Source organism: Nocardia niwae NBRC 108934 = DSM 45340 (assembly GCF_001613465.1).
Lineage (GTDB): Bacteria > Actinomycetota > Actinomycetes > Mycobacteriales > Mycobacteriaceae > Nocardia > Nocardia niwae.
The window spans coordinates 55,072-112,742 of record NZ_BDCK01000002.1; the positions used below are offsets into that span (position 1 = coordinate 55,072).

Sequence of the window (57,671 nt, forward strand, 5' to 3'; positions counted from 1 at the left end):
GCCGCCTCGGCGAGGTGCGCCCAGGCGATCGAGGCGGCGGGATACTCCGCCGCGACGCGCACCGGATCGACGTTGTCGAGCAGCGCGTCCTCGGCGTCGGAGATTTCGGGTAGCAGTACCGGCTGTGGGCCGAGCAGGTCACCGAACGAGGTCATGCGGTTCATTCTGCACCGCACGACGGTTTGCTCGTCAGGCGGCTGCGCTCGTGCGCGTCCTCGCGAGACTGGCTCGGCGTCCGTTCGGTTCGACGTGGACTGATGCCGGACCTCGCCGGGCGGCGACCATTAGGCTGGCCGTCGAGTTCAAACAGTTCCGCTTTGACGAGGGGTGTGCGTGTCCGACCCGAACGACGAGAAGAATCCGGCGCGGAACAGCGCCGAACCGGCCGACGCAGCCGGGGCCGGCGCACGCCCCGGCGCCGCCACGGAACACCTCCCGGCCGCAGGCAAGGGCGGCCCGGCGGCATCCGCCGCGCCCACCGAACGTATCGCCAAGCCGCAACAGCCGAACGCCACATCCGGAACCGGCAACACCGCCTCGGGAACGGACGCGTCGGCGGCGAGTTCTCAGGCAGCCGCGGGCACCCGCGGTCCGGTTCCCAGCGCGCCGGGAGCCGCGGGCCCGAAACAAGCGCCCGCGAGCCAGGGCGGCGGTCCGGCCCCGGCCAAGGGCGCTGACGCGCCGCCGAACACGGCGGGCGGGAAACCGGCGAACGGCCCGGCGGGCAAGACGAACTCACCGGCCTCCGCCACGAGCGCCGGTACCTCCGCACCGGCGGCAGGCACTCCGAAGATCGCCAGTTCCGCGCAGCCCGCAACCCCCGGCGGCGCGAAGCCCGTCACCCCCGACAACCGCACAAGCCCGGCCGCGCGACCTGCGCCCGCGAACCCTCCGGCGGCCGGGACCCCGGCTGAGTCGACCGCGACCGGCGACACGAGCGCCAAGGGCACATCGCCGTCCGGCCCCGCCCCCGGCGCGAAAGTTCCGTCGCCGAGTCCGGCGCCGAGACCCGCGGGCCCCGCCCCCGGCGCGAAAGCTCCGTCGCCGAGTTCGGCGCCGAGACCCGCGGGCGGCGCGCCCGGTTCGGCGGCGGGCCGCACCGGTCATCCGAACGCCCCTGCTTCCGCGCAGCCCCAGGCGGGCCGACCGGCCACCCAACCCAAAGGCGGCCAGAACCCGCCGCCACCCTCCGGATCGGCCGCTTCGAGCGCGCCCGGCGCCAAGAGCGCGGCACCGTCCGGACCGGCGGGTCCCGGCCGGGCGAACGCCCCGGCGGGCAAGGGCGGCGAACCGGCGCGCTCCAGCGCGGGCACGGCCGAACCGAACCGGCCCACGAACGCCGATGCGGAGACAGTCCAGATCGACCGCAAGTCCGCACCGAAGCAGCCGGAGACCGGCGGTGCGTCGAAGCCCGGTTCCGCACCGAACCAGCCGGGCGAAGCGCGCACCGTGGTGATCAAACGGGATCAGACGCCGTCCGGTTCCGCGCCGGGCACGGCTCCCGCGAGCGGGTCCGTTTCGAACAACTCCGCTTCGAAAGACGCTGCGCCGCAATCAGGAAAATCCGCCCAGGGCAAGGCAGCGCCGAAGTCCGAAGCGAAATCCGGACCGGCCCCCGCGGCCGGCGCCGCCGCGAAGAAGGCGGGGCCTGGTGGGGCAGATGACTCCACTGCACCCGGCGGGCCCACCAGCTCCGCGGCGGTCCCGCCGGGCGGTGAATCGGCGACGGTCGTGATGCGCAGGCCGCAGCCCCCGGCCGGACCAGCGGCTCCCGCGCCGGAGAAGACCGCCGAATCCGGCGCTCAGCAGAACCCGCCCGGTTCGGACGACGTGACGATGGCGATGCCCGTGGTCGGCCGGGACGACGCGAAGACCGTCGCGCTCCCCGTCCAGCGCCCCGCCGACGGCGGCAGGCCGGGGACCGATCGCGTGGTCACGCCACCGGCGGGACCGGTTCCGGTCACGAAGCCGCCGAGCACGCCCCGTCCGGCGGCCGGCCCGAAGCAGCCCGGCCCGCACGGCCCCTCCGCGCCGCCGCAGCACGGACCGGGAGTCGAGGAGACCCGCCCGTCGCCGCAGCGCCCTCAGGACCGGCCGCGCCAGGTGGCTACCGCTCCGTCGCCCGCGGACGTCCAGCAGACGGTGCCCGCGCAGTCGATGGCGGGTCCCCGCGCGCCGCAGACCAGGCCTGTCGCGCCGCCGCAGCGGATCCCCCCGGCCCCGCAGCCCGGCGCCGGCGCGTCCGCCACCGGCCCCGCCCGGCCCAATCGACGTCTGGTCGTGCTGGGGGTCGCGGGTGCGGCGGTGCTCGCGCTCGTCGCGGTGGTCGTGGCGCTCGTCACGATGTCCGGCGACGACTCACCCGAAGCGCAGGTGCGCAGCGCCATCACCAGCTACACCGAGGCACTGAAGACCGGTGACCTGGATGCTTTGCGATCCGCCACGTGCGGGCCGCTGCACGACTTCTACCAGGGCATCCCGAGCGACCAGTTCGCCGGCGTGCACAAGCAGTCCGTGGAGCGCAAAACCATTCCGGTGGTGGACAGCATCGACGCCATCCGCATCACCGACGGCACGGCTATCGCACAGGCCACGGTGTACACCGAAGCCGATCCGGCGAAGCGGTCCGCACGCACCTTCGATCTGCAGCGCACCGACGACGGATGGAAGGTCTGCGACCCGCCCGGTAGCACCCAGTAACCACCCAGCCACGCGATAGCCGATGAACATCGATGCCGGTCGCGCCCGTCACACACACCTGGTCAATGGTCCGGTACCGCAGTAGCATGGCCCGGATCATGAGCAGGGAGCAGACGATGGCGCGGCCGGATATCGATGTCGTTCCGGCGACGCAGGCCGGACAGCGATTCCGGGTGCGTGACCATTACGAGGTCGGCAGGGAGAAAGTGCGGGAGTTCGCCCGCGCGGTGCAGAACCACCACGCGGCGCATCAGCGCGAAGCCGACGCACGCGCGCTCGGGTATCCCGGGATCATCGCGCCGCCGACCTTCGCCTCGGTGATCGGGATGACCGCGACCAGGGCGCTGCTGGACTCGGTGCTCACCCAATACGACCTGTCCCAGTTCCTGCAGACCGATCAGGTCTTCGAGATCTACCGGCCGATCCTGGCCGGCGACCGGATGCGCAGCGAGATCGTCATCGAGTCGATCCGCCAGTTCGGGGACAACGACTTCATCGTGGTGCGCTTCTCGCTGAGCAACCAGCACGGCGAGGTCGCCATCGTCGGGTCGACCACGATCGTCGCGCGCCGCGGCGCCGAGGTCGACTCCTCCCTGAACGACGTGGTCGAGAACATCATGATGCACGGGCGCCCCTTGGAGCCCGAGGCGGCCGCCGACCTCACGCACAACGACGCGCTGATGTCGCTGGGCGTCAGTCCACTGGTCGAGCCGGACGCGCACGAGTTCACGACCGTGCACACCCTGCCCGCGTTCGACGAGGTCGCCGCCGGCGAGCGGCTTCCCGACGGCGCCTTCCGGCTGACCCGCGGCGACCTGGCGAACTACGCGGGCGTGTCCGGCGACGCCAACCCGATCCACTTCAGCGACCACGCCGCGCAGCTGGCCGGCCTGCCGACCGTGGTCGCGCACGGCATGCTGACCATGGGCTTGGCCGGTGGCTACCTCACCGCGTGGCTGGGTGATCCGACCGCCATCCAGAAGTTCAGCGTGCGGTTCTCCGGCTTCGTGCCCGTCGCCGCCGACGCGGCGAGCACGGTCGATTTCTCCGGACGGATCAAGTCGCTGGACGCGAGCGCGCGCACCGCCACGATCCTGCTCAGCGGCTCCGCCGACGGGCGCAAGCTGTTCGGTCGCGCGCTGGCCGAGGTCCGGCTGCGCTAGCGCGAGCGGATCACTCCTCGACCACCGAGTGCATCAGGTACACGTTGTAATCGCTCCAGGTCGACAGGGTGAAGTAGAAGTCCGTTCCGGACGACCAGGGATGGATGAACCCGCCGTACAGCTCCGGATAGCTCAGCGCCGATACCGTCGGCGTGCTCTCCGACCACACACCCTGCGGAGTGTCGGACTCCCGCACGACGATGGCGGCCTTCGTCGTGTCCAGATAGCTCATCTGCCAGATGTCGCGGGCGGCGTCGTAGCGGACGGACAGTTCACCGGCGGGACCTTCCACGATCGGCGAGGCGGAGCCGAATCCGCCGACGGGGGTCCACGCGCCGTCGCGCCAGTACTGGTAGGCGGTCGTGTTGAGCAGCTGGTCCTCCGGTACGCGGGCCAGGCCGACCGCGCCGAGGCGGGTGTTGGGCGTGCCGAACATGTAGACATACCCGCCGTGCGGAACCATCGCGCTCACTTGGAAATTCGCCAGCCCGAAGATGTTGTCCCAGCGCGCGTGCGGATCCTTCGTCCAGGTCTGCCCGTGGTCGTCGGAGTAGGCGATGCCGCCGTAGTTGGTGAAGAACGTGCCGGGCAGGCTGTTCCAGGTCCGAATGGACATGTAGCTCAGGTACTGCCGCGCACCGAGCGCGAAACCCGAGGTGGGGATGGTGGTGACCTCGACGTTGTCGAGCTTGCGGCTGGAGAGCACCTCGGCGGCGTGGCAGCGGTCGTCGGTCACCATGTGGTCGAAGGTCACCCCGTCGGCGAGGTCGCGATCGGTGCTGAAGGCCAGGACGTTGCTGCGCCAATCCAGCCCCATGCCACCGGGTGGATGGAAGCCGCGCCCCACGGTGTCGCCGAACGCGGCCGCGATCTCGCCCGGTGCGCTCTCCCACATGATGCCGAGGTCGGTGCCGTCCACCTGCCACCGTTTGTCGGTGCGGTTCACCGAGTTCGCGCCGGTCAGCTTCGCCACCTCGCGGGCGGGACCCAGGCGGGGCGCGGGCCGGGCCGGCGACTGCGCCGCGGGTTCGACCGGCGGCCGCACCGGCGCGGGCGGGGGCGGCACCTGGCCGGGATCCGGGCCGGGGCCGGGAATCGCGAAGTGGAACGGCTTGGGATTCAGCAGGATCTCCGGAATCCCGAGCTGAGCGGCGAGGCTCGGGGGCGCGCCGGGCAGATCGGTGAGATCCGGGCAAGGATTGACGCAGGGGTCCGGCGGTAGCTCCATCCGCGTGCGTTTCGGCGCAGGGTCGGGCGCGTTCGCCGGGAGCACGGTGATCACCGGATAGGGAATCGGCACCTCCAGCGTTTTCGGCACCAGCGGCTCGTGCGTCGCCACCGGATCGGACGCGCACGGCCCCACTCCCGCGAGGCCGCCGGTCGCTTCCGGCGCGGCGGCGGCAGGGCCGTCGGCATAGACGAGCATGCCCGCGCCGATCACCAGCGCGCCGACGGCGGCCACCATTCGCATCGCCATAGCAACCCCTCGAAATCCCCTGCGGACACGATCCTTGCGAACACGAACCAGCGGATCGACCCTACCCCGTTCGCCTTTCGAACTTCGCCAGACCGACACGCCGGATAAGCCGGGGTACGCCACGCACCTGGACCGGGACAACGACGGCGTCGCCTGCGAGTGAATCGCACCGGCGCACCGGCCGATTGCGGAGCAGGATGGAAGGCGTGACCAAGTCAGTTCTCCGCGTCGCGCCCGCGATCGGGGCGGCGCTGCTGGCGGCCGGAGCGAGCGCGCTGCTGCCGCAGGCGGCGTCCGCCCTGCCGACTCCGGCCGTCGCGATCGCCGGACCGCACGAAGACCACGCGATCCCGCACAACCGGTCGGGTCCGAAGGGCGACAGCGAGCGGCCCGAGGAGCCCGCCGAGCGGTCGCCGAGGATCTACACCGATTGCGATCAGGTGCGGGCGGAGGGCGCCGGGCCGCTGTATCGCGGGCAGCCCGGCTTCAACGCGCAACTCGACCGCGACGGCAACGGCGTGGCCTGCGACTAGCGCAGCGCCTGGAAGACCAGGATCGTGCCGCCGATCCGGATCTGATCGCCGTCGGCCAGCAGCGCGCCGCTATCGATCGCGCCTTCGTTGACGAAGACGCCGTTGGCCGAATGCAGGTCTTTGATGAGCAGGCCGGCGCGGCTCGGCATGATGTGCGCGTGGTAGCGGCTGGCCCGCGGGTCCTCCAGGACCAAGTCGTTGTCGGTCATCCGGCCGATGCGCAGGCCACCCTGGGCGATCGCCACCACGCGACCGTCCGGCATCCGCAGCTGTCCGCTGCGCACCGCGCGCGGCACCTCGGTGACCGTCTCGGTCATCGCCGCGGCCAGCCGCTCGACCTGCCGGAGCTCGACTGTGCTCAGCGGCTCCTGCCGCAGCACGCGCTGCTCCAGATCGGTCAGTGCGGGGCCCGGGTCGATGCCGAGCTCGTCGGCGAGCACACCGCGCACCTTCCGGCACGCCTCCAGCGCGTCCGCCTGACGTCCGGACAGATACAACGCGGAGATCAGCTGGCCCCACAGCGGTTCGCGCAGCGGGTGTTCGTTGGTCATCCCGACCAGCTCGCCGATCACCGAAGACGCCCGCCCACAGGCGATCTCGGCATCGATCCGGGCCGAAGCGGCCAGCAGCCGCTCCTCGTCCATGGCGGTGGCGAAACCGTCGGCGAATTGCAGACCGGCCAGATCGGCCAGCGCCCGGCCGGTCCATTCGCGCAGCGCGGAGCCGAACAGCTGCGCCGCCCCGGCGTGATCGCCCGCCTCCGCGGCGCGAGCTCCCGCCTCCCGGGCCGCCTCGAAACGTCCCAGATCGCAAGCGGTCTCGTCGATCTCCAACCGATAGCCCGACGATTCCGTGCGCAGCACCGTCGCCGGGTCCACTCCGGAATTCCGCAACGCCTTACGAATATTCGAGACGAAAACCTGCAGGCTGGCGGCATAGGAGTCGGGTGGATCCTCGTTCCACACCAGATCGGCGAGCGCGGCCGAGGACACCGCGCGCCGCCGATTCACCGTGAGCGCGGCGAGCAGAGCTCGCGGTTTGGGCCCGCCGACCGCCACCGGTTCACCACCGACGAGCAGTCGCACGGGCCCGAGCACGCGCACATCCAGACTCATGTGCACCTGGCCCCTGACGGGTGTATCAGGGTCAGGCGCTGATCGAGCGTCCGGCCGAGTGCAGGTCGTTGCACGCCTCGACGACGCGCGCCGCCATCGACGCCTCGGCCTTCTTCAGGTAGCTGCGCGGGTCGTAGGCCTTCTTGTTGCCCACTTCACCGTCGATCTTCAGCACGCCGTCGTAGTTGGCGAACATGTGCCCGGCGACCGGCCGGGTGAACGCGTACTGGGTGTCGGTGTCGACGTTCATCTTCACCACGCCGAAGCGCAGCGAGTCCTCGATCTCGGACTTCAGCGAGCCGGAACCGCCGTGGAAGACGAAGTCGAACGGCTGCGCGTCGGCGCCGAGGCCGAGCTTGGCCGCCGCTACGCGCTGGCCCTCGGCGAGCACCTCGGGCTTGAGCACGACGTTGCCCGGCTTGTACACGCCGTGCACGTTGCCGAAGGTCGCCGCGAGCAGGTACTTGCCGTTCTCACCCGCGCCGAGCGCATCGATGGTCTTCTCGAAGTCCTCCGGCGAGGTGTAGAGCTTCTCGTTGATCTCGGCCTCGACGCCGTCCTCCTCACCGCCGACGACACCGATCTCGACCTCGAGAATGATGTTCGCGGCGTGCGTGGCCTTCAGCAGTTCCTTGGCGATCTCGAGGTTCTCGTCGATCGGAATCGCGGAGCCATCCCACATGTGCGACTGGAACAGCGGGTTCTGGCCGGCGTTGACCCGCTCCTGGGAGATCGCCAGCAGCGGCCGGACGAAGCTGTCCAGCTTGTCCTTCGGGCAGTGGTCGGTGTGCAGCGCGATGGTCACGTCGTACTTGGCCGCGACCACGTGCGCGAACTCGGCCAGCGCCACCGCGCCCGTGACCATGTCCTTCACACCCTGGCCGGAGCCGAATTCCGCGCCGCCGGTCGAGAACTGGATGATGCCGTCGCTGCCCGCGTCCGCGAAGCCCTTGATGGCCGCGTTGACCGTCTCCGACGACGTGCAGTTGATGGCCGGGAAGGCGAAGGAATTGGCTTTGGCCCGACCGAGCATCTCGGCGTAGACCTCCGGAGTCGCGATGGGCACAGTAAGACCTCCGTGTTGTGCGGCAAAGACCTATTTTGTCAGCCTTCACCCTAAGGCAGCGGTGTTTCGCCTGGTATGCAGGGAGGGAGTGCGCAGTTGACGCACCGGTAATTTTGCGCACAGCACGAGCATTCTCAGGCGGAGCCGGTACTGTGGGGCCGGTAATTTGCGCTGGCAGCTTCCGACGCGGTGGCAAGCGATCCTAGGCCAGCCGTATCGGGACAGGAGGCCACGTGATTCTGCAGGCAGCGACAGAATCGGTGACGAGCAACCTCGCGCTGACCGAGTTGCTCGATCCGATGCACCTGCTCACGGAGACGTGGCTGAAGGACGCGGTGCTGCCGGCCATCCTGGTCATCGTCTTCATCGAGACCGGTCTGCTGTTTCCGATCCTGCCCGGCGATTCGTTGCTGTTCACCGGTGGCCTGCTCGCCGCGCAGCCGAATCCGCCGGTGTCGATCTGGGTGCTGGTGCCCGCCGTCGTCCTGATCGCGTTCGCGGGAGACCAGTGCGCGTATTGGATCGGCCGGGCCATCGGGCCCGCCCTGTTCCACAAAGAGGACACCCGGTTCTTCAAGAAGCACTACGTGACGCAAACGCACGAGTTCTTCGAAAAGCACGGGCCGAAGACGATCATCCTGGCCCGCTTCGTGCCGATCGTGCGCACCTTCATGCCGGTGCTCGCCGGTGTCTCCAAGATGGACTACCGCAAGTTCGTCGCGTTCGACATCGTCGGCGCGCTGCTGTGGGGCGGCGGCGTCACGGTGCTCGGATACTTCCTCGGCAACGTCGCGTTCATCCGGGACCACGTCGAGGCGATCTTCCTGCTCATCGTCTTCGTGTCGATCCTGCCCGGCATCACGGCGGTGGCGAAGAAGCTGCTGGGCCGCAACGCGCCCGCGGACGACGCGGTCACGAGCGAGCTGACCGCTTCGACCAGCGAGCCCACCCGCTGAAGCCGGTGACGACCGAATCGTCGCCCCTAGCCGTGGGCAGTTTCGATCCGCTGCTGTCGGCGGGCCCAGCGCTCGTCTGGGCAGTGGTGTTGACCTTCGTCTTCCTCGAGTGCGCGGTGATCCTCGGGCTGTTCCTGCCCGGTGACTCGATGCTCATCACCGCGGGCATCGTGATGGCGTCGCATGCTTCGGGCGAGGCGCACGTCTGGGCGCTGTCGCTGGGCGCGATGGTCGCCGCCATCGCGGGCAATCAGGTCGGCTATGTGATCGGGCACCGGACCGGACGACACCTGGTCGCCCGCAAGAACGGCAGATACATCAACGTCCGCAACCTGCAACGCGTCGCGGAACTGCTGCACCGGCACGGGTTCGTCGCGGTACTGATCGCCCGGTGGATCCCCTGGGTGCGCACCCTGTGCCCCTCGGTCGCGGGCGCCGCGCGCATGGACCATCGCAAATTCACCGTGGCCAGCACCGTCGGCGCGATCGTCTGGGCGCCGGTGCTGCTGCTCATCGGGTACTACGCGGGCAACTTCCTGCAGCGCGTGGAATGGCTGATGCCGATCGTGATCGGCACGCTGGTGGTGGGCTTGATCGTCGGGACGGCGCTCGGCGTGCGGCACTACCGGCAGGAGATGTCCCAGCCCGCCGAGGACTTCGCATTGGAGACCACCCCGAGCGCGGTGCTGGAACCGGAGAGCTGATCCTCACAACCCCGCGGCGCTGACCTGGTAGGCCGCTTCCATGAGCAGCCAGCCGGACAACTGCACCGACATATCGCGTCCGGGCACCTTCGACGAGGTCACCGAGCCGCCGGAGGTGAAGTAACCGGCTCCCGCGCTGCCGCCGGGCAGCTGCGCGGGCTTGCTCCAGTCGTGCCCGAACAGCGGCTCGCCCTCGACCTGCAGCCGATTCCTCCACGCCGCCGTGGCCGACGCGGCAACGATCGCGGCGGCCGCGCGGCGGTCGGCGACCTGCTGGGAGTCCTCGCCCGGCAGCATCACCGCGACCAGCGCCAGGTACCGGGCCAGGATGCCGTTGAACAGTCCTCCGTCGCCGCCACCGCCGCCGTCGACCACGCCGTCGGTGGTCATGTGCTCCTCGATCGCCGCGAGCAGCCGGTGCACGCGCTCGGTGTGCTTCGGATCGCCGGTCTGCACGGCCAGCTCGGCCTCCAAGCCGAGCACCACGCCCTGGCAGTAGGTGAACACCGGACGCTCGATCTCGCCGGAGGGCAGGTGGATGCCGTCCAGGATCAGCCCGGTCTCCGGATCGCGCAGCGTCGCGTCCAGCCAGTCGGCCATCTCCTGGGCGCGCTGGACGCGCCCGAGGCGTAACAGCGCGATCGCGGCGGGACCGTTCGCGGGGGCGTTGAAATAGTCCGTGCCGATGCGCCACGGCAGGCCGCCGCCGACCTGCGGCTGCCAGCCGTCGTGCAGTTGCTTCTCCAGCGCGACCAGCGCGCTGCGCACGTCGGCGCCCTGGGTGCGCTCGGCGCGTTCCAGCGCGATGGCCAGCCAGGCCATGTCGTCGTAGTACCGGTTGGTCCAGCCGGTGATGTTGCGGATGCGGTGCGAGCGCGCCAGCGCGGCGATCCGCCTGCGGCGCAGCGGCGTCGGCGCACGGTTCGCGGCGTCGGTGGCGCACTCGATGAGATGCGCCTGCCACCAGTAATGCCACGCACCGAAGACCCGCTCGCGCCTGGTGGCGGGCCAGCCGACCACGCCGAGTTCGGTGCCCGGCAGCGCCCACAGCGCGCGCAGGTGCCGCGAGACGACCGCCGATTCGGCCATGTCGGCCCGTTCGGACCACAGCGTCGCTGGCGCGACGGCGTCTCGGCCCGCCTGCGCCCGGCCGGTCGGCGGACGCGGTGCCGCGGAGCCCTTTTCGGCGTGCTCCACGCTCGGCACCTCGATATCGTCGCTCCGCGAGGTCATGGGTCAATGGTGCCAGGCCAGAACGGATTTATGCGCCCGATTTGTTACGAAAGCGATGTGCAATCGTGCCGGTGCGCCCCGGCACCGGAAGATCTCCAGCTCACAAGGCCGAGCGCGGGTCCGGCGATCACCACGCCTCGGTGAGATCGGCGTGTTGCCGGATCCACGCGTGCATGGCGATTCCGGCGGCCACGCCCGCGTTGATACTGCGGGTGGAACCGAACTGCGCGATCGACACCGTCATCGTCGCGGCTTGCTTGGCGTGCTCGGTGACGCCCGGTCCTTCCTGGCCGAACAGCAGCAGGCACGCGCGCGGCAGGGTGACCGTCTCCAGGGGGACCGACCCCGGCACGTTGTCGACGGCGACCACGGTCAGCCCGGCCCGCTCGCTGAACGCCAGCAGTTCGCCGATATCGGCATGGTGGCGGATGTGCTGGTAGCGATCGGTCACCATGGCGCCGCGGCGATTCCACCGCCGCCGCCCGACGATGTGCACGGCCGCGGCGGCGAAGGCGTTCGCCGTGCGCACCACGGTGCCGATGTTCGCGTCGTGCCCGAAGTTCTCGATCGCGACGTGGAAGGGGTGCCTGCGCCGGTCGATGTCGGCGACGATGGCCTCGCGACTCCAGTACCGGTAGGCGTCCACCACGTTGCGGCGGTCGCCGTGGGCCAGCAATTCCGGGTCGAGACGCGGATCGTCCGGCGGCGGCCCGGCGTGCTCGCCGGCCCACGGCCCGACGCCGTTCGGGTGCTCGCCCCACTCCGTCGGCCCGGGTAGGTCCTGCTCCGCCGCGTCCGGCATTGGGTGACTCACCCCGACGATGCTAATTCCGGCCGTCGTGCCCGCGGCGCGTGGCTCAGTAGCTGGACGAGCTTCCCGCGAACGCGCCGACCAGCCCGAGCACCAGGAACAACAGCAGGAACAGCAGGCTCACGACCATCAGCCCGGTGGCGATGATGCCGCAGATGTAGCCCGCGTTGACGTTGCCCCGGCCGCCGATGGTTCCGCCGGACGCGTCGATCTCGTTGAGCGCCCGCTTGCCCATCACCCAGGCGAAGGGCCCGATGAACTGGCACAGCACCAGGCTCAGGATGCCCAGAATCAGGATCGTGGTGGATTGCGGGTGATCCGGAGGTCCGTAGGCACCATAGGCTGGATAGCCGTACGGCGGCTGCTGCGGCGGGTAGCTCATCAGCAGGATCGTAATGGGTGTGGCGGGCTACACCACATTTTCGGCGGACAACTCCCTCGATCGCCGAATCCCGCGCGACCAGTATGTATCCCATGACCGAGACACCCGCCGAACCGACCCTTGTGCTCGACCTGCCGCCTGCCGGGCCCGAACCGGGGGAGCACCTGCTGCGCACGGTGTTGCTCGCGCCGGTGCTCGCTCGGTTCTGGAAGGAACTCGTCTACGTCCTCACCGTTTTCGTGCTCGGCTGCCTTGCCGTCGTCTATCTGTTCTTCGGCTTCGGCGGTGGGCTGTATATCGCGATCACCGTCATCGGCCTGCCGGTACTGGCCATGGTGCTGCTCGGTGGACGGGTGTGGGGACGGGTCTACCGCGCGCTGGCCAAGGACCTGCTCGGCGTGGTCGTCGCACCGCCTCCGCCGTTCACGCCCGCGCCCGGCCTGATCGGCTTCTTCAAAAGCGCTTTCACCGATCGGGCCGGCTGGCGTGCGGTGGTGTTCCTGCTGGCCCAGGCGGTGCTCGGGGTCGCGGTCGGATACTTCGTGCTCGTCCTGGTGGCGATGACCATGTTCACCGCGCTCTCCCCGATCCCGTGGGCGCTGATCCACCCGACCAACGTCGACGCGAACGGCGTCGAGCACACATCGGTGGTCCAGTTCGGCGATTTCTACCTCGACAGCTGGCCGAAGGTGCTCGGGTTCGCGCTGGTGGGTCTGCTCGGCTGCTTTGCCTTGCCTTGGCTGCTGCGTGGCGTCTGCCGGTTGCACGGCCTGCTCACCATCGCCCTGCTCGGTGCGACGGATCGCGACCGGCGGGTGACCGAACTGCGGGACAGCAGGCGGACCGCGGTCGAGGACGCGGCGGCGACACTGCGCAGACTGGAACGCGATCTGCACGACGGCACCCAGGCCAGACTGGTCACCATCGCGATGGCGCTCGGCCGGGCCGAGGATCGGCTCGCCGCGGGCGGCGACCCCGGCGACCTCATCGCCGAAGCGCGCGCCGGCTCCAAGGAGGCGCTGGCCGAACTGCGCGAACTGGTGCGCGGAATCCATCCGCCCGCATTGGAATTGGGGCTGGAGCCGGCGCTGGAGACGCTGACGGCGCGCTGCTCGGTGCCGGTGGAACTGCGGGTGCACCTGCCCGAGCGGCCGAGCCCGGCCATCGAGGCGATCGCCTACTTCTCGGTGGCCGAGCTGCTGACCAATGTGGTGCGACACGCGCGGGCCACCAGCGCGTGGGTCTCGGTCCTGCCGGGTCATGGAGGAACCATCGCGGTGACGGTGCGCGACAACGGCATCGGCGGCGTGGTGGCGCCCGTCGGCGGCGCGCCCGGTGCGGGCAGCGGATTGTCCGGACTGGCGGCGCGGGCCCGCACCGTGGACGGGACCCTGACGGTGCGGAGCCCCGCAGGCGGACCGACCGTGGTGACGATCGCGCTGCCCCTGGCCGGGTCACGATGAGCGACGGCCTGCGCATCGTGATCGCCGAGGACAGCGCCATCCTGCGCGACGGGCTGGCCGGGCTGCTCACCGAACGCGGCCACGAGGTGGTCGCCATGGTCGGCGACGCGACCACCCTCGCCGACGTGGTCGGTACGCACAACCCGGATGTCGCCGTGGTGGACGTGCGGATGCCCCCGACCTACACCGACGAGGGACTGCTCGCCGCCATCGAATTGCGCCGCAAATACCCGATGACCGGCGTGCTGGTGTTCTCCCAGTGGGTCGAGACCCGCTACGCCACGGAGCTGCTGGCAGGCGGCGCGGGCGGGGTCGGCTACCTGCTCAAGGACCGGGTCGCCGACGTCCGCGAGTTCGTGGACGCGCTGCACCGCGTGGCCACCGGCGGCACCGCGCTCGATCCGGAGGTGGTGAGCCAGTTGATGGGCGCCTCGCGCCAGCAGGATTCGCTGGCCCGCCTGACCCCGCGCGAACGCGAGGTACTGGAACTGATGGCCCAAGGTCTGTCCAACAGCGCCGTCGCCGCCGCGCTGACCGTCACCGAACGCGCGGTGGAGAAGCACATCGGCAACATCTTCATCAAACTCGACCTGCCGCCCTCCGACACCCACCACCGCCGCGTCCTGGCGGTATTGCGACTCAAGGGCTGACGACGCTGCGGTTTCTCGGCATGCTGTGCCAGACTGGCCCCAACGCGGTATCCGTGCGGGGAGGGGAGGAAGCGATGACCGTCGACGTGACCTGGCCTGATCATCTGCTGACCCTGGAGGACTGGATCGCGCTGCCGGAGGACAGCAGCCGAAATTACGAGCTTGTCGAGGGGGTTCTGGTCGTGTCACCGAGGCCGGTCTTGCGCCATCAATTCGCGGTCTGGCGGCTGGCGGCGCAAATCCACCCTCAACTACCGAACGAACTCGCTGCGGTGGGAGAGGCCGAGTTGGTGGTCGATCCCACGCAACCTCCTACTGTGCGTGTGCCGGACGTTTTGGTCATCCGCCGCAAAGCGCTAGCGGATGATGTCGCCCGCGTGCATCCCGAAGATGTGAAACTCGCCGTCGAGATCCTGTCGGCTGGCTCCCGGCGAACCGATCGTGTGACCAAGTTCTTCGAATACGCCGAAGTCGGCATCGAGCACTACTGGCTCATCGATCTCGACGAACCGGCCAGTCTCAGCGCCTACCGGCTGATCGGCGGCGACTACGAGCTCGTCGCCGAGCGGTCGGGCTCGGTGACAGTTGATCTTGCCGGAACCGCGATCACGGTCGACCTCGTCGCTCTGTCCAGCGATCACCCCGGCGGATAGCGCCGCTCCGCTGGAGGGCCGGGCCTATCCTGGAGGTCTGGCACTCGGGGTGGAGGCTGGTATGGATCACGAGCGGATATTGCGCACGGTGCTCGGGGTGACCGCCGGGTATCTGATCCTGCTGGCGCTGTGGCTCGGGTGGGTGGTGCACCGGACGCCGCCGGGGACCGTGCCGTATCAGATCGTGGCACTGGTCGGGTTGTTCGGCTCCTGCGTCGGCATCGGGATGATGCTGGCCGCGCGGCCGTCCAAGGCGGATCGCCAGTTGTGGCGACACGGCTTGGAGGGGTGGGCGACGGTCGAGGGCGTGCACCCGCTGGAGCGCACCGATCATCACACCGAACTCACCGAACTCGATCTCGAACTGACTGTGCCGGGCTCCGAGAGTTACCGGGGCACTGTTGTTTTCGACGCGACTCCGGCCGACAAACCCCGGCTCGCGGTCGGCGAGATCCTTTCGATCCGCGTCGACCCGGCGAACCGGGACCGCATCATTCTGGTGCTGTGAGTACCGGTTTCACGTGCGCGTTCGGATCGGCGAGCAGGTACTGCGCGGCCGCGTAGGTCGCCAGGATCACGCCTTCGGTCACCCGGCGGGCCCGCTGACCGCGCGCGAACAACCGCCGCAGCACGATCAGTCCGTCCGAGACGGTGAACAGCAGCGCCCCGAGGCCGAGGCGGCTGCGCGGATCGGCGCCCGGAATAGTCAGGCCCGCAACATTTTTCGCGGCAGGTGCCAGTGCCGGATCGGACGCCAGCACGGCCGCGGCGCCCAAGGTGACGCCGTAGGCCGTCAGCGGTGCGGCCACCGTCGGCGCCTTGCTGCGCAGCATTCCCGCGGCGCCCAGCCACGCGGCCAACCGCGGTACCGCCACCCCCGCGGTGGGTCTGCCGCCCATCCGCCACCACAGGGTGGCGTATCCGATCTGCATCACCGCGAACGACGACGCGCCCGCGATGAGCCTGCGGTCGTCGTCCGGATCGATGAGCAGGATGTCGCCGACGGTGGCCGCGCCGAGCGACCCGATCAGGACCGTGCGCTCGGTGGACGGCAGCTGCCCGCCGTGGGTCGCCACGTCGGCCGCCAGCAGCGGCATCAGCAGGGGCTTCGCGAGCCACTGCGCCTTCTCCCGCCCGGTGACGGCGCCGTAGACGGTGACCGCCGCCGCGGCGAGGAACCCGGCTCGGAACGGGCGCATCGCTAGAAACTCGGTTCGGCCGGGGCGGGGGGCAGCGTGACGACCTGGCCCGCGTAGCTCAGGCCCGCGCCGAAGCCGAGCAGCAAGGCCGTCTGCCCGCCCTTCGCCTTGCCGGTGACCAGCATCTCCTCGATCGCCAGCGGAATGGACGCGGCCGAGGTGTTGCCGGTGTTCTCGATGTCGTTGGCCATCGGGATCTCGTCGGCCAGTCCGAGGTTCTTCTTCATCAGCTCGTTGATCCGGGCGTTGGCCTGGTGCGGGACGAAGACCTCGATGTCCTCCTTGGCCACCCCGGATATCTCGAGCGCGGTGGACAGCGCGCGCGGCAGGGTGACCGCGGCCCAGCGGAAGACCCGGGGGCCTTCCATGCGCAGCGACATCCGGCCGACCGGATCGACGGCCGGGTCCAGCCCCTGCATGGACTGGGCGCGGTGCATGTACTCCAGGAAGTCGATGTCCTGCATGATCGCGGCGGCGTTCTCGCCGTCGCTGCCCCACACGGTCGGCGAGATGCCGTTGTCGTCGCTCGGGCCGACCACCACCGCGCCCGCGCCGTCACCGAAGATCATCGCGGTCCCGCGGTCGGTGGGGTCGAGCCCGACGGTCATCGTCTCGGCGCCGATGAGCAGCACGTACTCGGCGGAGCCGGACCGGATCATGTCCGCGGCCACACCGAGGCCGTATCCGAAGCCGCCGCAGCCGGAGGTCAGGTCGAAGGCGGCGACGCCGTTCATGCCGATGTCGTAGGCCACCTGCGGCGCGCCGTGCGGGGTGAGGGTCAGCCAGCTGGAGGTGGCCAGGATCACGGCGCCGATCTTCGACCGGTCGACTCCGCTGTTGACGATCGCGCGCTCGCCCGCCGCCGCCGCGATCGACCGGAGCGTCTCGTCACCGCTGATCCAGCGCCGGTTGCGGACGCCGGTGCGCTCGTAGATCCACTCGTCGGTGGAATCCAGGACCTCGCAGACCTCGGCGTTGCTGACCAGGCGCTTGGGTCGGTAAGCGCCGATTCCGAGCATCGCAACGTTTTCGCGACTTCTGTTGACTGCAATGCTCACCACTGGTGACTCACACGACCCTTCACCTTCGAAGACTTAGACCATGCTCCAGGCTATCCCAGGGCGAGATCCTTCAAGCCCAGGATCGACCGGTACTCCAGCCCTTCCGCGGCGATCACCTGGTCAGCGCCGGTTTCCCGGTCGACGACGGTGGCCACGCCGACCACGGTGGCACCCGCAGCGCGCAGCGCTCGCACCGCGGTCAACGGTGAATTGCCGGTCGTGGTCGTGTCCTCGACCACCAGCACCCGCTTGCCCACGATGTCCGGGCCCTCGATCTGGCGCTGCATGCCGTGCGACTTCGCCGCCTTGCGCACCACGAACGCATCGATCGGGCGCCCGGGCGCGTGCATCACGGCCAGCGCGACCGGGTCGGCGCCCATGGTGAGACCACCGACGGCGTCGAAATCCCAATCCGCGACGAGCTCGCGCAGCAGCTTGCCGATCAGCGGGCCCGCGCCGTGGTGCAGCGTCGCGCGGCGCAGGTCGACGTAGTAGTCGGCCTCCTTGCCCGAGGACAGGGTCACCCGGCCGTGGACGACGGCGAGCTCGCGGACCAGCGCGGCCAACCGGTCCCTGTCGTTGGTAATCACGTCGATCATGTCAAGTCCTTCCGCGTGCGTTGAACAGCCCGCGATTGAGCCGGGCTCCCAGGGTTCGCGGGATCGCTCCGGCGAGGGTGGTGAGCGCTTTGTACTGCATTCCGGGCACGCTGAGCACCCGGCCCTTCTCCAGATCGCGCAGTGAGCCGGCGACTACCTGGTCGACGCTCAGCCACAGCGCTTCGGGCAGCGAGGGCATCTCGATGCCGGCTCGCCGGTGGAATTCCGTGCGGACGAATCCCGGGCACAGGGCCTGGACCCGGACTCCGGTTCCGGCCAATCCCCCTGCCAACCCTTCTGTGAAGGATACGACGTAGGCCTTGGACGCCGAATACGTCGACCCTCGTCCGGGGATAAGGCCCGCCACGCTGGCCACGTTGACGACGCAGCCGTTCGCCGCCGCGATCATCGGCGGCAGCGCGGCCCTGGTGAGCCGCACCACCGAGGTGACGTTGACGTCCACTTGCGCCTGCAACTGCTCGGGCGGCACCGTCCAGAACTCGCCCGAGTGCGCGAAACCTGCGTTGTTCACCAGGAATTCGACGCCGTCGGCCAGCCGCGCCGCGACCTGCTCGCGGTCCTCGGCGCGGGCCAGATCGGCGACGATGATCTGTGCGCGGGTACCGAAGCGGTGCTCCAGGTCGGTCGCGAGGGCCACGAGACGCTGCTCGTCCCGAGCGGCCAGCACCAAGTCGTAACCGAGCGCGGCCAGGCGGGTCGCGAAGCCGCGGCCGATGCCCGAGGTCGGGCCGGTGACCAGGGCCACGGGGCGGGTGGCGCCGGGCAGCCTCGGATGCGGATGCTCGGTCATGACGGCGCGATCGGTCGCAGTCGCGCGGTGCGGGCTGCGGTGGGCGCGCGGCCGATCACTTCGGCACGGGTCCCTGGTAGGGGCGGAATCCGGGATGGAAGGGACCGCCGGGCGGGTCGGCCGGGCGCTGCCGCGGTTCGCGGTCGGCGCGGTCCTCGTCGTGCTCCTCGCGCGGCCGCGCCTCGGCGTCCTCGCGCCCGCGGGCGCGCGCGTTCGGCACCACGGCGAGCGAGGGGCGGCGCGCCGGTTCCGGGCCGGGTTCGTCGGCGTGGGGGTCCTCGACGGATCGCTCGTCGTCGGTCTCGGCGCGCGGCCGGTCGTCGGCGTCGTCTTCGATGTGCTCGCCCCGCTGACGCTCGCGGGGCCGGGGACGGGACGGCTCGCTGTCGAAACGCGGCTCGCTCACCGGTGGCAGCACGTGCAGCAGGCCGGACAGGCGCAGCACGGCATCGATCGCGCCTTCCCAGTCCTTCGGGGTGGTGCCGACCAGCAGCATGCCCAGCGTCCAGTTGCCCTCGCTCCAGAGCATCTGCACGGTGTCGGGGAGGTTCTCGATGAAGGCGACCATGCGCTGATCGACAGCGTGCCTGGCGATTTCGGGATTGGTCGCGAACACCACACGGTCGCCGATGGCGCCGAGCAGTTCCAGATCGTGGTCCTTGGGCGGGCTGGCCGTCTTCAACCGCATGTCCACGTCGATGTCCGAGCCGATCTGGCGGCGCACCGCGACCAGCGTCGCGGAATCCTCCAGGTCGAACAGCACGAACTTCTCGCCCTTACGGATGCCGGAGACCACGTCGACCGCGGAGAGATAGCCGAGCTTGGCCAGCGCGCCCCGGCGCCACGTCGACGCCAGCGCGGGTTCCACGGACACGTAGGTATAGCCCTGCGACTTCGCCCAGACCTGTCGCGCGTGACCGGTCCGCTGCCGCTGGAGCCGATCGAAATGCAGCAGCACGATCGCGCCCACGAGCGCGATCGCCGCCAACCCGAACCACATTGCCGTCATCGACGCCTAGCCTAATGGTCCCGGCCGGACATGGTCCGTCATTACCCCCGCGCCGGGCCGAGCGAAACAGGAGCGGTCATCGATCCCGCTCAACGGACGGATACGCGCTACCGGGCGGCGGGGGCGACTCATCGTCCGCCGCCGGGCAGCGAGGTACCGATGATGACCTTGGCCTGGATCGATCCGTCCGGCGCCTTGTCGCCCTGGATCAGCACCAGCTCTCCGGGGGCCAGGTCCGACACTTCGGTGCCGGACAACGCGATCACCTGTGTGTTCGCGTCCGTGCGCACCGTGATGGTGTTGCCCATCACCGAACTCACCGTCAGGGTGCCTCCGTCGTTGGCGGTGATGGTGCCCATGGTCGCGCCGAGCCCGTCGACGTCGCCGAGGCCGGGCACGCCGGGCAGTCCGCTCGGCGGGGTCGGCTGCGCGCTCCTCGGCGCGGGCGCGGGTCGTGTCGTGACGCGCGTCGTCGAGGCCGCCGCGGTGTCGGACGAACCGGAATCGCTGCCGCCCAGCAACACACCCGCGACCACCCCGATCGCACCGATCAGCATGACGACGCCGAGGCCGAGGGCGATCCAGAGACCGGTGTTGCGCCGGGGCGGCTGCGGCGCGCCCGGCGGCGGTCCACCTCCGGGCGGCATCACGCCGCCGGGCGGCCCCGCCGTGCCCTGCCACCGGTCACCGCCGCTGTCCGGATACGCGGCCCACTGAGGGTCGTAGGCCGGGAATTCGCGGGTCGCGTTGGCTCCCGGCGGCGGCCCCCAGGACCCGTATTGCTCCGTCGGTGGGTACTCCGAGGGAGCGCCGGTGCCGTATGCCTCCAGGTACTCCGTGGTGTGCGCGGGGCCACCGTACCCGGACTTGCCCGGCGGACCCAGGTGCTCGGTCGGCGCATCCTCCGGCCGCTGTCCCCAGGGATCGTTCGGGTTGGTCATGCCTTCCAGCGTAGGCTTTGTCCGCTCGCTCGCGCCCGCACCTCGTGGGCCGGTGTTCCTTCGCCTGTGTGCGAGTCCTTCCCGGCGACGCACGCGCGGCAATCGATTCCAGATCCGGCACGCCGGCTCCCGATTGACGAAAAATGCCGAGCGTGAAGGGCATTGACGGGTGGTCGGCCTCGCTCCGGGCGCTGCCCGGAGCGAGGCCGCACGCTCACCTGCCGATGATCAGGCCGTCTCCGTCGGGGCTGACGCTCACCTTGACGTTGTCGCCGTCGGTGATCTCGCCCGCGAGCAGTTCCTTGGCGAGAGAGTCGCCGATGGCCTGCTGGATCAGCCTGCGCAACGGGCGTGCGCCGTAGGCGGGGTCGTAGCCGCGCACGGCCAGCCAGAACCGCGCCGAATCGCTGACCTCCAGCTTCAGCCTGCGCTGCGCCAGCCGCTTCTGCAGCTGCTCGAGCTGGATGTCGACGATGTGCTCGAGCTGCTCCTCGTCCAGCGCGTGGAACATGACGACGTCGTCGAGGCGGTTGAGGAACTCCGGTTTGAAAGCCGAACGCACGGCGTTCATGACGAACTCGCGATCACCGCCCGCGCCCAGATTCGAGGTCAGGATGAGGATGGTGTTGCGGAAGTCCACCGTGCGGCCTTGGCCGTCGGTGAGCCTGCCCTCGTCGAGCACCTGGAGCAGGATGTCGAACACGTCCGGGTGCGCCTTCTCGATCTCGTCGAACAGCACCACCGTGTAGGGCCTGCGCCGCACCGCCTCGGTGAGCTGACCGCCCTGGTCGTAACCGACGTAGCCGGGCGGCGCGCCGACCAGCCGGGCGACCGAGTGCTTCTCGCTGTACTCGCTCATGTCGATGCGGACCATCGCGCGCTCGTCGTCGAACAGGAAGTCCGCCAACGCCTTCGCCAGCTCGGTCTTGCCGACGCCGGTCGGGCCGATGAACATGAACGAGCCGGTCGGCCGGTTCGGGTCGGCGACGCCCGCGCGCGCCCGGCGCACCGCGTCGGACACCGCTTGCACCGCCTCGGTCTGACCGACCACGCGGCGGCCCAGCTCGTCCTCCATGCGCAGCAGCTTCTGGGTCTCCCCTTCCAGCATGCGGCCCACCGGAATACCGGTCCAGGAGGACACCACCTCGGCGATGTCGTCCGGGCCGACCTCCTCCTTGAGCATCACCTCGCCGTCTCCGGCTGTGGCGGAGACCTTTTCGGCCTCGGTGAGCTGCTTCTCCAGCGCCGGGATCCGGCCGTAGCGCAGTTCGGCCGCCTTGCCCAGGTCGCCGTCGCGCTCGGCGCGCTCCGATTCGCCGCGCAGCGCTTCGAGCTGTTCTTTGAGCGTGCGCACCTGGTCGATCGCGTTCTTCTCGTTCTGCCAGCGGGTGGTCAGCTGGTTGAGCTTCTCCCGGTCGTCGGCGAGTTCCGAGCGCAGTTTCTCCAGCCGCTGCTTGGAGGCCTCGTCGGTCTCCTTGGCGAGGGCGACCTCCTCGATCTCCAGCCTGCGCACCGCGCGCTCCACCTCGTCGATCTCCACCGGCCGGGAGTCGATCTCCATGCGCAACCGCGAGGCCGACTCGTCGACCAGGTCGATCGCCTTGTCCGGCAGGAACCGGGAGGTGATGTAGCGGTCCGACAGCGTGGCCGCGGCGACCAGCGCCGAGTCGGTGATGCGCACGCCGTGGTGCACCTCGTAGCGCTCCTTGATGCCACGCAGGATGCCGACGGTGTCCTCCACCGACGGCTCGCCGACCAGCACCTGCTGGAAGCGCCGCTCCAGGGCGGCGTCCTTCTCGATGTGCTGGCGGTACTCGTCCAGCGTGGTCGCGCCGACCAGGCGCAGTTCACCGCGGGCGAGCATCGGCTTGATCATGTTGCCCGCGTCCATGGCCGATTCGCCGGTCGCGCCCGCGCCGACGATGGTGTGCAGCTCGTCGATGAACGTGATGATCTGGCCCGCGCTGTTCTTGATGTCCTCGAGCACGGCCTTGAGCCGCTCCTCGAATTCGCCGCGGTACTTCGCGCCCGCGACCATCGCGCCGAGGTCCAGCGCGACGACGGACTTGCCGCGCAGCGACTCCGGGACGTCGCCTGCCACGATGCGCTGGGCCAGGCCCTCGACGATCGCCGTCTTGCCGACGCCCGGCTCGCCGATCAGCACCGGGTTGTTCTTGGTGCGACGACTGAGGACCTGGACCACCCGCCGGATCTCGGTGTCCCGGCCGATCACCGGGTCGAGCTTGCCGGCACGGGCGGCGGCGGTCAGATCGGTGGAGTACTTCTCCAGCGCCTGGTAGGTGCCCTCCGGATCGGGGCTGGTCACGCGGGCGCTGCCGCGTACCGCGGTGAACGCCGAGCGCAGCGCCTCTGCGGTGGCGCCGTACTTGCTGAGCAGCATCGTCACGTCGGAGTCGCCTTCGGCGAGACCGACCATGACGTGCTCGGTGGAGACGTACTCGTCCCCGAGCTCGGTGGCCAGGCGCTGCGCCGCGGTGATCGCGGCGAGCGCCTCGCGGCCCAGCTGCGGTGTGGTGGTGGCGCCGGTCGCCCGGGGCAGCCGGTCCACGATGTCCTGTGCCTCGCGTCGCACGGTCGCCGGATCCGTTCCGACGGCCTTCAGCAAGGGCGCGGCGATGCCGTCGGTCTGGTCCAGCAACGCCACCAGCAAGTGCGCCGGACGGATCTCCGGATTGCCCGCGGCGGAGGCCGCCTGCAGGGCGGCGGTCAGCGCCGCCTGGGTCTTGGTGGTGGGATTGAACGAGTCCACGAGTCGCCTTCCTACTAGTCGATGCACACGGCGCAGAGCGCGATCGTCCGCTCGGAGCCCACGCTCCGTCGTGCCCGCTCCGCTTCGGCTCGGCGCCGTTCCTTACCGTCCAACGTCCGAAAGGTTGAGTCTGTTCCGCTCAAGTTTGGAATTTTTCACCGCGCCGGTCCGATACCGCCGGATCGTGTCGAACGCTACGCCGCGGCACCGGCGAATGCGACGCCCCGCGACACCGCCGATGCGATGATTCCGCACGTCGGCGGGCTTCGGATGCCTACGATGACCTCGGCCGTCACTTGTTGCATCACTCTTCACCCCGAATCAAGGAGCGAATGGATGCGCGCGATCGTGGTACGGAAGTTCGGAGCGACGCCGGAACTGGCCGAGATGCCGATGCCCGAGCCCGGCCCCGGAGCCGTGCGGGTCCAGCTGCAGGCGGCCGGAGTGAACCCCTTCGACGGGAAGGTGGCCGACGGCATCCTGGAGGGCAAACTGCCGCACGACTTTCCGATGATCCTCGGAGTCGACGGGGCGGGGACGGTCGCCACGATCGGCGCGGGCGTCAGCCGGTTCGCCGTCGGCGACCGGGTGGTCGGCAAGTTCCTCACCCCGCCGGTGGGCCACGGTAGCTTCGCCGAATACGCGGTGCTCCCGGAGGGCGGCACGCTCGTGCCGATCCCGCCGGGTGTGCCGACCGTCGCGGCCGCCGCCCTGCCTACCGCCGGGGTGACCGCGCAGGACCTCGTGGACGCCACACACATCCAGCCGGGCCAAACGGTGCTGATCGTGGGCGCGACCGGTGGCGTCGGCTCCTTCCTGGTGCAACTGGCCAATATCGCGGGAGCGCATGTCATCGCCACGGCGCGGGGCGGCTCCGCCGATCAGATGACCCGGCTCGGCGCGGCCGAGACGGTGGACTACACCGCGGGCCCGGTGCGCGACCAAGTCGCAGCCGCGCATCCGGACGGTATCGACGTGCTGTTCGACCTGGTGAGCGCGCCCGAAGCGCTCGCGGAGCTGACCACACTGGTCCGCGACGGCGGCACGGTCTACTCCACCACCTTCGCCGCCGACGAGGACGCGCTGCGCGCGCGGTCGCTCCGGGGCGGCAACATCGAATCGAAGGGCAGCGCGCCGGAACTGGCCCGGCTGATCCAGCGTGTCGCGGCGGGCGACGTGGTCGTGCCCATCGATGCCACCGTCCCGCTGGCGGAGGGGCCCGCGGTCATCGGCGCGCCCGGCGCGCGCGGCAAGACCGTGCTCGCCATCTGAGCCGTACCGGCCCGTGGCACGGGCCCCGCGCGAGACCACCCCGGAGGTGTGCGCTGAGCACTCGACCGCCCCAATTCGGCTTGTTCCTGATCCCCGAGGCCGACGACTTCCGCAGGCTCGCCGAGCTGAGCGTCTACGCGGACGTGTCCGGACTCGACCTGATCGGGATCCAGGACCACCCCTACCAGCGCCGCTTCCTCGACACCTGGACGCTGATCACCGCGCTCGCCGCGCGAACCGAGCGGATCACCTTCTTCCCCGACGTGGCGAACCTGCCGCTGCGCCATCCCGCGCTCCTCGCGAAGGCGGTGGCCTCGCTCGACATCATCAGCGACGGCCGGATCCAGCTCGGCCTCGGCGCGGGAGCGTTCTGGGACGCGGTCGCCGGGATGGGCGGACCGCGCCGAACCGGCGGCGAGGCGGTACGCGCCCTGAGCGAGGCGATCGCGGTCATCCGCGCGCTGTGGAGCGACGCGCGGTCGGTCCGCGTGCCGGGCGTCTTCTACTCCCTGGCGGGCGCGCATCCCGGTCCCCGTCCGGAGCACGAGCCCGGCATCTGGCTCGGCGCGCGAGGGCCGCGCATGCTCGAGCTCACCGGGCGCGTCGCCGACGGCTGGGTGCCGTCGGCCGCGTGGGCGCCGCCGGAGTTCCTCGCCGAAGCGGGCAAGCGGATCGACGACGCCGCCGCGGCGGCGGACCGGGACCCGCTGACGGTGCGGCGGGTGTTGAACGTGTCGGGAACCATCACCTCGGGTGGGGCCGACCGCGGTTTCCTCGAGGGCCCGGCCGAGCGCTGGGTCGACGATCTGCTCGCCCTGCACCGTGACCAGCGGATCGACGGATTCGTCTTCTGGCCGACGGAGGGGGAACCGGTCGAGCAGATCCGTCGTTATACCGAGCAGGTCGTGCCCGAGGTCCGCACCGGCGCCGGGACCTGACCGGCCGGAATCGGCTTCTGCTCGTCCAGGACGGACAGCGCGGTTCCGGCACGGCTCGCCCTCGACGCCGGTTCGTGCCGGGGCAGCGGCATCCGTCGTTTGCCCAGCGATTACCGTTTGCGCGGGACGCACGGCACCGACGGGCGTGGCCGGACGTGATCCGTCTGCGGCCCGCGCTGGGCCGCAGCGAAGGCGAAGGTACGCCTATACCCACACGACCACGGCATTTTCGGGGATACTTGTCGGCGGGAGACCACCGGTAACGGGTAAGTCCCCGGGCAGAACTGAGGGAAAGGAAGCTCCACGTCGTGGATGCGCGTTCGGCTGCGCTGGTCCGCGCCAATTTTCGTTCGGTGATCGAGTCGCCGAATGGACCCGAGCGGTTGGTCAGTGCGTTCTACGGACATTTGTTCGCCGAGAACCCACGGCTGCGCGAATTGTTCCCGCCCGCCATGGAGATGCAGGCGAAGCGGATCGCCACGGCCATCCAGTACGTGCTCGACCACCTGGAGGACTGGGACCGGGCGCAGAAATTTCTGGAGCAACTCGCCCGCGACCATCGCAAGTACGGCGTCGAAGCCGCGCACTACGACATGGCGGGCCGCGCGCTGCTGGCGGCGTTCCGGGTCTACAACGGCGCGAGCTGGAATCGGGGCCTGGAAGAGGGCTGGCGCGACATCACCATCCTGATCTCCGCGTCCATGGCCATCGGCGCCAACTCCGACAAGTCGCAGCCGGTGTGGGAGGCCACCGTGGTCGGCCATCGCCGTGTGCTGGAGGACCTGGCCATCGTGCGGCTGCAGTCCGACGGGCCCGTGCCCTATCAGGCCGGGCAGTACGTGCCGGTGACGATTCCGCAGCGGCCCAAGATGTGGCGTTATCTCTCCCCGGCGATCCCCTCCAACCCGTACGGCGAGATCGAGTTCCACGTGCGCAAGATCCGCGGCGGCTGGGTGAGCCCGGCGATCGTCAACGAGACCAGGGTGGGCGACCGATGGCGGATCGCGGGCCCGCTCGGCGGACTGCACGTCGACCGGGACAGCGGCCGCGACGTGCTGATGATCGGCGCGGGCACCGGCATCGCCCCGCTGCGCGCCCAGCTGATCGAGATGGGCCAGCGCGGCATCAACCCGCGCGTGCACTTCTTCATCGGCGGCCGCTATCCCTGCGATCTGTACGACGTCGAGAACATGTGGCAGCTCTCGCAGAGCAACCCGTGGCTGACCATCGTCCCGGTGTGCGAGCAGAAGACCAACCCGTGGTGGTACCCGCATCCGCCGCAGGACGCACCGTACGGCATGCACCGGCGCCTGATCGGTAATCTTGGCGCCGTGGTCGCGAGCTTCGGCGCGTGGGAGGACCGGCAGATCCAGATCGCCGGGTCGGCTCGGATGATCGCGGACACCCAGCGCGCGCTGCTCGCAGTCGGCACGCCGGAGCAGAACATCAGCTGCGACCCTGTGTAACGAAGGAGGCCCCGTTGGGGGATCCGAGCATGCTCGGTAACGGTCATCAGGCGCCGGAATGGACCTCGACCGTCGTCGGTCACCATCGGCTACGGCACGACCTCGCGGTGATCCGCCTGATCGGCGAGTTCGTTCCGTTCGCCGCCGGACAGTCGGTCGAAGTGCGGGTGCCCCAGCACCCCGGGGTGCGCCGCAGGTTCTCCCCCGCGCTGCCGCCCTCCCTGGACGGCAAACTGGAGTTCCACGTGCGCACGGTGCCGGGCGGCTGGTGCAGCGGCGCGATCGTCGCCGACACCCAGCCGGGCGACGAGTGGCGCATCGGCGCTCCGGCCGGCGGGTTCTGGGTCGACCCGGACGGCGACGAGGTGGTGATGATCGCGGGCGGCACCGGATTGGCGCCCATGCGCGCCCAGATCCTCGAGCTGGCGCGCAAGCCGTCGCCACCGCCCACCTACCTCTTCGTCGGCGGGCGGTCCCCCCGTGACCTGTACGCCTCGGACATGCTCTACTTGCTGGCCGCCGAATTGCCTTGGCTCACCGTGATTCCGGTGGTGGAGAACCCGGAGGACCCGAGCTGGGTCGACGACTGGTACGAGCAGTCCCGCGTCGACGTCGGCTTCGCACCCGATGACCTCCTCTACGGCACGCTCGCCGAGGTCCTCGGTTCCCACGGCGCCTTTCTCGAACACCAGGTGCTCGTCTGCGGCTCTCCCGCCATGGTGCAGACCACGGTGGACCGGCTGCTCGAAACCGGAACCCCGCCGGAGCGAATCCAATTCGAGGGGCTGTGAGCGGATCGCGAAACCGAGACGAGCGAATCACCCCGGCTCCACGGCTTTTCGAGCGAAGCGAAACCGGGCATGCGCCGTTCGCGCCGCGAATCAATACAGCGGATCGTGGCGGATGTTCTTGGCGAGGGTCCCCGCTGCCATGAGGCGGAACTTGGTCGTCTGCACCATCGAGGGTGAGCCGGCGATCTGGACGTCCCGGTCGGACCAGGCGCCGAAGCTCGCGACGACCTTGCCGATCTGGCCGGTCACCCGGGGTTCCAGGCCGGGCCAGGTCGTGCGGGGTTCGTCGGGTTCGGCGTACCACCAGGGGTTTTCCTCGTGCTCACTCACCGGAGTCACGGTGAGCCAGCGGTTGGCCATCGCCAGTTTGCTCAGCGTCTCCAGGTCGTAGAGGTCGCACGGGTGATGCCCGCCGACGAAAAGGTGCACCTTCGGATTCGTGCGCCGCATCGCCATCGACATGAGCTGGGCGCGCAGCGGTGCGATCCCGGTGCCGCAGCCGATCATCAGCATCTTGCGTTTGGTGTTGCGCGGGACGCCGAGACCGCCGAGCGGTGAGCCGAGCAGCCACTGGTCACCGACCACCGTCTGGCCGACGATGGCCGAGCTGACCCAGCCGCCCAGCACGCTCCGGACGTGGAACTCGATCTCGCCGTTGGCGTTCGCGGGCACCGCGGGCGAGAGATAGCGCCACATGCGCGGCCGCGATGGGATCTGCACGCTCAAGTACTGCCCCGCGGCATAGCTCATCGGCTGGTCCAGTTGCAGCCGGACGATGACCAGATTGCGCAGGACCTCGCGGCGCTCGACCACCGTGCCGGTCCACGCAGAGGGGGTGGTCTCCTTCTCCGCCGCGCCGATCATGGTGTCCGCGATGATCTTCAGGCCCTCGTCCCAGGCTCGGTCGACCTCATCGGTCCACATCTCGGTGCCCGCGAAGACCTTCACCGCGGTTTTCAGCGCCGTGGCGACGGCGGTGTAGTGCGCGGGCTGCACGCCGTACTTGCGGTGGTCCCTCCCGAGCTGGGCGAGGAAGGGCAGGAGCTTGTCGGGCTCCTCCAACCGGTCCAGTGCGTAGGAGATCGCCTTGACCAGGCGATCGCGCTGGGAGTCCATCGCGGCGGGAAAGAAATCGCGGACGTGCGGGTAGTCGGTGAACAAGATCGCGTAAAACGATCTCGCCAGTTTCTCCGGCCCCCCATCCTCCGCAGCAACCGCCTTGAACGTAGTTCTGATCAAAGCGACAGTGCGTGAATCCATTGATCTCACAACCCCATTTCGCACTCGTTCACGAACTATGCCGGCGAGTGAGGTGCTGCGGGGCCACTCGACAGCAGCCGATGCCAAGGAGTGTAGGCGAGGTTTGCCAGCAACGGAATCTTTCGAAGGAACATCACGCGTGCAATTTCCTCGAAACGAGGATATCCAGCGAGACACGCCAGAGAAACCGACTGAAAGACTGTAGATCTGCCACCAAATCGGTCATATGCACACCGAATTGGTAAGCGCCTCAAGTGGAATTACGTCCCGATTGGTCTGTTCTAGCGATCTCGGGGCAACACGCAGAACATCGCACGAAGTGCGAACCGGGCAAACCGATCTCGTGCCGTAAACATATCTATGGTGAATACCCCCACTTGATTCGACAACGAAATGAACTCCGCCCCAGGCCTTCCACCGAGCATAATCCGGCTTATTTTCAGCAAATCATCGTGGCAGTGGGCCGAAACGACAACGGCCCCGGCGTCGGGTCGCGCTGTGCGACCGGAGCCGGGGCCGTCGTCGTGCCGGTTATCGTCTGCGCTGACCGTCCTCGCGACGGTGCCGTGGCTGCCAGACGACCAACGCGGTACTGCGCTGCGGGGCGAGATCGGGGCGGTATCCGGCCCGGGTTCGCTCCAGCTCGGCCGCCAGCTCCGCGACCTGCTGGCGCAGCTCCTCCACCTGATTGGTCAGTTCGATGATGCGTTTGATGCCCGCCAGGTTGACGCCTTCGTCCTGGGACAGCCGCTGCACCTCGCGCAGCAGCTCGACGTCCCGGGCCGAATAGCGGCGCCCGCCACCCGAAGTCCGTTGCGGCGTGACCAGTCCCAGACGGTCATACGTGCGCAGCGTCTGCGCGTGCATGCCGGCCAGCTGGGCCGCCACCGAGATCATGAAGAACTCGGCCCGCGACCCGCCGGACGCGTTCTTCGGTTCCGAGGACATCACGCACCTGCCCATCCCGCACGTGGATCGAAGCCGCTGGCCCGCTCCGCCTCCTGGTAGCGCTTGAGCGCCTCGACGGCGTCACCGTCGAGCTTCTGCGGCACCGCGACCTTCACCGTCACCAGCAGGTCGCCCGCGCCGCCGCCGCGCTTGGGCACGCCACGACCGCGGACCCGCAGGGTACGGCCGTCGGCGGTGCCCGGAGGCACTTTGACGCCGACCCGGCCGTCCAGCGTGGGCACCGAAACCGTGGTGCCGAGCACCAGTTCACTGTAACTGACCGGCAGCACCAGGGTCAGGTCGTCGCCGTTGCGGCCGAAGACCTTGTCCTGGCTGACGTGGACGGTGACATAGAGGTCGCCCGAGGGCGCCCCGCGCAGTCCCGCCTCGCCCTGACCGGCCAGCCGGATCCGTTGCCCGTCACCGACTCCCGGAGGAATCCGCACCGTGATGGTGCGCGTGCGGTTCTGGATGCCGCTGCCCTGGCAGTCGAGGCAGGGGTCGTCGATGATCGACCCGCTGCCCCGGCACTCGTCGCACGGCTCGCTGAAGCCGAACGCGCCCTGGTTCCGGCTGACGATGCCGGTTCCGTTGCAGATCGGGCAGACTCGCGGGCTCGTGCCCGGTTTGGCGCCGCTGCCGTGACATGTGGTGCACGGCGACGGGCTGGTCATCCGCAGCGGAACCGTGACGCCCTGAGCCGCCTCCCGGAAACCGAGGGTGGTCTCGGTCTCCACATCGGCGCCGCGCCGGGGGCGGCTCGACGTCCGAGTACCACCGCCCCGGTTGAACAGACCGCCGAGCAGGTCACCGAGGCCACCGTCGCCGGCGCCGCCGCCGCCGAAGATGTCCCCGATGTTGAACTCCTGCGAGAAGCCGCCTCCCGCGCCGGATCCGAACCCACCGCGACCGTAGCCCCCGCCCGCGAAGAGCTTGCGGGTCTCGTCGTACTCCTTGCGCTTGGCCGGATCCGACAGCACGGCATGCGCCTCGCTGACGGTCTTGAACCGCTCCTCGGCTTTGGTGTCACCGGGGTTGGCGTCCGGGTGCAAGTCGCGCGCGAGCTTGCGATAGGCCTTCTTGATCTCGTCCTGGGAGGCGCTGGAGGAAACACCCAGCTCCTTGTAGAAGTCCTTTTCGATCCACTCCCGTTGGCTCACCGAGCATCTCCTCCTCTCGCGTCCTTATCGGTCGTTCGCGCCGGCATCAACATCCGATGCCTCTTCGGTCGGCTGATCGGCGTTCGCCGTCAGATCGGCTACGCCGTCGGTTACCCCGACCAGCGCGTGCCGAAGCACCCTATCGCCGAAGCGATAGCCTTTGCGCATCACAATGCCGATCACCGGATCGTGGCCGGAGCCCTCGTGCTGCACGGCCTCGTGCAAAGTCGGGTCGAAAGGCTCACCCTCCGAACCGAACTCTTCGAGACCCTGCTTGAGCAGCGCGGCCGTCAGTTTGTCGGCCACCGACCTCAGCGGACCGGATTCCAGGTCACCGTGCGCCCGCGCCCGGTCGAGATCGTCGAGCACGCCGAGCAATTCGGTGACCACCGACGCCTTGGCGGAATCGATCGCGGCCTTGCGGTCGCGCTCGACCCGGCGCCGGTAGTTGGCGTACTCCGCGGTCAACCGCTGCAGGTCGGCGGTTCGCTCGGCGAGCTCGCCGCTGATGGTGTCGGCGAGCGCCTCGCCGTCGCCGTTGTCCGCACCGTTGCCCGGTTCCGGGGCCTGCGCGGCCGCGGCGCCGTTGTCCGCGGCCGGCTGCCTGATCTCCCCGGTCTCCGGATCGATCTTCCGGTTGTCGACGAAGGTGATCGGCTCCTTCTCGGCGTTGCCCTCGGTCACTTCTTCTCCGTGTCGACCGGCTCGTCCACGACCTCGGCGTCCACGACCTGGTCATCGTCCTGCGCGGTGCTCGAAGCGCCGTTGCCCTGCGCCGCGGCGTCCGCGGCGGAGGCCTCGTAGATGGCCTGGCCGAGCGCCTGCGACTCGGTCGCCAGCTTCTCGACGGCCGCCTTGACCGCGGCGATGTCGGTGCCCTTCAGCGCCTCGTTCGCCTCGGCGATGGCCGCCTCGACCTTGGTCTTGACGTCCGCGGGGACCTTGTCCTCGTTCTCCTTGATGAACTTCTCGGTCTGGTGCACCAGCGACTCGGCCTGGTTGCGGGTCTCGGCCTCCTCGCGGCGGGCCTTGTCCTCGGCGGCGTGCGCCTCGGCGTCCTTGACCATCCGATCGATCTCCTCCTTGGACAGACCGGAGCCGTCCTGGATCTTGATCGTGTTCTCCTTGCCGGTGCCCTTGTCCTTCGCGGTGACGTGCACGATGCCGTTGGCGTCGATGTCGAAGGTGACCTCGATCTGCGGCACGCCGCGCGGGGCCGGCGGGATGCCGGTCAGCTCGAAGGAACCGAGCAGCTTGTTGTGCGAGGCGATCTCGCGCTCACCCTGGAACACCTGGATCTGCACCGACGGCTGATTGTCGTCGGCCGTGGTGAAGGTCTCCGAGCGCTTGGTCGGGATGGTGGTGTTGCGCTCGATGAGCTTGGTCATCACGCCGCCCTTGGTCTCGATGCCCAGCGACAGCGGGGTCACGTCGAGCAGGAGGACGTCCTTGACCTCACCCTTGAGCACACCGGCCTGCAGGGCGGCGCCGACGGCGACGACCTCGTCCGGGTTCACGCCCTTGTTGGGCTCCTTGCCGCCGGTGAGTTCCTTGACCAGATCGGAGACGGCGGGCATACGGGTGGAGCCGCCGACGAGCACCACGTGGTCGATGTCGGACACCTTGATGCCCGCGTCCTTGATCACGGACTGGAACGGCGCACGGGTGCGGTCGAGCAGGTCCGAGGTGATCTTCTGGAACTCGGCGCGGGTCAGCTGCTCGTCGAGGAACAGCGGGTTCTTGTCCGCGTCGACGGTGATGTAGGGCAGGTTGATCGAGGTGCTCTGCGAGGAGCTCAGCTCGATCTTGGCCTTCTCGGCGGCCTCACGCAGCCGCTGCATGGCCATCTTGTCCTTGGTCAGGTCGATGCCCGAGCTGGCCTTGAACTTGTCGACCAGCCACTGCACGACCCGCTCGTCCCAGTCGTCGCCACCGAGGTGGTTGTCGCCGGAGGTGGCGCGGACCTCGACGACGCCCTCGCCGATTTCCAGCAGCGAGACGTCGAAGGTGCCGCCACCGAGGTCGAAGACCAGGATGGTCTGCTCCTTGTCGCCCTTGTCCAGGCCGTAGGCGAGCGCTGCCGCGGTGGGCTCGTTGACGATGCGCAGGACGTTCAGGCCCGCGATCTGACCTGCTTCCTTCGTGGCCTGCCGCTGGGCGTCCTCGAAGTAGGCGGGCACGGTGATGACCGCGTCCGTGATCTCCTCACCGAGGTAGGACTCGGCGTCGCGCTTCAGCTTCATCAGCGTGCGCGCGCTGATCTCCTGCGGCGTGTACTTCTTGCCATCGATCTCGACGGTCCAATCCGTGCCGATGTGCCGCTTGACGGAGCGAATGGTGCGGTCGACGTTGGTGACGGCCTGGTTCTTGGCCGGCTGGCCGACCAGTACCTCGCCGTTCTTCGCGAACGCGACGATCGACGGGGTGGTGCGCGATCCTTCCGAGTTGGCGACGACGACCGGCTCGCCGCCTTCGAGAACGGCGACGACCGAGTTCGTGGTCCCGAGGTCGATTCCGACCGCACGAGCCATAGTGGTTCCTCCTAATTGACGTACCGATGTGTGCAGGTGCCGGGCGGAAACCGCCCTGCGGCATCCGATGTCGAACGCCGCGAGACCTCGCCCCTAGCACCTCACGGAGCACGGCCCCAGCAACACTGAGCGTGGTCGGCTCAATCCTGCCTCGCGGCAGTCCCGGAGTCAACCGAAACTTGAGCCCTACACACTCAATCTTGTCGAAAAGCTCAACGGCCGGCCCGCGCGATTAATTCCCGAAGCGAGGCGCAAAGATGTGACCCGCCACACAACGAAGGCCGGCAAGGCGGGGTTTTCGGAGCCCGATGGTCCGGTGCGGCGAAGGACGTCCCCGGCCGCCCGGCGCCAGGCGACTGCGCTGACGCCTGCTGGCGGGCCCGCTCAGCACGGTCGGGGGGCAGCGTCCGGACCGAGACGGCTCCGGACTGAAATCGCCTGGGCGCGTGAGACCTCCGCGGACGGCCGCGACGGGCGTGCTCGCGCAGTAGGGTGACGGCGGGTGGCCCGGCCGGGCAGCCCGCCGCGCGCCGTCGATCCGAGGAGTCACCATGAGGGCCGCCGTCGTCACCGCCGCCGAGTTCGAGGTCGCGGAGCTGCCCACGCCCCGGCCCGGTCCCGGTCAGCTGCTGATCGACGTGTCGCGCTGCGGTATCTGCGGGTCGGACCTGCACGCCCGTACGCACGCCGACGAACTGGCCGGTCTGGCCGTGGCCACGGGCTACGAGCACTTCATGCGCTCGGATCAGAGCGTGGTGCTGGGGCACGAATTCAGCGGCACGGTCGCGGAGTACGGACCGGACTGCCGCAAGCGGTGGAAGACGGGCACACCGGTGGTGGCGCTTCCGATCGTCCGGCACGACGGGCAACCCCATCTGGTGGGGCTGTCGACCGCGGCGCCGGGCGGCTACGCCGAGCAGGTGGTGGTCCAGGAATCGATGACCATGCCGGTGCCCAACGGCTTGTCCCCGGAACACGCCGCGCTGACCGAGCCCATGGCGGTGGCCTGGCACGCGGTGCGCAAGGGCCGCGTCGGCAAGGGGCAGACCGCGTTCGTCATCGGCTGCGGGCCGATCGGCCTCGCCGTGATCGGCATGTTGAAAGCCGCGGGCGTGCGCACCGTGGTCGCCAGCGATTTCTCGCCGCGGCGGCGGGAACTCGCCACCGCGTGCGGCGCCGACGTCGTGGTCGACCCGGCGACGGAATCGCCGTGGGAGGCCGCCCCGAAGAAGGGACGGATCAACGGCGTCACCGACATACTCGGGCTCGGGTTCGACACCATGGATCGCCTGCGGCGGATACCGAACCTGCCGTGGTGGTATGTCTTCCGGCTGGCTCACACGATGAACGCGGGCCCCGCCGGGCCGGTGATCTTCGAGTGCGTCGGCGTGCCCGGCATCATCGACCAGATCGTCGCGGCCGCCCCGCCGCTGTCGCGCGTGATCGTGGTCGGGGTGTGCATGGAAACCGACCGCTTCCACCCCGCGATGGCGATCAACAAGGAGATCGAACTGCGGTTCGCGTTCGGCTACGACCCCGGCGAGTTCCGCGACACGTTGCACATGCTCGCCGAGGGCAGAGTCGATCCGAGCCCGCTGATCACCGGGACCGTCGGGCTGGACGGCGTGGCGGACGCCTTCACCGCGCTCGGCAACCCGGAGCGGCACGCGAAGATCCTCATCGACCCGCGCGGTTCCGGCGCCGCACTGAGGTGAGACCCGCTCAGGGCGCCGCGGCGAGCACCTCGTCGGCGATCTTCTCGTCCAGCGTCACCCGCACCAGGGCCGCGGCGAGTTCCGCGGTGTGGTGATCCGGCGCCAGGCGCGCCAGCCGGTCGGGGTCCTCCGGCAACTGCACCCGCTTGGCGCCGCGCAACGCCCGTTCGTCGAAGTGCGGCCGGACCCAGGTCCAGATGTCCTGGATCTCGCGCAGGAAGATATGGGCCCCGGTCGGGCCGATGCCATCGAACTCTTGCAGCAGTTCCGCGGCGCGCTGCGGGTCGTTGTTCGCTTTCTTCGCCAGCTCCCGCAGGTCGCCGTGGTAGCGGTCGAGCAAGCGCGAGGCGTTGTGCCCCAGCCGCGTCGCGGTGCTCTCGTCGTATCGGCGATAGTTCCCCCGTCCCAGCGCGTCGACCAGCTCCTGCCACTCCGCGTCCGCCACCAGGTGCGGCGTCCGGTAGCCGCTGCCGATCAGCTCTCGTGTGGCCCCGATGGCGATATCAGCCGAGATCCGGGCGCTGAGCAGCTGGGAAAGCATCAGCAACTGGAAAAGCGCGGCCGGTTTATCGTCGAGCGTGATGCCCGCTTCCTCGGCGTATCCCGTGCCGGCGCGGACGAGCAATTCGTGTACGACGTCCTTTTGGCTCATCGTTACCTCCTCTCGCTACCAGGGCGCATACCCGGGGGCACGTCGACTACACCGCCCGTGGCGGCGGCATGCGACCGTCCCCGCAGCTCACGGCGCTTCGGAGAACGTGGTCAGCGGTCGATCATTCCGGCAGCACGCTCAAGGTGCCTTCCGCACTGCGGGCGGCGGTCAGGCAGGCCGTCGCGGTGAACTGGTCGGCGAGGGGGTGACGCGCCCGTGCGCGCCATTTCCGGACCGCCGCCACCGCTTGCGCGCGCTGCGCGGTGAGCGGCGCGTCGAGCGGAAGACCGAGACGCAGATGGGGTGCGATACCCGAGCCGCCGATGAGGCGGTGCAGCTCGGCGAGATCATCGGCGGGCAGCGCCAATTCGTCGGTGCGCAGGCGGCCGAGCAGGCGCAGCTCGGCGAAACCGTGCACGTCTGCGAGCAAGGTGCGCACCCTGGGCAGCAGGCGGTCGGCCGGGGTGCCACGGTAGGCGGTCAGCACCCGGGCCAGCGCGGTCAGCGCGGAATGCGCTTTCAGCTGGTCGGCGCGCTGCCCGAACTGCACGTCGAGCACCGACCGCAGTTCGTCGACACCGCTGCGGTTGGTCAATTCGGCGGCCAGCGTGGCCGAATCGCGCACGCCGAGCCGGATCAGCGTGACCGCCATCCGGATGCCGAACAGCCCGAACCGCTCGGCGAGCTGCGCCCGCAATTCCGGCGGCACCGGAAGCGGCACGTCCGCGCGCGCGAAACGGTCGGCCGAGAGCAGCGCGGCGCTCAGCTCCTCGACCGGGACCCGCGCCAGCGTCTCGAACGCCGCGAACTCCTGCTGACGCAACGTCGCCGCGGCGAACGCGAGCAGCCCGGCGACCGGGATCACGGCCTGGCACAGACCCGTCCGCTCCAACTCCCCGGCGAAGCGCGTGGCGACATCGCGCGCGGAGTGCAGCGCGTCGATCCGGCCCGCCCCGATCTCGTCCGCCCGCGACACCACGCCGACGATGCCGAGCGGACCAGATGCCCCCGGCCCGCCGTTGGCCGCGGCGGTTCCCGCGCCCACGCGCTCGAGGAACTGCACGTCCGTCGCGTCCAGTCTGCGCAGCAGGTAGACGACCGCGTCGGCGCCCGGGATGGCGATCCCCTGCTCGGCGCGCTCGTCGTCCGACCCCGGCGTCAGCAGGCGCGCGGTGCGCCGCGACACCTCGCGCGACAGCGAGGACGTCCCCGGCGTGTCGATGATGGTGGTGTGCGCGAGCGCCGCGGCGGGCCACTCGACCTCGAGATGGTCGACCTCGCGCGGGGCCGGGGCGTTCCAGTTGAGCCGGTCCAGGTCGAAGGTCAGCCCATGGGTTCCGCTGCCCCGCCGGACCACGACGTGCGCACGCGCGCCGTCGGGGGCGTAGGCGGTCACGCTGGGTGTCGAACCGTACCGGTACCAGGTGACGACCCGGGTGCACTCCGTCGCGTCGGTGGGGGCGATGTCCTGTCCGACAAGGGAATTCAACAGGGTCGATTTGCCCGCCTTGATCGAGCCTGCGAGCGCCACCCGCAGCGGCTGATCCAAGCGGCGGGCGCAATCGGCCAGCAGGGCACGCGGGCGCGGCTCACCCGCCAGCGCCGCCTGCGCCGCGCCGACCAGCCGATGCGCCTCGGCGACGATTCCCGGCACCGGGCCACCATCACGTCTCACGGGGTTACCGTACCGGCGGGTCCCATCGGTAGCGCGGTCTGCATGGCATCGGCGTAGCGGCGCAGCTCGGCGACCACGCGCAGCTGCTGTTCCAGTTGCGCACCACGTTCGGCGCGGCGGGTGGCGACCATGGACGCCGCCTCCTGCGCGGCTCGCAGCGACTCGTCGATCGAGCGCAGACTGCGTTCGGCGACGCCCGCGTAGTGGTCGCGCAGCGCGCGATGGATGCGGTGCAGCCGGTCCTTCGACTCCTTGCCCGCCTGGAACGCGACGTCGTCGACGAACCGGCGCACCGCAGCCTTCGCCTCGTTGCGCCGCTTGGCCAGCCTGGCCTGCTTGTCGTCGCGGAAGGCCTTGCCGCCCACGATCAACCCCGCGCCGATCGAGATCGGGTTGAGCAGCGCGAGCCCGGCGAATGTGCTGGCCAGCCCCACCATGAGCACGCCGCCGTAGGAGCCGCGCATGCCCACGAGCAGCTTGCTGCCGAAACCGATATCGGGTTCCAGATCGGCGAGCGTGCCGGAGATGGCGTGGCCGGTGTCGGCTCCCGCACCGGGACGCACGTCCGGCAGGTCGACGGCGCCGAGCTCGGCGAAATGCTCGGCGACCCGCTCGGCGAGCTGGATCGCCCGGGAGTGGGTCCACAGGAGATTGTCACCGAGCGCGGTGTCGACGGTGCCGGTGAGGTGTTCGGCGATGCGGTCCCAGTGGCGGCCCGGATCGTGCTCGTCGATCCATTCCTCGGTGGTGCGCGCGATGTTGCGCAGACGGTCGCGCAGGTCGTGGTCGACGTCTCCGGCCAGGTCGGTGATCCCGTCGGCGAGCGTCTGCTGCCAGGCGGCGGTCCTGCGGTGCAGTTCCTCGGCCGCGGAACGGGCGGATTGCAGCTCGCGCACCGCCGCCGCGCCCTGCGCGGGATCGCGGACCGCGACCAGCTCACTGCCCAGGGCCAGCGCGAGATGCTCCGCCGCCGAGCGAATGTCGCGGGCCACGGCGGTGCGGGTGGCCTGCTGATCGCGCGCCACGACCTGGTCGCGGAGGAAGGTGTAGAGCACACCGAAACCGGACTCCGCACCCAATTGCGCGTCCTGCAATCGCATCGCGTGGCTGCGCAGCAGCGACGACACCGGGATCATCGGCACGTCGAGGCGGGCTCGCGCGAGATGGCCCAGATCGGCCTCGTGCACCTGGCGCCAGTGCGGGTACAGGTCGGTCTTGGTGAGCAGCAGCGCGACCGTCGGGCACAGTTCCCGCACCTGCCGCAGGAACGCCAGCTCGGGTTCGGTGAGTTCGGTCGACGCGTCCGACAGCATCAATACCGCGTCCGCTGCGGGCACCAGGCCGAGCACGCCGGCCGCGTGGGCGTTGCCGTGTCCGCCGACGCCCGGAGTATCGATCAGCACGATGCCGTCGGCCAGTAGCGCGTTGGGTAGCTGCGCCTCCAAGCGCACGATTCGCCGCCCCTGCGCGAGCGGGGAGCGCTGGTCGATCGCACCGATCTCCGCGATCGGCACCTCGACCCTGGTCTCCGCGCCGCTGGAGTCGCCGTGCGTGGCGAGCACCAGCTGTGCGCGCGGCTCGGGGCCGTGCGCGAGCAGCATCGGCACCGTGGTGGTGGCGTCGTCGCCGACCGGGCAGATGTCCAGGTTCAGTAGCGCATTGACGAAACGGCTCTTGCCCTGGTCCAGCTGCCCGGCCACGACGATGCGCCGGCGCGGGTCGCGGACCCGGTCGGCCGCCACTTCGAGGCGGCCGACCAGGTCGGTGCGGCCCGCGGCACGGGCCGCCGCGATGGTTTCACCGAGTACCGACAGCAGCGGTACCGCCGGTGGAGTGGCGTTCGGCGCGGGCATCCCCATCGCGGTATGGACCTCTTTCCGTATTACCTGGATTACCTGGCAACTGTCAGTGCAGGAATGTATCGCCACCCAGGTCGGCGCCCGCGGAACCGCTGAACTCCGTGCTCGCGTGGCTCTCGCCGAACAGGCCCGCATCGGTCTGGCCACTGCTGTCCAGGCCCGAGCCGAAGGCACTCGACACGTCCAGCGAGGACCAGGTGTGCGCGGTCGAACCGACGCTGCCGCCGAGCCCGGCGCCGGTATCCACCGCGCCGTGCGCCGCGCCGCTCGCCGAACCCGCCAGTCCGGCGCCCGCCTCCGCCGCGCCGCCGACGGTCGACTGCGCCGCGCCACCGAGACCGGCCGTGGCGTCCAGACCCGAGGACAGGCCGGAGGTCGCGTGCGAGCCTATGCCGCTGTCCAGGCCGGAACCGACGTGCGCTCCCGCGCTCGACGCGCCTTCCAGACCACTCGACAGGCCCGCACCGGCGTTGCCCGCAGCACCGAGCCCGGTCGACAGACCGGACTCCAAACCCGCACCCGCATGACCCGCAGCACCAAGCCCGGTCGACAGACCGGACTCCAAACCCGCACCCGCATGACCAGCGCTGTCGATTCCTGCGGAGAGGCCGGAGCCCAGTCCGGCGCCCGCCTGCGCACCCGCGTCGAGCCCGGCCGACAGACCCGAACCGAGGCCAGCACCGGCCTGCGCCGCGGCATCGAGTCCGGACGACAAACCGGAGCCCAGTCCCGCACCCGCCTGCGCACCCGCGTCGAGCCCGGCCGACAGACCCGAACCGAGGCCAGCGCCCGCCTGCGCACCGGCATCGAGTGCTCCGGTGAGCCCGGTCCCGGCCTGCACCGCGCCGTCCAGGCCACCGCCAAGGCCCGTCTGCAAACCGGGCGCACCGTGGACCCCGGCGTCGAACGCCCCGCCGATTCCGGACTCCAGACCCGCGCCGACCTGTCCGCCGGTGTTCAGCGAGCTGTCCAGTCCGCCGCCGAGCTCCGCTCCGGTGCTCACGGCCGCGCCGAGACCGGTGGCCAGCCCGCTCTCCAGGCCCGCGGAGGCTTGCGTTCCGAGGTTGCCCGCGCCGCCGACGGCGGAAGAGAAATTGCTGCCGAGTCCCGCGGCCGAGTTGCCGGAACCCTGTGCGGCGGTGTCGATTCCGCCGGTGAGGCCGGTCGTGGCCTGGCCCGTGGCGTCAAGCGCTCCGCCGAGCCCGGATTCCAGACCGGACCCGATCTGCGCGCCGGCGTCGGCCGCCCCGTGCAGTCCGGTGGACATTCCCGCGCCCGCCTGCGCGCCGAGACCGGTGGCCACCCCACCGGCTCCGTTCAGTGCGCCCTCCAGACCCGCACCGGCACCGGCGCCGAGATCGGCCGCCACACCCGCCGCACCGCCGAGACCCGCGCCCAGACCGCTCGTCGCATCGACCGCACCCTCGAGCCCCGCGCCGAGACCGGCCTGCGCACCGGCGCCGATACCCGTGGCAGCATCCAGACCTGCGCCGACACCTGCGGTCAAGTCCGTCGCGGCACCCGCGGAGCTGTCCACAGCGCCTCCGAGATGCGCACCCAGGCCGGTGCTCGCATCGACAGCACCCTGTAGCCCGCCGCCCACACCCGCACCGAGATCAGCCGTCAGATCGGTCGCGGCACCTGCGGCGCCCTCCACAGCGCCTCCGAAGTTGGCACCCAAGCCGGTCGTCGCGTCGACAGCTCCCCCGAGTCCCGCATCGAGGCCCGTGGTGACATCAGCAGCACCCTGCAGACCCGCGCCGAGACCGGCCGCCGCGTCCACAGCCCCCTGCAAACCCCCACCGAGCCCCGCGCTCGAATCAGTCGCCGCACCCAGACCGCCCTCCAAGCCCGCACCCACACCGGCGCCCAGGTCCGCCGCCCCGCCGATCGCGCTCTCGAAACCCGCGCCCAGACCGGCAGAGGCGTCCACCGCACCACCGACGGCTCCGCCGAGCCCTGCGCCGAGCCCGGTGGTCAAACCGGTCGTCGCATCGATGGCGCCATCCAGGCCGCCCTCGAGGCCCGCGTTCAATCCTGCGGAGATGTCGGTGGCGCCCTGCACCGTCCCTTCCGAACCCGCACCGAGGCCGGTGGTGATGTCCGCCGCGCCACCGATGGCGGTTTCCAGGCCCGCGCCGAGGCCGGTCGTCGCATCCACGGCGCCCCCGATGCCCGCGCCGAGCCCGGCACCGAGGTCAGCGCCCGCCTGCGCACCGGCGCCCAACGCCGCGTCGAGTCCCGAGGTCAGGCCGGTTGCGGCGTCTACAGCCCCCTGCAGTCCCGCGCCCATGCCCGCCGCCCCGTTCACCGCGCCTTCCAGCCCGGCACCCAAGCCCGCCGCCCCGTTCACCGCGCCTTCCAGCCCGGCACCCAAGCCCGCCGCCCCATTCACCGCGCCTTCCAAGCCCGCGCCGGCCGCCGCGTCGATGCCGGTGGAGAGGCCGGTCCCGAGTCCGGCGGCGATGTCTCCCGTGCCTTCGGCATCGAGATCGATGCCCGCGCCGATGCCGCTGATCACCTGGCCGCCCGCGCCGAGCAGACCGCCCACGGCGGCGGAGAGGTCGGCGCCCGCGTTCACCACGGTCTCGAGCCCGGCGGCCAGTCCGGCGCCCAGCCCTGCTCCGATCTCCAACCCGGTTTCGATCGCGGTGTTCAAGCCTGCGCCCACGTCGACGCCCGTGCCGACGCCCAGGTCGACGTCGGCACCCCCACCCGCGCCCAGATCCACACCGAGATCCGCGCCCAAATCGACTCCGGCATCCGCCACCGCCGCCGCGCCGACGGTGCTCGCCGCGCCGACCGCGGCGGCCGCGCCGGTCTGCGCGCCCGCCGCCACGATGGACTGCAGCTGGGAACCGCCGGTCACCAGCGCCGACTCCGCCACCATCGGGGCGCAGAGGGCGATGTCCTCCGGCGTCACCGCGCTCAGGCCCGCGGCGGCAAGCGCCTGAATCGGGTTGGCGCAGTAAGCGACCGCGGCCTCGTGGTTCCGCAGCAGATCGAGGATGAACTCCAGAATCGCATTGGGTGTCATGAGAATCGTCTCCTGAGTCCCGGCGGACCTCGCTGATCCGCAGTCGTTGGAATGCAAATCACGCTAGAAGCGCATCGCGTTACGCCGAAACGGGGCGAACCCCTATGACCGGCCGGGGGCACCCGATAGGGGTGTGAGCGGAATTAGGGGAATTTCCCTAAACGATCCCCTAACGAGGTAACGGCTGATGGCCAGCAACCGACAGAACGGTTGCGTCGGCAACTACACGCCCAGCGCACCAGCTCGGACACACAGCAGCGACACCGGACCAGACAGCTTCTCGAACGGGGTTCTCGAATGACACAGCGCCTGGCGCTCGGCATCACTGTCGGGGCGTCGAATTCGGTCGCCGTGGCGGCAACGGAAGAGGGCGACGACGGCCTCAGCCCCTCCGGCGGCGGATATCTACGCTCTCATCCGAGCGTGCTACGGCTCTCGCCGGATATGGCGCCCACGCTCGGCGCGGGCGCTCGCTCCACCGGCCGCCATTCCAGCGATGTCCTGCTGGAGGGCTTCCTCGCCAGGGTCGGCGACCCGGTCGCCATGCTCGCCGAGGACGGTTCCTCGTATTCCGCGCCCGACCTGGTGGCCACCGCGATCGGATGCCTGGTCGACGAGATCGCCGCGGAGACGGGGCGAAGCGGCGTCCAGGCGATGGTCGCCTGCCATCCGGCCTGGTGGTCGCGGCATACCGTCGACATCCAGCGCGACGCCATGGAGCGGGCCGGGCTCGGCGAGGTGACGCTGGTTCCGGAGCCGACCGCCGCGATCCGGTGGCTCGACGCCGCGCACGGCCGGATCGACGACGGGGCGGTGATCGTCTTCGATCTCGGCGCGTCCGGTTCGACCGTCTCGGTGGTCCGCACCGGCGAGCACGCCAGTCTGCTGGGCTCGCCGCTGCGCAGCACCGAGGTGGCCGGCGCGGAATTCGATCTGCTGACCATGCGCTATGTCTTGGCAAATGCGGTGCTCGCCGCGGATTTCGACCCGTTCGATCCGGTGGTGGAACGCGAATTAGCGGCTTTGCGAGAACGCTGCAGAAAAGCGAAAGAAGAGCTTTCCATAAATACCGCGACGGTTGTTCCGGTGCGGGCGGACCCCGCGGATCCGCACGGCAGCACCGTGCGGCTGGTGCGGGGCGAGCTGGAAGATCTGCTGCGCGGACCGCTATCGATCGCGATGAACCTGATCCGCGACGCCGTGCACCGCGCCGGGCTCGACATCGGCGACGTCGGCCGCGTCCTGCTCACCGGTGGGGGCGGCGCGATCCCCCTGGTCGCCGAACTCATCTCCTCGGAATTCGGATTGCCCGTCGTGGCGGCTCCCGACCCGGAGCACACCACGGCACGCGGGGCGGCGCTGCTGGCCGCCGATCTGCTCGCCGCCGAGACCGACCAGCTCCCCATGGTGGCCGATCCGGTGGCCGAGGACGAGACCGTGCCGCAGCCCCGGGCGCTTCCCTCGGCGGGCCTCGCGGCGTTGCCCGAGGAACCCGCCGAGCGCCGGCGCGCGATGACGGGCAGGCAGCGCCTCGCGGTGGTGGCGGGTGTCGCGGCCGCCATCGGCGTGCTGGCCACCGGAACGCTCGCCATCGGCACCGGCATCCAGTCCGGTTCGAACACGCCCGCCTCGACCGAGCAGTCCTCCACCGGCGCCGTGCAGGTCGCGGCGACCACGGGCGCGCAGGCGGGCGACCCGTCCGCACCGTCCGGTGTCGCCGCCACCGACTCCGCGTCCGCGACCGGCCGACCGAAAACCGAGGCGCCGCGAGCCGATTCGCCGTCGTCCTCGGCCCAGAACACCACCGTGGCCGTGGTGAACAGCGAGCACAACCCCGATCAACCCGCTCCCGCGCCCGCGGACTCCCCGGCTCAGCAGCCCGCGCCGCAACCGCAATCCCAGCAGCCTTCCCCGGCCCCCGCGCCCGCGCCGACCAACCCGCCCGCGCCAACCCAGCAGCAGCCGCGGCCGACGCCGCCGAGCGCGCCGAGCCTGCCGACCGGCGTGCTGGGCGACACCCTCGGCACGGTGCTGCGCGCTCCCGGAGAGATCCTGGGAGGCTCCGGTGGCTGACACCGCCTTCGATACTCTCCCCTGCGCCCGCGACATCTTCCGCGATCTGGATGCCGCGGACGACCAGCCGGTGGTCTACCTGATCCGCGGCCGCTCGCAGACCGGCAAATCGACATTGCTCGCGGAGATCCGCGCCCGGCTGCGCGCCCGCGGTGTCCCGCTGCAGGACGACATCGCCGCTCTCCAGCACGCCCACGCCCGCAACGGCGCGCACCCGGTCACCCGGGCGTCGGGCGGGGGCGGCACGGCAGGCGTCACCACCGACACCGCACGCCCGGCCCTGATCATCGACAACGCCCACACACTCGGCCACCGCGATCTCGAATACCTCTGCAACACAGTCGAATCCGGGCATCGCACGATGGTGATCGCCGCCCAGCCGCGCCCGCACGATCCGCGACTGCGGATGCTCGCCGAAGCGGTCGCCCGCCGCGGCCGCGTCGTGGATCTGCGCCCGCTCGGCGTCGCGGACATGGCGCCGTTCGCCCGCGAGCTGGGCATGATGGTGCCGCGTCAGGTCGCTCAGCACATCCATGTGCAGACCGCGGGTATTCGCGGCGGCGTGGTGGCCGCACTCACGGCCGCGTGCTCGGCGCGTCTGGACGCGGGCATCACCGCCGTCGACACGGCCGTCGCCGCGTGGGCGCGCGGCTTGCTGGACAACCTCGAGCCCGACCTGCTGGAGACCTTGGTGGTCGCCACCACCGGCACGGGCCTGGATTCCAGCGAGCTCACCGAAGTGCTCGGCGTGGACCAGTCCGTCGCGCAGGATCTCATCGACCGCGCCAGGGCCAGCGCGCTGGTCACCGATGCCGATTTGCTGCTGGAACCCGCCGTCGCCTCGCTGCGCACGCTGCTCGGCGACCGCAGGTTCCTCGCGGTCGAACGCCGGTTGCTCGGCGCCCGCCTGGAGGCGGGCCTGCTGCGCGACCGCACGGCACTGCAATTGGCCGAGTCCGGTGTCCGCGATCCGCGTCTGGCCGACTTCCTGGTCGACGCCGCGGGCCAGGCCGGCCGCGAGGCGGTCCGCTACTACGCCGCCGCGGCGGCCGCGGGGGCGGAACTCGATCTGATCGCGCTGCGCTGGGCCGAGGCGGCCGCACGGACCGGCGACGGCGACACGGCCATGCGGCTGGCCGAGCCGATGCTGGCGCGGTCGGGCAGCACCGGCACGGAACTCGCGACGGCGGTGCGGATCTGCGCGGCGGTACTCACCCGCCGGGGTCTGGTCGGCCGCGCGGCACAGCTGTACACCTGGCTCGGCGGGCATCGGGTCGGCCCCGATTGGGCGGTCGGCGCGACAGTGCTGTGCCTGGCCGGCGACGTGCCGGGGGCCAGGGAGATGTCTTCCTCCGCCACGAAATGGCCGCCCACCGAAGCGGGCGCGCACGCCCGGCTGATCGCGACCGCGCTCGCGGACACCATCGAACCGGGCAACAACACCGCGTCAGCGGTGTCGGCGCTGGTCCAGGCCGCCCACGCGGACGCGGGCGTGGACCGCTTCCTGCCCTGCACGGCCGCCTCCATCGCCACGCTGCTCTCGCTCGGCACCGGCGAGCCCCGCCGCGCTCAGGACGCCTTGCGTCGCGCCACCGCCAGCGGACTGCGCTGCCATCAGCTCGACGTGCTCGCGGCCTGGACGGCGATGCTCTGCGGTGACGAGCGCGCCGCCGCGGCCACGGTAGCCGCGCTCGACCACGACCGACTCGACGTACGTGACCGGCTGCTGGCGCACGGCGTCGCGGTCGGCCTGGCCCGGCGCAGCGGCGATCACACCGCGCTGACCCGTGCGTGGCAGGCGGCGTATCCGCTGTTCGACGACGTGCAGGCCGACCTGCTGGCGCTGCTGCCGATCGGCGAGCTGTGGCTGGCGGCCATCCGGATGCGCGACGAACGCCGGATCGCGCCCCTGGTGGACGCCGCGCTCGCGCTGCTGCGCCGCTTGAACGATCCGCCCGCCTGGTCCAACGCCTTCCACTGGTATGGCGTGCAGGCCGCGATCGCGCACGAGAGCCCCGAGGAACTGCTGCCGCACGCGCACGCGCTGAAGACCGCGGCCGAGGCGGGCGACCGGCACGCCGCGGTGCTCGCCGACGCGGGCCGCACCTGGGTGCTGGTGCTGCGCGGCCAGGTCGCCACCGCACCCGTGCACGCCGCGGTCGCCGCGCTCACCGAGATCGGCATGACCTGGGACGGCGCCCGGCTGGCCAGCGAGGCGGCGCTCGCGGCGGCCGATTCGGCCACGGCCACCGCGCTGCTGAAACTGGCCCGCACGGTCCGCGCCGACGCCCGTCCCCAGGAGCCGCAGGCTCGGCCCGCCGCACCGGCGGCGCACAACGGAGACGCTCCGCCGCCGCCCACGCCGCCACAGGCCGCGATCCTCAGCGAACGAGAGCGCGAAGTGGCCGAGCTGGTTCTGCTCGGGCTCACCTACCGCGAGATCGGTGCGCGCCTGTACATTTCGGCGAAGACGGTCGAGCACCACGTCGCGCGCATCCGACGCCGGGTCGGTGCCCGTTCCCGTTCGGAGTTATTGTCGATGCTCCGCGCCATGGGACACGGTTCGCTTCTGGTGTGACCGGGTGCGGTTCCGTCAGCGGAAACGCCGAAGCGAGGTAGGTGAAATGGCCACTGGGGTTGGCCTGCGCGTCGCCGCGGACGAGTGCACGGCGGTCATCGTCACCGATGGTGGCGACGAGCCGCGGTACATCGTCCGGGAGTCCGTCCTGCACATGTCCGACGAAGGGGACGCCGAACTGGGCGGTCCCGCGCCGAGCGGGCACTCCCACTCGATCACCGGCTTCGTGCCCGCCGTGGGCGACCCGGCGGGAATCCCGGTCGACGACGGCGAGGCGTATCGCGCCGAAGACCTGGTCGCGACCGCGCTGTTCTGCCTGATCAACCTGACCGCCGAACATCTCAGCGGTCCGGCCGAGTTCTACGCGACGCATCCGGCGCACTGGCCCGCCGAGCATGTGCGTTCGCTGCGCGACGCGTTGGACTACCTGGGTCTGCGCTCGGTGCTGCTGGTCAGTGAGGGTGAGCTGCCCAGCGCCGAAACCGGAGCCGACGGTCGGTCCCTCGCCCACGACGCGGCCCGGGGAGCGCTGGCCGCCGTGCTCGCCACTCCCGCCGGGGCCACCCCGCCGGACCCCACCACCGCGGAGAACTCGACGGTGGACACCATCGTCATCCCGGCCGTGCCCGCGGCGGACGCGCTACCGCAGGCGTATTCGGCGGCCCTCCCGATCGCCGAGCCGACGCTGGTCGCCGAATCCGAGCCGGAAGCCGAGAAGCCCGCGCAGGCACCGGCTCCCGCGAAGGAGACGAAACGCACGCCCGTGCTGGTCGCGGGCGCCGCTGCGGTCGGGCTGATGCTCGGCGGCATCGTGGTGGCCCTGCTGTTCCGCGACGGCGGCGAGACGCCGGTGCCGCCGTTGCCCGACGCCAAGTCCGAGCCGACGTCGGTGAGTCCGGCCCCGCCCCCGCCGCCGGTCGTCACCTCGGCGACGCCATCCACCACCGAACCGGAGCCGCCGGTGGTGATCACCGAGACCACGACGCCGGAGCCGACCACCACGCCGCCGACCACCACCACCGAGCCGCCGACCACGACACCGACCACCACCACGCGCCCCACGACCACGCGCCCCACGACCACGACCAACCCGTTCGGGCAGCAGCTGCCGCAGATTCCCACCATCCCCGGCATGGGAATACCGGGTAGTCGGTGATTAGTAGCGTCCTATCCGGGTTTGTGGCTTAGAGTGTTGCGCTGACCGTGTTGTCGGATGAATTCCCACACCGGTCGGTTGCTGGACGAAGGCTGTGCGCCAACGGATTCTGCCCGTGGCCACGGATTTAGCTGGCACGTGCGTGCCGACGAAGGGACTTCATGCGCAAGTTGGTGGCGCGTCGCGCCGCGGTCAAGGCTGTCGCCATCGCATCGACCGTTCTCCTGGCTCCCTTGTTCGGCACCACCACCGCCTCGGCGGTTCCCGAAGCCCCGGCGCAGCTCGCCGCGGACAACCTCCCACCGGAACTCGTGCAGGCCATCGCGCGGGATCTGAAGATGACCCCGACGGAGTACCTGGACCGCGCCGCGCGCGCCCAGCAGCTGCGCGACTACGCGCGCGATTTCCGTTCGGAACGACCGGATTCCTACGCGGGCGCCTGGATCGGCGCCGACGGCAAGCCCGTCATGGCGGTGACTTCGCTGGACGCCGCCAAGATCGTCGCGGCCGACGGCTACCAGACCCGGCTTGCCCCGGTGTCCGCGGACAGCCTGGAGACCTCGCTGGTGCAGCTCAACCAGTGGATCACCGGACTGCCGCGGGAGATCTCGCAGGCGATCAACTCCGTGGCCATCGACTTCCTGAACAGCCAGCTGGTGCTCAGCGTCGCCAACACGCCCGCGGGGCACATGCTCAACCTGCCCACCCTGCTGGCGAACATCAAGGTCATCCTGTCACCGAACAGCGGAGGCCCGGTCGAGCGCAGGCCGATGGGCGGGGACACCTACATCAGCGCTCCCGGTTCGCTCGCCGACTCGTCGCTACGCGCGGTCGACGTGTGCTCGTTCGGGTTCAACAGCATCGACGCGTCCGGCAACGCGCTGAATATCAGTGCGGGCCACTGCGATCCGAATCTGGGCAAGGGCAACCAGGAAGCCGGCGTCTACCTGCCGAACGTCCGCGACATCCCGGCCAGCCCCGAACTCGGCACGTTCGTGCGCGCCTCGCTGGGCGGACAGTCCGCGCTGGACTACTCGGTGATCAAGCTGAACGAGCGCGCGGTGCGGGCGGGCATGGACCAGCCCTCGGTGCGCGGCGCCAACGGCACCACGATCGCGATCACCGGCACCGCCGACCCGATCACCGGCGCTCCGGTCTGCAAGTCCGGTCAGTCGTCCACCTTCACCTGCGGTTTCGTCGTGGCCGATCGGGTGGAGACGCAGCTCTACACCGCCGAGGGCGAGAGCAAGACCGTGCGCGGGTTCGCCAGCTCGGCCTGCACCCTTGGCGGCGACAGCGGCGGCGCGATCGTGTCCGGCACGTTGGCGCTTGGCATTACCAGCGGTTCCAACGCCGCCGACGCGCCGAACTGCAACGAGGCCAACGTCGCGCTCGCGCAGTACGGCGGCACCGCTTCGCTCGGCATCCCGATCCGGGCGATCCTGGCCGATATCGACGCCTCTTCCGGCGGCGGAATCGGCACCGGAATCGCCGTGCGCACCCGGCCGAACGCGAGCTGAGCGCGCGCCCGAAATCTGTGGCAATCCACATATCCCCGTTCGCGGGGCTATGACGGAGTCGAGAACCACAAGATGAGTAGGCATACCGCGCCAAACCCCATATAGTCTGCTCATGCTCCTGCCACGTATAGGACCTCCCCGCTCGACTGCGCGACAGACCGTAATCCGAAAGACAGTGATCGCCGCCTCGGCGGCGATACTGCTGTTCGGGCCCACGGCGGCAGTAGCGACGGCTCAGCCCGACCAGGGTCCCGGCCTTCCCGCCGAACTGGTCGCCGCGGTGACCCGCGATCTGAAGATCTCGGCCGACGAGTACCTGCACCGCGCGGAGGTGGCGCAGCAGGTGGCCGCGTTCGCCACCACCGCCCAGCGGCAGTACCCGGCCGTGTTCGCCGGTTCCTGGCTGGACGACGCGGGCAAGGCGGTCGTGGCGCTGGCGCAGGGTCCCGGCGCCGACGACGCGAAGAAGGCCGCGGAGTCGGCCGGTTTCGAGGTCCGCAACGTCGCCAAGAGCGAAGCGGCCCTGCGTGGTGAGAAGAGCGCGTTCGAGCGCTGGCTGGAAGGTCAGCCGGAGGCGGTGCGGGCGCTGGTGCGCGGGGCGGTGGTGGACACCGTGAACAACGCGATCGCGGTCCGCGTCGACCAGGCGGGTCTGCCGATGCCGAACTTCATCGACCCGGCGCGCGTCATCGTGATGGCCCCGCCGGTGGCGGGTGAGCAGGGCCCCATCCAGGCCGGTGAGATCGCCGGTGAGGCGCGTGGCGCGCTCGCGGGCGGCGACGGCTACGCCTCGGTCGCCGGACGCAGCTCCCTGCGCTGCTCGCTCGGCTTCAACGGCACCGACCGCAACGGCAACACGGTGAACATCACCGCGGGCCACTGCAACCCCGACATCCCCTCCGCGGGCAGCGGCAACGCCGCGGGCGTGTACGAGATGAACGGCGACCGCCTCGGCGCGCAGCTCGGCGTCTTCCAGAAGTCGGTGCTCGGCGAGCAGGATTACTCGATCATCCGGGTCAACGACCAGGCCAAGGACCGGTTCGCCAACAACGGCGTCCGTGCGCCCGGCGCGGCTCCGATCCCGGTCGACGGCGTGGCGACCCCGGTCGTCGGCGCCCCCGTGTGCAAGTCCGGTGCGCGCACCGGCTTCAGCTGCGGCGTGGTCAACGCTGTCGACCAGACCGTGCAGGTCGGCGACCGGGAGCTCACCCAGAGCTTCTCGGCCAATATCTGCGCGCTGCCCGGCGACAGCGGCGGCCCGATCGTGACCGGTCGCCTGGCGCTCGGCATCTCCAGCGCGTCCTCGGTGGCGGACTACCCGATCTGCGAGATCCCGAATCTCATCGGCGCCCTCACCGGCAACGTGCCGCAGCTGTTCGCGCAGCCGGTGCACGTCGTGCTCTCCGACAACCCGGGGCTGCGCGTGCGCACCAACTGACAGCAGGAACGGCAAAAGGCCGGCAGCGTCGAGCTGTCGGCCTTTTTGCCGTCTCGGCGGCTTTCCACTGCCCTTACGCGGCCCCCCACGCCGGAAACGCCGCATGGAGTGCGGCTGCGGTCCGGCATCCTGGACCGCATGTGTTTGGTGTTGATCGGCTGGCGCGCGCACCCGGAATACCGGTTGATCGTGGCCGCCAACCGGGACGAGTTCTACACTCGGCCGACCGAGTCCATGCGCTGGTGGCCCGAGGCGCCCGGTCTGCTCGCCGGACGCGACACCGGAGCCCCGGGCCGGGCCCACGGTGAGCCTCCCGGGACCTGGCTGGGCCTCAGCATCCAGCCGCACGGCGACAATCGCTTCGCCGCTGTCACGAACGTGCGTAATCCCGCCGATCTACGCCTTGACGCCCGTTCCCGCGGCGCGCTGCTGATGGACTTCCTGCGCGGCGCCTCCGACCGCGGTGCGGCGGCCGAATTCGCCGGGCCGGAGAAGTATGTCCTCGACGTCGCCGCCGCGCCGGACGACTACAACGGCTACAACTTGGTGGCGTCCGACCTGCGCACGCTGTGGTGGCATTCCAATCGCAGCGCCGGGGAACCACGCGAACTCGCTCCGGGCTTCCACGGCCTCTCCAACGGCACGTTCGTCACCTCCGCAGGTCTGAACCCGGTCGAACCGGAGCTGAACGCGCCACAGCCCATCTGGCCCAAGATACGGGCGGGTGTGACCGAGTTGCGCGATGTGGTGCACACCGAGCCCGGTGCGGTGGACCGCTACTTCGAGGTGCTGGCCGACCGCACCGAAGCTTCCGACGACCTTTTGCCGCACACGGGGGTGCCCCACGAGATGGAGCGGGCTCTCTCGGCCAGGTTCATCGCGCACACCGTGCACGGAACCAGGGCGAGCACGGTGCTGATCGTCCGGGAGGACGGGACGTTCGACATGGTCGAGCGCTCGTTCGGCAGATCGGGCGAGGAGTTGGGTGAGGTCGTCGTGCGCGGCCTGCTCGATCTGACCGGGTGAACGACCGGCGGCCCGCTCTCCGAGGAGAGCGGGCCGCCGGGATGTACGGAGGGCCGGGCCGGAGGCTTACTTCGCCGGCTTGTCCGCCCACTTCGTGGTGCCTTCCGGCGCCTGCAGCGTGTTGATCAGGTCGATACCCGCGACAGCCAGCATGGGGCCACCGACCGCCACGGTGCCGAGGATGCCGCCGATGCCCGCGCCCGCGATCGCGGCCGGGATGCAGCCGACACCCAGGAACGGCAGGCCGAGGATGCAGCCGATCACCGCACCGCCGATGACGCCGACGGCGGTGCCGAGGAAGCCACCGACCGCGGTCGCGATGCCGAACTGGCTGGCGAACTCGTTCTGCGCGCGCTGGTTCTCGATCGGCGAGGCGATCGGCTGCGCGACAACGTTGACCGCGTTGGCCGGCTTGTCCTTGGGCACGGTCACACCCTGCTCAGGCGTCAGCTCGAGCACCGTGTTGTCGTCCTTCACCACCGGCTTCACCGGAACGACGGTGTCGGCGACCTTGAAGGCGATCGGCAGCGTGAGGACCGCGTTGCCCTGCGCGTCCTTGATCCGGTAGACATCGTCTTCCTTGACGTCCTCGGAAGACTTGGCCAGCTCGAAGGTTCCCCCCTTGAGCGTCGTCACGACGGTCTTCTCCACCAGCTTGACCGAGTACCGGATCGGGTCGGCGGCCGGTTCGGCATCGGCATGGGCGGTTCCCAGTCCGATGGTCATCGCACCGATGACCATCGCGGCCGCCGCGGTGGTTCTGCGGAGTTTCATTCAGTTTCCAATCCATCATCAGGTCGTACGTCACCGCTGCTCTTCAGCACGCGAGAGCTCTATCCAGCACATCCGGGTGGTCGGCTCCGGATCCTCCCCGAGCGGTGTGAAGACGGTCGCAGTGATCAGAACGTCGTGAGCCTAATAGAACGCCGCGTTTTAAGCGAGATCCCTTATCAGGCATGGGGACTAAGCCAATCCTTACCGACTGGACGGGATGGTTCGACGTTTACGGTGGTGAACAACCGGCCGGCAGCGGGATCGGCGAGGATTACTGTGACATTGATCACAGGTAAATAATGGGTCAAGCCCCAGCATATGGGGCTATAGCCCAAAAGCCGATCGTACGATGGACACGGTTGTTACTGGCGGGTAACTTACTGCCAGTTAGGATACGAGCCAACCGACGCGGTAGCAGAACGCAGCCGCGCTCGAGGTGCCTCTAAAGAAAGGTCGCGACATGAATGCCCTGACAGTGACGCTGGGCACGATTGGGGCGGCGCTCAGCCTCCTGTGTTGGGCGTCGTTCATCGGCGGCGTCCGCAATATCGTCCGCGCCATCATGATCGGACAGCCCGCGCCGGACCGCTGGCGGCCCTTCTTCCCGCGCTTCAAGCAGATGATCGTGGAATTCCTGGCGCACACGCGCATGAATAAATTCCGCACCGTCGGCTGGGCGCACTGGCTGGTGATGATCGGCTTCATCGGCGGCGCCATGCTCTGGTTCGAGGCGTACGGGCAGACGTTCGACCCGGCATTCCACTGGCCGATCATCGGCAACCTGGCCGTCTACCACCTGTGGGACGAGATCCTCGGCATCGGCACGGTGGTCGGCATCCTGACGCTGATCATCCTGCGCCAGCTCAATCACCCGCGGCTGCCCGAGCGCCTGTCTCGCTTCAGTGGTTCGAAGTTCGCCCCGGCCTACGTCATCGAGGCGATCGTGCTGCTCGAGGGCCTGGGCATGATCTTCGTGAAGGCGGGCAAGATCGCCGCCTACGGCCACTCCGACCCGGCCACCGACTTCTTCACCATGCAGGTGGCGAAGCTGCTGCCCGCGAACACCACGATGGTGGCGCTGTTCGCCTTCGTGAAGCTGATGTCCGGCATGGCGTTCCTGTACTTCGTCGGCCGCAACGTCACCTGGGGCGTGGCCTGGCACCGGTTCTCGGCGTTCCCGAACATCTACTTCAAGCGTGAGGAAGACGGCGGCGTCGCGCTCGGCCCGGCCAGGCCGATGATGTCGAAGGGCAAGCCGGTCGACATGGAGACCGCCGACCCCGACACCGACACCTTCGGCGCGGGCCGGATCGAGGACTTCTCCTGGAAGGGCTGGCTGGACTTCACGACCTGCACCGAGTGCGGCCGCTGCCAGTCGCAGTGCCCCGCCTGGAACACCGGCAAGCCGCTGTCGCCGAAGCTGCTGATCATGTCGCTGCGCGACCACGGTTACGCGAAGGCCCCCTACCTGCTGGCCGGCGGCCGCAAGGATATGGGCGGCGACGAGGTCGGGCTGGTCGACGCCGAGGGCAACCCGGACGAGGCGAAGCTGGCGAAGATCTCCGAGGCCGCGAAGGCCGAGGCCGAGCGGCCGCTGGTCGGCGGAGCGGACGTCAACGGCATCATCGATCCCGAGGTGCTGTGGAGCTGCACCACCTGTGGCGCGTGCGTCGAGCAGTGCCCGGTGGACATCGAGCACGTCGACCACATCATCGACATGCGCCGCTACCAGGTGCTGATCGAGTCGGAGTTCCCCTCCGAGCTCGCCGGCCTGTTCAAGAATCTGGAGAACAAGGGCAACCCCTGGGGCCAGAACGCCAAGGACCGGCTCAACTGGATCAACGAACTCGATTTCCAGATCCCCGTGTTCGGCCAGGACGCCGACAGCTTCGACGGCTACGAGTACCTGTTCTGGGTCGGCTGCGCCGGCGCCTACGAGGACCGCGCCAAGAAGACCACCAAGGCGGTCGCCGAGTTGCTGGCCACCGCGGGCGTGAAGTTCATGGTGCTCGGCGCGGAGGAGACCTGCACCGGTGACTCCGCTCGCCGCGCGGGCAACGAGTTCCTGTTCCAGCAGCTGGCCCAGCAGAACATCGAACTGCTGAACTCGGTGTTCGAGGGCGTCGAGGATCGCAAGAAGAAGATCGTCGTCACCTGTGCGCACTGCTTCAACGCGCTGAACAACGAGTACCCGCAGGTCGGCGGCACCTACGAGGTCGTGCACCACACTCAGCTGCTCAACCGCCTGGTGCGGCAGAAGCAGTTGGTCCCGGTGGCCTCGGTCTCGCAGAACGTCACCTACCACGACCCTTGCTACCTGGGCAGGCACAACAAGATCTACAACGCGCCGCGTGAGCTGATGGCCGCGTCCGGTTCGAACCTGGTCGAGATGCCCCGGCACGGCGAGCGGTCGATGTGCTGCGGCGCCGGTGGCGCTCGGATGTGGATGGAAGAGCAGCTCGGCAAGCGCGTCAACATCGACCGGGTGGACGAGGCGCTGACCACCTCGCCCGCCAAGATCGCGACCGGCTGCCCGTTCTGCCGCGTGATGCTCACCGACGGCGTCACCGCGCGCCAGGAGAAGGGCGAAGGCGAAGGCGTCGAGGTGGTGGACGTCGCTCAGCTGATGCTGGACGCCATCGAGCGCGTCGAGCCCGCGGTGCTGACCGAGAACCTGACCGTCATCCAGGAGCCGAAGGCGCCCGAGGCGGAGCCCGAGCCGGAACCGGAGCCCGAACCCGCCCCGGCCGCCGAAGCTTCCGCTCCGGCCAAGGCCGCGCCGACCGGTGGCGGTCTGGCGATGAAGGGTCCGGCGAAAGCGCCCGGCGGTGGCGGTCTGGCCATGAAGGGCCCGGCCAAAGCGCCCGGCGGCGGTCTCGGCATGAAGGGTGCCGCGAAGGCGCCCGGGGCCAAGGCTCCGGCCGCCGAACCGGCGGAGGCGGAGACTTCGGCGCCTGCCGCTCCGGTCAAGGGACTGGCCATGAAGGGCCCGGCGAAGGCGCCCGGTGGTCTGGGGATGAAGGGCGGAGCCAAAGCGCCCGGCGCGAAGGCCGCCGCGGCCCCAGCCGCCGCCGAAGCCCCGGCCGAAGCAGCCGAGGCCGAAGCTCCCGCGGCTGAGCCGGTCAAGGGATTGGGCATGAAGGGCGGCGCGAAGGCGCCCGGTGGCGGTCTCGCCATGAAGGGCGCGGCCAAGGCGCCCGGCGCCAAGGCTCCGGCGTCCGCCCCTGCGGCCGAGGCCGCGCCCGCGGAACCGGCCGAGGCAGCGTCGACCGAGACCGGCCCGACCGAGACCAAGCCGACGGTGCCCGCCAAGGGGCTGGCCATGAAGTCCGGCTTCAAGCGGCCCGGCGCCAAGGCCCCCGGCAAGCCCGCCGCGGCCCCGGCCGAAGCCGCTTCCGACCCCGCTCCGGCGGAGCAGGCCACCGCCGCGGACACTCCCGCGACGCAGCCCGAACCCGCTGCCGAGCAGTCCAACGGCGCGAACGGCAACGGTGCACCCGAAGCCGCGCCGCCTACCGCCAAGCCCGGCGGTCTCGGTTTCAAAGCGGGCGCGAAAGCGCCGGGCCGGAAGAGCTGAGTTCAGAAATCTCACAGTGCCATCGGCCGGGTCCGGAAACGGACCCGGCCGATTTGTATGGGTTGCAGCTACTGCGGCGTGGCGCGTACCGGCGCTATGGCACTGAGGACCCTGTTCATGTTGGCGGACAAGTCGGCGCTGGAATGGGTCCTCCGTGATGAGGTCGCCGCCGCCGACTTTGCTGAGGTGACCAGCGCACCTGGTGCGCTGGTGGCGGGTTGTCACCTCACAGCTCTCGAGATCGGCTACTCGGCGCGATCTCACGCGGACTACATCGCCAAGATCGCCGGGCAGAAGGCACTGGTCTGGCTTCCCGTGACAGAAGAAGCGATGGACCGAGCGCTGGAGGTGCAGGGGCTGCTCGCTGCCCGAGGCGCACATCGCCTACCGATCCCGGATCTGATCCTCGCAGCGATCGCCGAGGTAAACGACGCGACCGTTCTGCATGTGGACAGCGACTATCAGACGATCGCGGAAATCACCGGTCAGCCGCATCGGCGCCTCGGGACGAAAACGTAACCAGCCATTGCGCCGGCAGCGGCGCGAGCGGCCGCGGACACGCGGGTACGTACCCTGGCCGCGGCGTGTAAGGCCCGGCCAGGGTGTGCGACTACGGCCTGGTCAGCGCGGCGTACCGAGCGAGATGCTCGTCGGTGGAACCGAATTCGTGCTCGATCACGGTGAGCCGCTTGAAGTAGTGGCCGATGGCCAGCTCTTCGGTCATCCCCATAGCTCCGTGCAATTGCACGGCGTTCTGCCCGATGAAGCGCGCCGCCCTGGCGACGGTGACCTTCGCGGCCGAGACGGCGCGAGCACGGTCTTCGGCGGAGGCGCGCAGGGAATGGGCGGCCAGGTGGACCGCGGCGATGGCCTGCTCCAGTTCGATGTACATGTCGACCATGCGGTGTTGCAGCACCTGAAAGCTGCCG

General features: G+C 70.0%; 50 protein-coding genes (2 of these 50 only partly in view). 23 read left to right on the top strand and 27 right to left on the bottom strand.

Annotated elements, in window-relative coordinates; genetic code table 11:
* From NNI01S_RS00735 to NNI01S_RS00745, 3 genes are all read right to left on the bottom strand, one after another.
* Positions 1-155, bottom strand: the beginning of a protein-coding gene (locus NNI01S_RS00735; protein ID WP_063016804.1) for a DUF3151 domain-containing protein. The gene continues 289 nt to the left of window position 1, outside the view; 155 of the gene's 444 nt are visible here — the first part of the coding sequence; its start codon is at positions 153-155; its stop codon lies beyond the left edge, outside the window.
* 411 nt (positions 156-566) lie between these two features.
* Positions 567-1,100: a hypothetical protein gene (locus tag NNI01S_RS00740; protein WP_063016402.1), complete on the bottom strand. Its 534-nt coding sequence runs from the start codon at positions 1,098-1,100 to the stop codon at positions 567-569.
* A 3-nt stretch (positions 1,101-1,103) separates the two neighbouring features.
* Complete coding sequence (locus NNI01S_RS00745) at positions 1,104-1,448, bottom strand: hypothetical protein (protein WP_157114536.1); 345 nt, start codon at positions 1,446-1,448, stop codon at positions 1,104-1,106.
* 286 nt (positions 1,449-1,734) lie between these two features.
* Here NNI01S_RS00745 and NNI01S_RS00750 point away from each other — a divergent pair, with 286 nt between their 5' ends.
* Together NNI01S_RS00750 and NNI01S_RS00755 are read left to right on the top strand one after the other, a co-directional pair.
* Complete coding sequence (locus NNI01S_RS00750) at positions 1,735-2,700, top strand: Rv0361 family membrane protein (protein WP_084488345.1); 966 nt, start codon at positions 1,735-1,737, stop codon at positions 2,698-2,700.
* Between the two features lie 98 nt (positions 2,701-2,798).
* The gene (locus NNI01S_RS00755; RefSeq protein WP_063016808.1) at positions 2,799-3,863 is read left to right on the top strand and encodes a fused (3R)-hydroxyacyl-ACP dehydratase subunits HadA/HadB; all 1,065 of its coding nucleotides are present in this window, start codon (positions 2,799-2,801) and stop codon (positions 3,861-3,863) included.
* 10 nt (positions 3,864-3,873) lie between these two features.
* On the opposite strand, the gene NNI01S_RS00760 is transcribed toward NNI01S_RS00755, so the two are convergent.
* Positions 3,874-5,340, bottom strand: a complete 1,467-nt coding sequence (locus NNI01S_RS00760; RefSeq protein ID WP_063016406.1) for a glycoside hydrolase family 183 protein — start codon at positions 5,338-5,340, stop codon at positions 3,874-3,876.
* Between NNI01S_RS00760 and NNI01S_RS36460 the strand changes: the two genes are divergently transcribed.
* Complete coding sequence (locus tag NNI01S_RS36460; RefSeq protein WP_084488364.1) at positions 5,288-5,503, top strand: excalibur calcium-binding domain-containing protein; 216 nt, start codon at positions 5,288-5,290, stop codon at positions 5,501-5,503. The genes NNI01S_RS00760 and NNI01S_RS36460 overlap by 53 nt on opposite strands.
* A 43-nt stretch (positions 5,504-5,546) precedes the next feature.
* The gene (locus NNI01S_RS00765; protein WP_245675922.1) at positions 5,547-5,873 is read left to right on the top strand and encodes an excalibur calcium-binding domain-containing protein; all 327 of its coding nucleotides are present in this window, start codon (positions 5,547-5,549) and stop codon (positions 5,871-5,873) included.
* Here the strand turns inward: NNI01S_RS00765 and NNI01S_RS00770 are convergent.
* Positions 5,870-6,988, bottom strand: coding sequence for a BTAD domain-containing putative transcriptional regulator (locus NNI01S_RS00770; protein WP_063016410.1), 1,119 nt, complete (start codon positions 6,986-6,988; stop codon positions 5,870-5,872). The genes NNI01S_RS00765 and NNI01S_RS00770 overlap by 4 nt on opposite strands.
* 31 nt (positions 6,989-7,019) lie before the next feature.
* Positions 7,020-8,054, bottom strand: coding sequence for a class II fructose-bisphosphate aldolase (gene fbaA, locus NNI01S_RS00775; RefSeq protein WP_063016411.1), 1,035 nt, complete (start codon positions 8,052-8,054; stop codon positions 7,020-7,022).
* A 299-nt stretch (positions 8,055-8,353) separates the two neighbouring features.
* On the opposite strand from fbaA, the gene NNI01S_RS00780 reads away from it, so the two are divergent.
* Positions 8,354-9,010 carry a DedA family protein gene (locus tag NNI01S_RS00780; RefSeq protein WP_084488365.1) on the top strand — a complete coding sequence of 219 codons (657 nt, stop codon included), beginning with the start codon at positions 8,354-8,356 and terminating at the stop codon, positions 9,008-9,010.
* 5 nt (positions 9,011-9,015) lie between these two features.
* Positions 9,016-9,714: a DedA family protein gene (locus NNI01S_RS00785; RefSeq protein ID WP_063016415.1), complete on the top strand. Its 699-nt coding sequence runs from the start codon at positions 9,016-9,018 to the stop codon at positions 9,712-9,714.
* A 3-nt stretch (positions 9,715-9,717) separates the two neighbouring features.
* Here NNI01S_RS00785 and NNI01S_RS00790 read toward each other — a convergent pair whose 3' ends face one another.
* The 3 genes from NNI01S_RS00790 to NNI01S_RS00800 form a co-directional block, all read right to left on the bottom strand.
* Complete coding sequence (locus tag NNI01S_RS00790) at positions 9,718-10,803, bottom strand: glycoside hydrolase family 76 protein (protein WP_063016810.1); 1,086 nt, start codon at positions 10,801-10,803, stop codon at positions 9,718-9,720.
* A gap of 271 nt (positions 10,804-11,074) precedes the next feature.
* Positions 11,075-11,749, bottom strand: coding sequence for a TrmH family RNA methyltransferase (locus tag NNI01S_RS00795; protein ID WP_063016417.1), 675 nt, complete (start codon positions 11,747-11,749; stop codon positions 11,075-11,077).
* Between the two features lie 55 nt (positions 11,750-11,804).
* On the bottom strand, positions 11,805-12,140 hold the full coding sequence (locus NNI01S_RS00800) for a DUF4190 domain-containing protein (protein ID WP_063016419.1): 336 nt from the start codon (positions 12,138-12,140) through the stop codon (positions 11,805-11,807).
* Positions 12,141-12,232: 92 nt separating this feature from the next.
* On the opposite strand from NNI01S_RS00800, the gene NNI01S_RS00805 reads away from it, so the two are divergent.
* From NNI01S_RS00805 to NNI01S_RS00820, 4 genes are all read left to right on the top strand, one after another.
* On the top strand, positions 12,233-13,603 hold the full coding sequence (locus NNI01S_RS00805; RefSeq protein WP_084488346.1) for a sensor histidine kinase: 1,371 nt from the start codon (positions 12,233-12,235) through the stop codon (positions 13,601-13,603).
* The gene (locus NNI01S_RS00810) at positions 13,600-14,253 is read left to right on the top strand and encodes a response regulator transcription factor (protein WP_063016423.1); all 654 of its coding nucleotides are present in this window, start codon (positions 13,600-13,602) and stop codon (positions 14,251-14,253) included. The genes NNI01S_RS00805 and NNI01S_RS00810 overlap by 4 nt, the downstream gene beginning before the upstream one ends.
* A gap of 74 nt (positions 14,254-14,327) precedes the next feature.
* Positions 14,328-14,906: a Uma2 family endonuclease gene (locus tag NNI01S_RS00815; RefSeq protein ID WP_063016424.1), complete on the top strand. Its 579-nt coding sequence runs from the start codon at positions 14,328-14,330 to the stop codon at positions 14,904-14,906.
* 61 nt (positions 14,907-14,967) lie between these two features.
* Entirely contained in the window at positions 14,968-15,414 is a 447-nt protein-coding gene (locus NNI01S_RS00820) for a DUF3592 domain-containing protein (protein WP_063016425.1), read from the top strand.
* Here the strand turns inward: NNI01S_RS00820 and NNI01S_RS00825 are convergent.
* From NNI01S_RS00825 to clpB, 7 genes are all read right to left on the bottom strand, one after another.
* The gene (locus NNI01S_RS00825) at positions 15,398-16,105 is read right to left on the bottom strand and encodes a lysoplasmalogenase family protein (protein ID WP_063016426.1); all 708 of its coding nucleotides are present in this window, start codon (positions 16,103-16,105) and stop codon (positions 15,398-15,400) included. The two genes, NNI01S_RS00820 and NNI01S_RS00825, sit on opposite strands and share 17 nt — an antisense overlap.
* A 2-nt stretch (positions 16,106-16,107) precedes the next feature.
* Positions 16,108-17,166, bottom strand: a complete 1,059-nt coding sequence (locus NNI01S_RS00830; protein WP_063016427.1) for a beta-ketoacyl-ACP synthase 3 — start codon at positions 17,164-17,166, stop codon at positions 16,108-16,110.
* Positions 17,167-17,216: 50 nt separating this feature from the next.
* The gene (gene pyrE, locus NNI01S_RS00835) at positions 17,217-17,765 is read right to left on the bottom strand and encodes an orotate phosphoribosyltransferase (RefSeq protein WP_040870748.1); all 549 of its coding nucleotides are present in this window, start codon (positions 17,763-17,765) and stop codon (positions 17,217-17,219) included.
* 1 nt (position 17,766) lies between these two features.
* Positions 17,767-18,576: an SDR family NAD(P)-dependent oxidoreductase gene (locus NNI01S_RS00840; RefSeq protein ID WP_063016428.1), complete on the bottom strand. Its 810-nt coding sequence runs from the start codon at positions 18,574-18,576 to the stop codon at positions 17,767-17,769.
* Between the two features lie 55 nt (positions 18,577-18,631).
* A complete protein-coding gene (locus NNI01S_RS00845) occupies positions 18,632-19,585 on the bottom strand; it encodes a TtfA family protein (RefSeq protein ID WP_439956107.1) in 954 nt (317 codons plus the stop codon).
* 128 nt (positions 19,586-19,713) lie between these two features.
* Positions 19,714-20,526, bottom strand: coding sequence for a DUF5666 domain-containing protein (locus NNI01S_RS00850; RefSeq protein WP_063016432.1), 813 nt, complete (start codon positions 20,524-20,526; stop codon positions 19,714-19,716).
* A gap of 214 nt (positions 20,527-20,740) precedes the next feature.
* The gene (clpB, locus tag NNI01S_RS00855) at positions 20,741-23,296 is read right to left on the bottom strand and encodes an ATP-dependent chaperone ClpB (protein WP_063016434.1); all 2,556 of its coding nucleotides are present in this window, start codon (positions 23,294-23,296) and stop codon (positions 20,741-20,743) included.
* A gap of 336 nt (positions 23,297-23,632) precedes the next feature.
* Here clpB and NNI01S_RS00860 point away from each other — a divergent pair, with 336 nt between their 5' ends.
* The 4 genes from NNI01S_RS00860 (at position 23,633) to NNI01S_RS00875 (ending at position 27,763) form a co-directional block, all read left to right on the top strand.
* On the top strand, positions 23,633-24,568 hold the full coding sequence (locus NNI01S_RS00860) for an NADP-dependent oxidoreductase (RefSeq protein ID WP_063016436.1): 936 nt from the start codon (positions 23,633-23,635) through the stop codon (positions 24,566-24,568).
* A gap of 80 nt (positions 24,569-24,648) precedes the next feature.
* Complete coding sequence (locus tag NNI01S_RS00865) at positions 24,649-25,506, top strand: LLM class flavin-dependent oxidoreductase (RefSeq protein WP_245675923.1); 858 nt, start codon at positions 24,649-24,651, stop codon at positions 25,504-25,506.
* A 308-nt stretch (positions 25,507-25,814) separates the two neighbouring features.
* Positions 25,815-26,972 (top strand): FAD-binding oxidoreductase, encoded by a 1,158-nt coding sequence (locus NNI01S_RS00870; RefSeq protein ID WP_063016440.1) that lies wholly within the window; start codon positions 25,815-25,817, stop codon positions 26,970-26,972.
* Between the two features lie 29 nt (positions 26,973-27,001).
* On the top strand, positions 27,002-27,763 hold the full coding sequence (locus NNI01S_RS00875) for an FAD-binding oxidoreductase (RefSeq protein WP_063016442.1): 762 nt from the start codon (positions 27,002-27,004) through the stop codon (positions 27,761-27,763).
* Positions 27,764-27,853: 90 nt separating this feature from the next.
* On the opposite strand, the gene NNI01S_RS00880 is transcribed toward NNI01S_RS00875, so the two are convergent.
* The 5 genes from NNI01S_RS00880 to dnaK form a co-directional block, all read right to left on the bottom strand.
* The gene (locus NNI01S_RS00880; protein ID WP_063016444.1) at positions 27,854-29,023 is read right to left on the bottom strand and encodes a globin domain-containing protein; all 1,170 of its coding nucleotides are present in this window, start codon (positions 29,021-29,023) and stop codon (positions 27,854-27,856) included.
* Positions 29,024-29,554: 531 nt separating this feature from the next.
* Entirely contained in the window at positions 29,555-29,971 is a 417-nt protein-coding gene (locus tag NNI01S_RS00885) for a heat shock protein transcriptional repressor HspR (RefSeq protein ID WP_063016447.1), read from the bottom strand.
* Positions 29,971-31,131 carry a molecular chaperone DnaJ gene (gene dnaJ, locus NNI01S_RS00890; protein WP_063016449.1) on the bottom strand — a complete coding sequence of 387 codons (1,161 nt, stop codon included), beginning with the start codon at positions 31,129-31,131 and terminating at the stop codon, positions 29,971-29,973. Before dnaJ ends, NNI01S_RS00885 begins: the two co-directional genes overlap by 1 nt.
* A gap of 24 nt (positions 31,132-31,155) precedes the next feature.
* On the bottom strand, positions 31,156-31,815 hold the full coding sequence (gene grpE, locus NNI01S_RS00895) for a nucleotide exchange factor GrpE (protein WP_063016451.1): 660 nt from the start codon (positions 31,813-31,815) through the stop codon (positions 31,156-31,158).
* Positions 31,812-33,662, bottom strand: a complete 1,851-nt coding sequence (gene dnaK / locus NNI01S_RS00900; RefSeq protein ID WP_063016454.1) for a molecular chaperone DnaK — start codon at positions 33,660-33,662, stop codon at positions 31,812-31,814. The genes grpE and dnaK overlap by 4 nt, the downstream gene beginning before the upstream one ends.
* A 551-nt stretch (positions 33,663-34,213) precedes the next feature.
* Between dnaK and NNI01S_RS00905 the strand changes: the two genes are divergently transcribed.
* The gene (locus NNI01S_RS00905) at positions 34,214-35,377 is read left to right on the top strand and encodes a zinc-binding dehydrogenase (protein WP_063016456.1); all 1,164 of its coding nucleotides are present in this window, start codon (positions 34,214-34,216) and stop codon (positions 35,375-35,377) included.
* 7 nt (positions 35,378-35,384) lie between these two features.
* Here NNI01S_RS00905 and NNI01S_RS00910 read toward each other — a convergent pair whose 3' ends face one another.
* From NNI01S_RS00910 to NNI01S_RS36295, 4 genes are all read right to left on the bottom strand, one after another.
* Complete coding sequence (locus tag NNI01S_RS00910; protein WP_063016458.1) at positions 35,385-36,029, bottom strand: HhH-GDP family DNA glycosylase; 645 nt, start codon at positions 36,027-36,029, stop codon at positions 35,385-35,387.
* 121 nt (positions 36,030-36,150) lie between these two features.
* Positions 36,151-37,704 (bottom strand): dynamin family protein, encoded by a 1,554-nt coding sequence (locus NNI01S_RS00915; protein WP_245675924.1) that lies wholly within the window; start codon positions 37,702-37,704, stop codon positions 36,151-36,153.
* Entirely contained in the window at positions 37,701-39,563 is a 1,863-nt protein-coding gene (locus NNI01S_RS00920) for a dynamin family protein (RefSeq protein ID WP_063016462.1), read from the bottom strand. Before NNI01S_RS00920 ends, NNI01S_RS00915 begins: the two co-directional genes overlap by 4 nt.
* 46 nt (positions 39,564-39,609) lie before the next feature.
* Positions 39,610-42,600: an IniB N-terminal domain-containing protein gene (locus NNI01S_RS36295; protein ID WP_063016464.1), complete on the bottom strand. Its 2,991-nt coding sequence runs from the start codon at positions 42,598-42,600 to the stop codon at positions 39,610-39,612.
* Between the two features lie 297 nt (positions 42,601-42,897).
* Between NNI01S_RS36295 and NNI01S_RS00930 the strand changes: the two genes are divergently transcribed.
* The 6 genes from NNI01S_RS00930 (at position 42,898) to NNI01S_RS00955 (ending at position 52,391) form a co-directional block, all read left to right on the top strand.
* A complete protein-coding gene (locus NNI01S_RS00930) occupies positions 42,898-44,673 on the top strand; it encodes an Hsp70 family protein (RefSeq protein ID WP_063016465.1) in 1,776 nt (591 codons plus the stop codon).
* A complete protein-coding gene (locus NNI01S_RS00935; protein WP_063016467.1) occupies positions 44,666-47,251 on the top strand; it encodes a LuxR C-terminal-related transcriptional regulator in 2,586 nt (861 codons plus the stop codon). The genes NNI01S_RS00930 and NNI01S_RS00935 overlap by 8 nt, the downstream gene beginning before the upstream one ends.
* Before the next feature lie 46 nt (positions 47,252-47,297).
* Positions 47,298-48,407 (top strand): hypothetical protein, encoded by a 1,110-nt coding sequence (locus NNI01S_RS00940; protein WP_063016469.1) that lies wholly within the window; start codon positions 47,298-47,300, stop codon positions 48,405-48,407.
* A 161-nt stretch (positions 48,408-48,568) separates the two neighbouring features.
* On the top strand, positions 48,569-49,927 hold the full coding sequence (locus tag NNI01S_RS00945) for a S1 family peptidase (protein ID WP_063016470.1): 1,359 nt from the start codon (positions 48,569-48,571) through the stop codon (positions 49,925-49,927).
* Positions 49,928-50,102: 175 nt separating this feature from the next.
* Positions 50,103-51,365 carry a S1 family peptidase gene (locus tag NNI01S_RS00950; RefSeq protein ID WP_245675925.1) on the top strand — a complete coding sequence of 421 codons (1,263 nt, stop codon included), beginning with the start codon at positions 50,103-50,105 and terminating at the stop codon, positions 51,363-51,365.
* Positions 51,366-51,503: 138 nt separating this feature from the next.
* On the top strand, positions 51,504-52,391 hold the full coding sequence (locus NNI01S_RS00955; protein ID WP_063016812.1) for an NRDE family protein: 888 nt from the start codon (positions 51,504-51,506) through the stop codon (positions 52,389-52,391).
* Between the two features lie 66 nt (positions 52,392-52,457).
* Here the strand turns inward: NNI01S_RS00955 and NNI01S_RS00960 are convergent, their stop codons facing one another.
* Complete coding sequence (locus NNI01S_RS00960) at positions 52,458-53,165, bottom strand: DUF8020 domain-containing protein (protein WP_063016475.1); 708 nt, start codon at positions 53,163-53,165, stop codon at positions 52,458-52,460.
* Between the two features lie 460 nt (positions 53,166-53,625).
* Here NNI01S_RS00960 and NNI01S_RS00965 point away from each other — a divergent pair, with 460 nt between their 5' ends.
* On the top strand, positions 53,626-56,742 hold the full coding sequence (locus NNI01S_RS00965; protein ID WP_063016477.1) for a (Fe-S)-binding protein: 3,117 nt from the start codon (positions 53,626-53,628) through the stop codon (positions 56,740-56,742).
* A 78-nt stretch (positions 56,743-56,820) separates the two neighbouring features.
* The gene (locus tag NNI01S_RS00970; RefSeq protein ID WP_174554340.1) at positions 56,821-57,261 is read left to right on the top strand and encodes a PIN domain-containing protein; all 441 of its coding nucleotides are present in this window, start codon (positions 56,821-56,823) and stop codon (positions 57,259-57,261) included.
* Between the two features lie 91 nt (positions 57,262-57,352).
* Here the strand turns inward: NNI01S_RS00970 and NNI01S_RS00975 are convergent, their stop codons facing one another.
* Positions 57,353-57,671, bottom strand: partial view of an acyl-CoA dehydrogenase family protein gene (locus NNI01S_RS00975; protein WP_063016480.1) — the final stretch only. 830 nt of this gene lie beyond the right edge of the window; only the last 319 of its 1,149 coding nucleotides appear in the window; its start codon lies off the right edge, out of view; the stop codon is at positions 57,353-57,355.

Excerpts from the sequence above, each read along its gene's own strand:
- NNI01S_RS00750 (WP_084488345.1), top strand. The coding sequence starts at position 1,735 with ATGCGCAGGCCGCAGCCCCCGGCCGGACCAGCGGCTCCCGCGCCGGAG.
- NNI01S_RS00755 (WP_063016808.1), top strand. The coding sequence starts at position 2,799 with ATGAGCAGGGAGCAGACGATGGCGCGGCCGGATATCGATGTCGTTCCG.
- NNI01S_RS36460 (WP_084488364.1), top strand. The coding sequence starts at position 5,288 with ATGCCCGCGCCGATCACCAGCGCGCCGACGGCGGCCACCATTCGCATC.
- NNI01S_RS00760 (WP_063016406.1), bottom strand. The coding sequence starts at position 5,340 with ATGGCGATGCGAATGGTGGCCGCCGTCGGCGCGCTGGTGATCGGCGCG.
- NNI01S_RS00770 (WP_063016410.1), bottom strand. The coding sequence starts at position 6,988 with ATGAGTCTGGATGTGCGCGTGCTCGGGCCCGTGCGACTGCTCGTCGGT.
- NNI01S_RS00780 (WP_084488365.1), top strand. The coding sequence starts at position 8,354 with ATGCACCTGCTCACGGAGACGTGGCTGAAGGACGCGGTGCTGCCGGCC.
- NNI01S_RS00790 (WP_063016810.1), bottom strand. The coding sequence starts at position 10,803 with ATGGCCGAATCGGCGGTCGTCTCGCGGCACCTGCGCGCGCTGTGGGCG.
- NNI01S_RS00795 (WP_063016417.1), bottom strand. The coding sequence starts at position 11,749 with ATGCCGGACGCGGCGGAGCAGGACCTACCCGGGCCGACGGAGTGGGGC.
- NNI01S_RS00800 (WP_063016419.1), bottom strand. The coding sequence starts at position 12,140 with ATGAGCTACCCGCCGCAGCAGCCGCCGTACGGCTATCCAGCCTATGGT.
- NNI01S_RS00805 (WP_084488346.1), top strand. The coding sequence starts at position 12,233 with ATGACCGAGACACCCGCCGAACCGACCCTTGTGCTCGACCTGCCGCCT.
- NNI01S_RS00810 (WP_063016423.1), top strand. The coding sequence starts at position 13,600 with ATGAGCGACGGCCTGCGCATCGTGATCGCCGAGGACAGCGCCATCCTG.
- NNI01S_RS00815 (WP_063016424.1), top strand. The coding sequence starts at position 14,328 with ATGACCGTCGACGTGACCTGGCCTGATCATCTGCTGACCCTGGAGGAC.
- NNI01S_RS00820 (WP_063016425.1), top strand. The coding sequence starts at position 14,968 with ATGGATCACGAGCGGATATTGCGCACGGTGCTCGGGGTGACCGCCGGG.
- NNI01S_RS00825 (WP_063016426.1), bottom strand. The coding sequence starts at position 16,105 with ATGCGCCCGTTCCGAGCCGGGTTCCTCGCCGCGGCGGCGGTCACCGTC.
- pyrE (WP_040870748.1), bottom strand. The coding sequence starts at position 17,765 with ATGATCGACGTGATTACCAACGACAGGGACCGGTTGGCCGCGCTGGTC.
- NNI01S_RS00840 (WP_063016428.1), bottom strand. The coding sequence starts at position 18,576 with ATGACCGAGCATCCGCATCCGAGGCTGCCCGGCGCCACCCGCCCCGTG.
- NNI01S_RS00845 (WP_439956107.1), bottom strand. The coding sequence starts at position 19,585 with ATGACGGCAATGTGGTTCGGGTTGGCGGCGATCGCGCTCGTGGGCGCG.
- NNI01S_RS00850 (WP_063016432.1), bottom strand. The coding sequence starts at position 20,526 with ATGACCAACCCGAACGATCCCTGGGGACAGCGGCCGGAGGATGCGCCG.
- NNI01S_RS00860 (WP_063016436.1), top strand. The coding sequence starts at position 23,633 with ATGCGCGCGATCGTGGTACGGAAGTTCGGAGCGACGCCGGAACTGGCC.
- NNI01S_RS00875 (WP_063016442.1), top strand. The coding sequence starts at position 27,002 with ATGCTCGGTAACGGTCATCAGGCGCCGGAATGGACCTCGACCGTCGTC.
- NNI01S_RS00880 (WP_063016444.1), bottom strand. The coding sequence starts at position 29,023 with ATGGATTCACGCACTGTCGCTTTGATCAGAACTACGTTCAAGGCGGTT.
- NNI01S_RS00885 (WP_063016447.1), bottom strand. The coding sequence starts at position 29,971 with ATGTCCTCGGAACCGAAGAACGCGTCCGGCGGGTCGCGGGCCGAGTTC.
- dnaK (WP_063016454.1), bottom strand. The coding sequence starts at position 33,662 with ATGGCTCGTGCGGTCGGAATCGACCTCGGGACCACGAACTCGGTCGTC.
- NNI01S_RS00905 (WP_063016456.1), top strand. The coding sequence starts at position 34,214 with ATGAGGGCCGCCGTCGTCACCGCCGCCGAGTTCGAGGTCGCGGAGCTG.
- NNI01S_RS00910 (WP_063016458.1), bottom strand. The coding sequence starts at position 36,029 with ATGAGCCAAAAGGACGTCGTACACGAATTGCTCGTCCGCGCCGGCACG.
- NNI01S_RS00920 (WP_063016462.1), bottom strand. The coding sequence starts at position 39,563 with ATGGGGATGCCCGCGCCGAACGCCACTCCACCGGCGGTACCGCTGCTG.
- NNI01S_RS36295 (WP_063016464.1), bottom strand. The coding sequence starts at position 42,600 with ATGACACCCAATGCGATTCTGGAGTTCATCCTCGATCTGCTGCGGAAC.
- NNI01S_RS00930 (WP_063016465.1), top strand. The coding sequence starts at position 42,898 with ATGACACAGCGCCTGGCGCTCGGCATCACTGTCGGGGCGTCGAATTCG.
- NNI01S_RS00940 (WP_063016469.1), top strand. The coding sequence starts at position 47,298 with ATGGCCACTGGGGTTGGCCTGCGCGTCGCCGCGGACGAGTGCACGGCG.
- NNI01S_RS00945 (WP_063016470.1), top strand. The coding sequence starts at position 48,569 with ATGCGCAAGTTGGTGGCGCGTCGCGCCGCGGTCAAGGCTGTCGCCATC.
- NNI01S_RS00955 (WP_063016812.1), top strand. The coding sequence starts at position 51,504 with ATGTGTTTGGTGTTGATCGGCTGGCGCGCGCACCCGGAATACCGGTTG.
- NNI01S_RS00960 (WP_063016475.1), bottom strand. The coding sequence starts at position 53,165 with ATGAAACTCCGCAGAACCACCGCGGCGGCCGCGATGGTCATCGGTGCG.
- NNI01S_RS00965 (WP_063016477.1), top strand. The coding sequence starts at position 53,626 with ATGAATGCCCTGACAGTGACGCTGGGCACGATTGGGGCGGCGCTCAGC.